This is a genomic window from Bianquea renquensis, assembly GCF_014384895.1.
Classification (GTDB): Bacteria; Bacillota; Clostridia; order Lachnospirales; family Bianqueaceae; genus Bianquea; species Bianquea renquensis.
The window spans coordinates 230,686-288,356 of record NZ_JACRSQ010000002.1; the positions used below are offsets into that span (position 1 = coordinate 230,686).

Annotated in this window: 54 protein-coding genes (2 of these 54 only partly in view); 48 read left to right on the forward strand and 6 right to left on the reverse strand. The window is 50.6% G+C overall.

All coding sequences use genetic code 11. The annotated features are described in order from the left end of the window. Nucleotides 1–1,156 carry the 5' portion of a hypothetical protein gene (locus H8730_RS02555; protein ID WP_249289309.1) on the reverse strand. It extends 113 nt beyond the left edge of the window, so only the first 1,156 of its 1,269 coding nucleotides appear in the window; it begins with the start codon at nucleotides 1,154–1,156; the stop codon falls past the left edge of the window. Beyond that, on the reverse strand, nucleotides 1,153–1,770 hold the full coding sequence (locus tag H8730_RS02560) for a hypothetical protein (protein WP_249289310.1): 618 nt from the start codon (nucleotides 1,768–1,770) through the stop codon (nucleotides 1,153–1,155). The genes H8730_RS02555 and H8730_RS02560 overlap by 4 nt, the downstream gene beginning before the upstream one ends. Nucleotides 1,771–1,938: 168 nt before the next feature. Here H8730_RS02560 and H8730_RS02565 point away from each other — a divergent pair, with 168 nt between their 5' ends. From H8730_RS02565 to aroB, 12 genes are all read left to right on the forward strand, one after another. Next, nucleotides 1,939–2,676 carry a glycerophosphodiester phosphodiesterase gene (locus H8730_RS02565; protein WP_177717877.1) on the forward strand — a complete coding sequence of 246 codons (738 nt, stop codon included), beginning with the start codon at nucleotides 1,939–1,941 and terminating at the stop codon, nucleotides 2,674–2,676. 195 nt (nucleotides 2,677–2,871) lie between these two features. After that, nucleotides 2,872–3,735, forward strand: a complete 864-nt coding sequence (locus tag H8730_RS02570; RefSeq protein WP_177717875.1) for an epoxyqueuosine reductase — start codon at nucleotides 2,872–2,874, stop codon at nucleotides 3,733–3,735. A gap of 91 nt (nucleotides 3,736–3,826) precedes the next feature. After that, nucleotides 3,827–5,347: an NERD domain-containing protein gene (locus tag H8730_RS02575; RefSeq protein WP_177717873.1), complete on the forward strand. Its 1,521-nt coding sequence runs from the start codon at nucleotides 3,827–3,829 to the stop codon at nucleotides 5,345–5,347. A gap of 81 nt (nucleotides 5,348–5,428) precedes the next feature. Beyond that, entirely contained in the window at nucleotides 5,429–5,896 is a 468-nt protein-coding gene (locus H8730_RS02580) for a CYTH domain-containing protein (RefSeq protein WP_346726543.1), read from the forward strand. Between the two features lie 427 nt (nucleotides 5,897–6,323). Then, nucleotides 6,324–6,860: a ribosome hibernation-promoting factor, HPF/YfiA family gene (gene hpf, locus H8730_RS02585; RefSeq protein WP_177717869.1), complete on the forward strand. Its 537-nt coding sequence runs from the start codon at nucleotides 6,324–6,326 to the stop codon at nucleotides 6,858–6,860. 355 nt (nucleotides 6,861–7,215) lie between these two features. Beyond that, the gene (secA, locus tag H8730_RS02590) at nucleotides 7,216–9,798 is read left to right on the forward strand and encodes a preprotein translocase subunit SecA (RefSeq protein WP_177717867.1); all 2,583 of its coding nucleotides are present in this window, start codon (nucleotides 7,216–7,218) and stop codon (nucleotides 9,796–9,798) included. Nucleotides 9,799–9,856: 58 nt separating this feature from the next. Then, nucleotides 9,857–10,961 (forward strand): peptide chain release factor 2 gene (prfB, locus tag H8730_RS02595; protein ID WP_177717866.1). Its coding sequence is split into 2 segments (ribosomal slippage): nucleotides 9,857–9,931 and nucleotides 9,933–10,961, totalling 1,104 coding nucleotides; the frame shifts between segments, so codons are not numbered across the junction. 109 nt (nucleotides 10,962–11,070) lie between these two features. After that, the gene (locus H8730_RS02600; RefSeq protein ID WP_177717865.1) at nucleotides 11,071–12,492 is read left to right on the forward strand and encodes an alpha/beta hydrolase family protein; all 1,422 of its coding nucleotides are present in this window, start codon (nucleotides 11,071–11,073) and stop codon (nucleotides 12,490–12,492) included. 29 nt (nucleotides 12,493–12,521) lie between these two features. Then, nucleotides 12,522–16,109 carry a DNA polymerase III subunit alpha gene (locus tag H8730_RS02605; protein ID WP_177717864.1) on the forward strand — a complete coding sequence of 1,196 codons (3,588 nt, stop codon included), beginning with the start codon at nucleotides 12,522–12,524 and terminating at the stop codon, nucleotides 16,107–16,109. A gap of 83 nt (nucleotides 16,110–16,192) precedes the next feature. After that, the gene (pfkA, locus tag H8730_RS02610) at nucleotides 16,193–17,161 is read left to right on the forward strand and encodes a 6-phosphofructokinase (protein ID WP_430385368.1); all 969 of its coding nucleotides are present in this window, start codon (nucleotides 16,193–16,195) and stop codon (nucleotides 17,159–17,161) included. Nucleotides 17,162–17,214: 53 nt separating this feature from the next. Next, complete coding sequence (gene rd / locus H8730_RS02615) at nucleotides 17,215–17,373, forward strand: rubredoxin (protein ID WP_177717862.1); 159 nt, start codon at nucleotides 17,215–17,217, stop codon at nucleotides 17,371–17,373. 167 nt (nucleotides 17,374–17,540) lie between these two features. Further along, the gene (gene aroB / locus H8730_RS02620) at nucleotides 17,541–18,668 is read left to right on the forward strand and encodes a 3-dehydroquinate synthase (RefSeq protein ID WP_249289312.1); all 1,128 of its coding nucleotides are present in this window, start codon (nucleotides 17,541–17,543) and stop codon (nucleotides 18,666–18,668) included. Nucleotides 18,669–18,800: 132 nt separating this feature from the next. Here aroB and H8730_RS02625 read toward each other — a convergent pair whose 3' ends face one another. Continuing rightward, the gene (locus H8730_RS02625; protein WP_249289314.1) at nucleotides 18,801–19,997 is read right to left on the reverse strand and encodes an FprA family A-type flavoprotein; all 1,197 of its coding nucleotides are present in this window, start codon (nucleotides 19,995–19,997) and stop codon (nucleotides 18,801–18,803) included. A 314-nt stretch (nucleotides 19,998–20,311) separates the two neighbouring features. Between H8730_RS02625 and rpsF the strand changes: the two genes are divergently transcribed. The 6 genes from rpsF to H8730_RS02655 all read left to right on the forward strand — a co-directional run bounded on the left by rpsF (nucleotide 20,312) and on the right by H8730_RS02655 (nucleotide 24,690). Next, complete coding sequence (gene rpsF, locus H8730_RS02630; protein ID WP_249289316.1) at nucleotides 20,312–20,602, forward strand: 30S ribosomal protein S6; 291 nt, start codon at nucleotides 20,312–20,314, stop codon at nucleotides 20,600–20,602. 26 nt (nucleotides 20,603–20,628) lie between these two features. After that, nucleotides 20,629–21,168, forward strand: coding sequence for a single-stranded DNA-binding protein (locus H8730_RS02635; protein WP_249289318.1), 540 nt, complete (start codon nucleotides 20,629–20,631; stop codon nucleotides 21,166–21,168). A gap of 29 nt (nucleotides 21,169–21,197) precedes the next feature. Further along, a complete protein-coding gene (gene rpsR / locus H8730_RS02640) occupies nucleotides 21,198–21,443 on the forward strand; it encodes a 30S ribosomal protein S18 (protein ID WP_249289320.1) in 246 nt (81 codons plus the stop codon). A 306-nt stretch (nucleotides 21,444–21,749) separates the two neighbouring features. Continuing rightward, a complete protein-coding gene (locus H8730_RS02645; RefSeq protein WP_249289322.1) occupies nucleotides 21,750–23,147 on the forward strand; it encodes a TrkH family potassium uptake protein in 1,398 nt (465 codons plus the stop codon). 50 nt (nucleotides 23,148–23,197) lie between these two features. Next, nucleotides 23,198–23,869, forward strand: a complete 672-nt coding sequence (locus H8730_RS02650) for a potassium channel family protein (protein WP_249289324.1) — start codon at nucleotides 23,198–23,200, stop codon at nucleotides 23,867–23,869. Beyond that, on the forward strand, nucleotides 23,869–24,690 hold the full coding sequence (locus tag H8730_RS02655) for a TrmH family RNA methyltransferase (protein ID WP_249289327.1): 822 nt from the start codon (nucleotides 23,869–23,871) through the stop codon (nucleotides 24,688–24,690). Before H8730_RS02650 ends, H8730_RS02655 begins: the two co-directional genes overlap by 1 nt. A gap of 226 nt (nucleotides 24,691–24,916) precedes the next feature. On the opposite strand, the gene H8730_RS02660 is transcribed toward H8730_RS02655, so the two are convergent. Next, entirely contained in the window at nucleotides 24,917–25,744 is an 828-nt protein-coding gene (locus H8730_RS02660) for a tetratricopeptide repeat protein (protein ID WP_177716667.1), read from the reverse strand. Nucleotides 25,745–25,973: 229 nt separating this feature from the next. Between H8730_RS02660 and H8730_RS02665 the strand changes: the two genes are divergently transcribed. From H8730_RS02665 to H8730_RS02730, 14 genes are all read left to right on the forward strand, one after another. Then, the gene (locus H8730_RS02665) at nucleotides 25,974–26,336 is read left to right on the forward strand and encodes a hypothetical protein (RefSeq protein WP_177716666.1); all 363 of its coding nucleotides are present in this window, start codon (nucleotides 25,974–25,976) and stop codon (nucleotides 26,334–26,336) included. After that, on the forward strand, nucleotides 26,320–26,730 hold the full coding sequence (locus H8730_RS02670) for an ATP-binding protein (protein ID WP_177716665.1): 411 nt from the start codon (nucleotides 26,320–26,322) through the stop codon (nucleotides 26,728–26,730). The genes H8730_RS02665 and H8730_RS02670 overlap by 17 nt, the downstream gene beginning before the upstream one ends. 12 nt (nucleotides 26,731–26,742) lie before the next feature. Then, entirely contained in the window at nucleotides 26,743–28,071 is a 1,329-nt protein-coding gene (locus H8730_RS02675; protein ID WP_177716664.1) for a [Fe-Fe] hydrogenase large subunit C-terminal domain-containing protein, read from the forward strand. A 12-nt stretch (nucleotides 28,072–28,083) separates the two neighbouring features. Then, complete coding sequence (locus tag H8730_RS02680) at nucleotides 28,084–28,419, forward strand: DRTGG domain-containing protein (protein ID WP_177716663.1); 336 nt, start codon at nucleotides 28,084–28,086, stop codon at nucleotides 28,417–28,419. A gap of 5 nt (nucleotides 28,420–28,424) precedes the next feature. Beyond that, entirely contained in the window at nucleotides 28,425–29,003 is a 579-nt protein-coding gene (locus tag H8730_RS02685) for an ATP-binding protein (protein WP_177716662.1), read from the forward strand. 84 nt (nucleotides 29,004–29,087) lie between these two features. Further along, nucleotides 29,088–29,801, forward strand: a complete 714-nt coding sequence (locus tag H8730_RS02690) for a PHP domain-containing protein (protein WP_177716661.1) — start codon at nucleotides 29,088–29,090, stop codon at nucleotides 29,799–29,801. A 73-nt stretch (nucleotides 29,802–29,874) separates the two neighbouring features. Beyond that, entirely contained in the window at nucleotides 29,875–30,360 is a 486-nt protein-coding gene (locus H8730_RS02695) for an NADH-quinone oxidoreductase subunit NuoE family protein (RefSeq protein WP_177716660.1), read from the forward strand. 13 nt (nucleotides 30,361–30,373) lie between these two features. After that, nucleotides 30,374–30,772 (forward strand): (2Fe-2S) ferredoxin domain-containing protein, encoded by a 399-nt coding sequence (locus H8730_RS02700; protein ID WP_177716658.1) that lies wholly within the window; start codon nucleotides 30,374–30,376, stop codon nucleotides 30,770–30,772. A gap of 15 nt (nucleotides 30,773–30,787) precedes the next feature. After that, entirely contained in the window at nucleotides 30,788–32,581 is a 1,794-nt protein-coding gene (locus H8730_RS02705; protein ID WP_177716656.1) for an NADH-quinone oxidoreductase subunit NuoF, read from the forward strand. A gap of 19 nt (nucleotides 32,582–32,600) precedes the next feature. Then, nucleotides 32,601–34,361: an NADH-dependent [FeFe] hydrogenase, group A6 gene (locus H8730_RS02710; RefSeq protein WP_249289331.1), complete on the forward strand. Its 1,761-nt coding sequence runs from the start codon at nucleotides 32,601–32,603 to the stop codon at nucleotides 34,359–34,361. Between the two features lie 187 nt (nucleotides 34,362–34,548). Beyond that, the gene (locus H8730_RS02715) at nucleotides 34,549–35,496 is read left to right on the forward strand and encodes an ABC transporter ATP-binding protein (protein ID WP_177716654.1); all 948 of its coding nucleotides are present in this window, start codon (nucleotides 34,549–34,551) and stop codon (nucleotides 35,494–35,496) included. Next, nucleotides 35,496–36,362, forward strand: coding sequence for an ABC transporter permease (locus H8730_RS02720; RefSeq protein WP_177716652.1), 867 nt, complete (start codon nucleotides 35,496–35,498; stop codon nucleotides 36,360–36,362). Before H8730_RS02715 ends, H8730_RS02720 begins: the two co-directional genes overlap by 1 nt. Before the next feature lie 15 nt (nucleotides 36,363–36,377). Then, complete coding sequence (locus tag H8730_RS02725) at nucleotides 36,378–37,862, forward strand: Gldg family protein (RefSeq protein ID WP_177716650.1); 1,485 nt, start codon at nucleotides 36,378–36,380, stop codon at nucleotides 37,860–37,862. Next, nucleotides 37,859–39,418 carry a DUF4340 domain-containing protein gene (locus H8730_RS02730; RefSeq protein ID WP_177716648.1) on the forward strand — a complete coding sequence of 520 codons (1,560 nt, stop codon included), beginning with the start codon at nucleotides 37,859–37,861 and terminating at the stop codon, nucleotides 39,416–39,418. The genes H8730_RS02725 and H8730_RS02730 overlap by 4 nt, the downstream gene beginning before the upstream one ends. Before the next feature lie 164 nt (nucleotides 39,419–39,582). Here H8730_RS02730 and H8730_RS02735 read toward each other — a convergent pair whose 3' ends face one another. Together H8730_RS02735 and H8730_RS02740 are read right to left on the reverse strand one after the other, a co-directional pair. Beyond that, a complete protein-coding gene (locus tag H8730_RS02735) occupies nucleotides 39,583–40,125 on the reverse strand; it encodes an IbrB-like domain-containing protein (protein WP_177716646.1) in 543 nt (180 codons plus the stop codon). A gap of 1 nt (nucleotide 40,126) precedes the next feature. Continuing rightward, nucleotides 40,127–41,443, reverse strand: a complete 1,317-nt coding sequence (locus tag H8730_RS02740) for a phosphoadenosine phosphosulfate reductase (RefSeq protein ID WP_177716644.1) — start codon at nucleotides 41,441–41,443, stop codon at nucleotides 40,127–40,129. A 383-nt stretch (nucleotides 41,444–41,826) separates the two neighbouring features. Between H8730_RS02740 and H8730_RS02745 the strand changes: the two genes are divergently transcribed. From H8730_RS02745 to H8730_RS02820, 16 genes are all read left to right on the forward strand, one after another. Next, nucleotides 41,827–42,270 (forward strand): ACT domain-containing protein, encoded by a 444-nt coding sequence (locus tag H8730_RS02745; protein ID WP_177716643.1) that lies wholly within the window; start codon nucleotides 41,827–41,829, stop codon nucleotides 42,268–42,270. 6 nt (nucleotides 42,271–42,276) lie between these two features. Next, on the forward strand, nucleotides 42,277–43,479 hold the full coding sequence (locus H8730_RS02750) for a homoserine dehydrogenase (protein ID WP_177716642.1): 1,203 nt from the start codon (nucleotides 42,277–42,279) through the stop codon (nucleotides 43,477–43,479). 32 nt (nucleotides 43,480–43,511) lie between these two features. Next, nucleotides 43,512–44,720 (forward strand): cofactor-independent phosphoglycerate mutase, encoded by a 1,209-nt coding sequence (locus H8730_RS02755; protein ID WP_177716641.1) that lies wholly within the window; start codon nucleotides 43,512–43,514, stop codon nucleotides 44,718–44,720. Between the two features lie 12 nt (nucleotides 44,721–44,732). Then, nucleotides 44,733–45,953, forward strand: a complete 1,221-nt coding sequence (locus H8730_RS02760) for an aspartate kinase (RefSeq protein WP_177716640.1) — start codon at nucleotides 44,733–44,735, stop codon at nucleotides 45,951–45,953. Nucleotides 45,954–45,969: 16 nt separating this feature from the next. After that, nucleotides 45,970–46,671, forward strand: a complete 702-nt coding sequence (locus H8730_RS02765) for an L-ribulose-5-phosphate 4-epimerase (RefSeq protein ID WP_177716639.1) — start codon at nucleotides 45,970–45,972, stop codon at nucleotides 46,669–46,671. A gap of 24 nt (nucleotides 46,672–46,695) precedes the next feature. Continuing rightward, nucleotides 46,696–47,121: a hypothetical protein gene (locus H8730_RS02770; protein WP_249289333.1), complete on the forward strand. Its 426-nt coding sequence runs from the start codon at nucleotides 46,696–46,698 to the stop codon at nucleotides 47,119–47,121. Nucleotides 47,122–47,351: 230 nt separating this feature from the next. Further along, a complete protein-coding gene (locus H8730_RS02775) occupies nucleotides 47,352–48,251 on the forward strand; it encodes a helix-turn-helix domain-containing protein (protein ID WP_177716636.1) in 900 nt (299 codons plus the stop codon). Between the two features lie 110 nt (nucleotides 48,252–48,361). Then, entirely contained in the window at nucleotides 48,362–48,781 is a 420-nt protein-coding gene (locus H8730_RS02780) for a GlcG/HbpS family heme-binding protein (protein ID WP_177716634.1), read from the forward strand. Between the two features lie 573 nt (nucleotides 48,782–49,354). After that, a complete protein-coding gene (locus H8730_RS02785) occupies nucleotides 49,355–50,542 on the forward strand; it encodes a P-loop NTPase family protein (RefSeq protein ID WP_177716632.1) in 1,188 nt (395 codons plus the stop codon). Continuing rightward, nucleotides 50,529–51,716, forward strand: a complete 1,188-nt coding sequence (locus H8730_RS02790; protein ID WP_283243827.1) for a TadA family conjugal transfer-associated ATPase — start codon at nucleotides 50,529–50,531, stop codon at nucleotides 51,714–51,716. The genes H8730_RS02785 and H8730_RS02790 overlap by 14 nt, the downstream gene beginning before the upstream one ends. Further along, nucleotides 51,653–52,444, forward strand: a complete 792-nt coding sequence (locus H8730_RS02795; RefSeq protein ID WP_177716628.1) for a type II secretion system F family protein — start codon at nucleotides 51,653–51,655, stop codon at nucleotides 52,442–52,444. The genes H8730_RS02790 and H8730_RS02795 overlap by 64 nt, the downstream gene beginning before the upstream one ends. A 29-nt stretch (nucleotides 52,445–52,473) precedes the next feature. After that, entirely contained in the window at nucleotides 52,474–53,958 is a 1,485-nt protein-coding gene (locus H8730_RS02800) for a type II secretion system F family protein (RefSeq protein ID WP_177716626.1), read from the forward strand. An 11-nt stretch (nucleotides 53,959–53,969) separates the two neighbouring features. After that, nucleotides 53,970–54,167: a Flp1 family type IVb pilin gene (locus H8730_RS02805; RefSeq protein ID WP_177716624.1), complete on the forward strand. Its 198-nt coding sequence runs from the start codon at nucleotides 53,970–53,972 to the stop codon at nucleotides 54,165–54,167. After that, nucleotides 54,164–54,670, forward strand: a complete 507-nt coding sequence (locus H8730_RS02810; RefSeq protein WP_177716622.1) for a TadE family protein — start codon at nucleotides 54,164–54,166, stop codon at nucleotides 54,668–54,670. Before H8730_RS02805 ends, H8730_RS02810 begins: the two co-directional genes overlap by 4 nt. After that, on the forward strand, nucleotides 54,663–56,735 hold the full coding sequence (locus H8730_RS17825) for a DUF5702 domain-containing protein (protein WP_177716620.1): 2,073 nt from the start codon (nucleotides 54,663–54,665) through the stop codon (nucleotides 56,733–56,735). Before H8730_RS02810 ends, H8730_RS17825 begins: the two co-directional genes overlap by 8 nt. Further along, a protein-coding gene (locus H8730_RS02820) for a hypothetical protein (RefSeq protein WP_249289335.1) crosses the window boundary here: on the forward strand, nucleotides 56,728–57,671 show its 5' portion. The gene runs 46 nt beyond the window's last position; only the first 944 of its 990 coding nucleotides appear in the window; it begins with the start codon at nucleotides 56,728–56,730; its stop codon lies beyond the right edge, outside the window. Before H8730_RS17825 ends, H8730_RS02820 begins: the two co-directional genes overlap by 8 nt.

The following is a 57,671-nucleotide window of genomic DNA, read 5'->3' on the forward strand; positions in this document are numbered from 1 at the left end:
CGGAGAGGAAGCAGCCCCTCCAGCCGGCGTGCAAAACCTGCGAGGGCAGGGCAGCCCCACGAGGAGAGGGGCTGAGAATGTCCGCCGGAGAGGAAGCAGAGCGCTCCAGCCGGCGTGCAAAATCCAAGAGGGCAGGGCAGCCCCACGAGGAGAGGGGCTGAGAATGTCCGCCGGAGAGGAAGTAGAGCGCCCTAGCCGGCGTGCAAAATCCGAAGGAAGGGCCGAGCCCCACGAGGAAAAGGGTTGAGAATGTCCGCCGGCGAGGAAGCAGAGCGCTCCAGCCGGCGTGCAAAATCCGAAGGAAGGGCCGAGCCCCACGAGGAGAGGGGCTGAGAATGTCCGCCGGAGAGGAAGCAGAGCGCCCTAGCCGGCGTGCAAAATCCAAGAGGGCAGGGCAGCCCCACGAGGAAAGGGGCTGAAAATGTCCGCCGGAGAGGAAGCAGAGCGCCCTAGCCGGCGTGCAAAATCCAAGAGGGCAGGGCAGCCCCACGAGGAAAGGGGCTGAAAATGTCCGCCGGTGAGGAAGTAGAGCGCTCCAGCCGGCGTGCAAAATCCGAAGGAAGGGCCGAGCCCCACGAGGAGAAGGGCTGAGAAAGCCCGCCGGAGAGGAAGCAGCCCCCCCCAACCGGCGTGCAAAATCCGAAGGAAGGGCCGAGCCCCACGAGGAAAAGGGCTGAGAAAGCCCGCCGGAGAGGAAGCAGCCCCCCAGCCGGCGTGCAAAATTCAAGAAGGCAGGGCCGAGCCCCACGAGGAAAAGGGCTGAGAATGTCCGCCGGCAAGGAAGTAGCCCCCCGCCGGCGTGCAAAATCCGAAGAAAGGGCCGAGCCCCACGAGGAGAAGGGCTGAGAATGTCCGCCGGTGAGGAAGCAGAGCGCCCTAGCCGGCGTGCAAAACCTGCGAGGGCAGGGCAGCCCCACGAGGAGAGGGGCTGAAAATGTCCGCCGGTGAGGAAGCAGAGCGCTCCAGCCGGCGTGCAAAACCTGTGAGGGCAGGGTTGAACCACGGGGAGAGAGGCTGAGAATGTCCGCCGGTGAGGAAGTAGCGCGCCCCAGCCGGCGTGCAAAACCTGCGAGGGCAGGGTAGCCCCACGAGGAGAGGGGCTGAGAATGCCCGCCGGAGAGGAAGCAGAGCGCCCCAGCCGGCGTGCAAAATTCAAGAAGGCAGGGCAACCCCACGGGGAGAGGGGCTGAGAATGCCCGCCGGAGAGGAAGCAGAGCGCCCCAGCCGGCGTGCAAAACCTGCGAGGGCAGGGCTGAACCACGGAGAGAGGAGCTGAGAATGCCCGCCGGTGAGGAAGTAGACACCTCCAGCCGGCGTGCAAAATCCAAGAGGGGAGGGCTGAACCACGAGGAGAGGGGTTGAAAATGTCCGCCGGTGAGGAAGTAGCCCCCCCGCCGGCGTGCAAAATCCAAGAGGGCAGGGCTGAACCACGAGGAGAGGGGTTGAGAATGCCCGCCGGTGAGGAAGCACCCCCCAGCCGGCGTGCAAAATCCGAAGGAGGGGCCGAGCCCCACGGGGAAAGGGGTTGAGAATGCCCGCCGGTGAGGAAGTAGCCCCCTCCAGCCGGCGTGCAAAATTCGAAGGAGGGGCCGAGCCCCACGGGGAAAGGGGCTGAAAATGTCCGCCGGTGAGGAAGTAGCCCCCCAGCCGGCGTGCAAAATTCAAGAAGGCAGGGCTGACCCACGGAGAGAAGGGCTGAGAAAGCCCGCCGGTGAGGAAGTAGCCCCCCCCAGCCGGCGTGCAAAATCCAAGAGGGCAGGGCTGAACCACGGGGAGAGGCATTGTCACACGATATTAATATAAAAAACTGCCCAAAACCGTTCAAATATGATATAATATCAACGTAAACAGGGAGCAGTATGCAACCAGAGGCAGACGATTCTTTGCCATCATCGACAGGAAAGAAAAACAAGCGTTAAAAGCCAGGAGGGTATGACAATGGAAAACAAAACAAAAGTCTGGGCACACAGAGGGGCCAGCGGAGAAGCTCCGGAGAATACGTTGGAAGCATTTGAGCTTGCACTGAAACAAGGTGCGGATGGCCTGGAGCTAGACGTGCATATTAGCAAAGACGGACATCTGATTGTGATGCACGATGAACAGGTAGACAGGACAACGAACGGAACCGGACAGATCCGAAGGATGACCCTAAAGGAACTGAAAGCGCTGAACGCTGGGACAAAAGAGCAGCCCATGGAGATTCCCACACTAGATGAGATCTATGCCTGGGCCCAGCACAATACCATGGAAATCAATGTCGAGATCAAATCCGATGCTGTCGCCTACGAAAATATTGAAAGCAAATGCCTTGAGCTAGCTGCGCGGTACGGGGTGGAGAACCGAATCTGGTATTCCTCCTTCAACCACTACACGTTAGATGTCGTTAAGCATCTGAATCCAAAGGCGCGGACGGGCATTTTGTACGGCCAGCAGCTTTATAAACCGTGGGAGTATGCCAAAACAGTGGGAGCGAAGGCTATCCATCCCTATTATGCATCCATTACAGGTGAAGACTACATGAAAGCCTGCCAAAAAGCTGGTATAAACGTACACCCCTGGACAGTCAACAGAGAGGAAGACCTTGAGAAAATGATTGCGCTGGGTGTCGAGGCGGTTATCACCAATTATCCCATGAGGGCAATCCAAATCCGGGACGCACAAATGCGAACGTTGTAAAATGGCTGCGCAATAGCGGGATACTTCTCGTCAGTATTCTGTTTGTGACCGTATTTTCCCTGCTTCTTAGCTGGTTTTTCCGAAAAGAAAGTCTGGGAACGTTTTTTGCAGGCGGTGAGAACTCCGAAGAAAGGGAATGATATGCAGGACGGGCAGACAGCGTGGAGGGCACGTACCGAGAAGGTACGAAATTTCATGAACAGCATAGGGATTGAGGCTGTCGCCTTTCTCCCACCAGGACCGTACGAGAAGTTGGAACAGTTCTTGCGGGACCGGCAATGGGAACCGGAACGGGCGAAGCAATATGCCACTCCCAGCTACCTTTTAGAAGATGTGCGGAGCGTGATAACAGCCTTGTTTCCTTATTATGCAGGAGAGGAAGCGGGGAATCTATCGCTCTATTGTAGGGGGAGAGACTATCATCGAGTGATCAAGGAATATTTTGAACGCCTGCTGCACTTTTTGAATCAAGAGATCTCGGAAGTGGAGATCCATGCGAGAGTCTGTGTTGACACGGGGCCTGTTATCGACCGTTATTTTGCAATGCGAGGTGGTTTGGCGGAGGCCGGGCGAAACAATCTGCTGTACCGAAAAGGAATGGGAAGTTACTTTTTTATTGGCTCGATGCTAGTGAACCTTCCCTTTTTGACAGAAGAGGTAGAGCCCCAGATGGCGGCTGCTTGCAGAGAGTGTGAGCGGTGTATCCGTTCATGCCCAGGAGGGGCATTGAAGAGAGATGGAACTTTTGATCCCCAACGCTGCCGGAGTGCCATCACCCAGAAAAAAGGGGAGCTGGAAGACTGGGAATGGACGATTCTGGAGAAAGATTCCCTTATATTCGGCTGCGACGTATGCCAAAGAGTGTGCCCTATGAATCAGCACCTGCTCCCCACAGCGCTGCCAGAATTTCGGGAAGATCGAATTATTACAGTGTCAAAAGCGGAATTGGAAGGGCTGTCTGAGCGGCGATTTCAGGAGATCTATGGAGACCGGGCTTTTGCGTGGAGAGGGAAAAAGGTTCTACTGCGAAATCTCAACATCAACGGTGGAGAGGAATAGCCGCTGACAAATCTTAATCGATTTGCAAGTTTTTGCCCCTTGATTCTTTCGCTGAAACTCAGTACAATAGAGGAGAAAGGCGGGTGATCGCGTGGATCAAGGCAGAGAACAGCTGGACTGGGAACCAGCGCTGGAAGAGGAAGACACGGAGGAGCGGTTAAACGAGATATTGGCTTCAGCAGAAGGTGGCGACAGTGCATCGCAGTATCAGATTGCCGTCTATTACTATCAGGGAACACAGGACCTGGAGCCAGACCATGAACAGGGGTGGCGGTGGTTAGAGAGGGCGGCGGAGAATGGATTTGTGAAGGCGCAGAAAGTCGCGGGCCTATTATATATGAATGGACAATACACGCCATGGCCAGAGCAATCGCCGGAAAAGGCGGTAGGATGGTATTATAAAGCGGCGGAGCAAGAAGATGGAGAGGCGGCATATTGGCTTGGAAAATGTCTGCTTCAGGGAATCGGAGTAGCGCAGGACACGGAGAAAGGAAACCTATGGATCGAGGCTGCGGAGGTTCTTGGCTATGGCGAGGAGGACGAAAGCGCCACCGAAGAGGAAAACGGTCAGCCCCGGCCCCTTCCATCGGGTGAAAGGCAGGAGATGAACGGCGATACATCCGATGCTGAGGAACGAACATCAACTAAAGTTCCAACAGAGATCAGGCGTTCGACCAGTCAAATAGGGACAAGCCGGATTTACACCCCACGCCATGATCCATCATATTGTAAGAATGGGTTTCTCTTTGGCCTGTTGGCTCTGGCCGGAGCGATAATCATTTGCTGCATGATCGCCCTGATTCTTGTCCTCGCCAATTCCACTTTTTTTTCGACCCCGACGTATTCTAAAACATTTCTCTGGTGCAGCGCTGTCGTATGTCTTGCAGTGGCGGCGTTGGCATTCGGGATAGGATATAAAAAAGCGTATCAAATGCAGAGGAAGAATGCGTGGTTTCGTAAAACACCTTTCTATAAGCAGTACCTGACAGAGCTTCATTCCATGGATTCCAACCGCAAACTCCAATATGATGTGTATTCCGCCTTAGAACGTACATATCGCCCCTGCTCCTGGCAGGATACCATATCCAGGTTAACCTTTCGTGAATACAAAGGATACATGTATCCGGGTGTTATTTTCAGCGATGGAAAAAATAAAGTGCGGCCGGATTTGGTTATCATGACAGAAAAGGCGGTTTATGTCCTAGATTGTTGCTATGCGCCTGGAAAGATCCAGGGAGAGCGGCATTCAAAGGAATGGCAGATTGTCAAGGAGTCCGGAAAGACAAGGACGATCCCAAATCTTGTGGCAAAGAATGAGATGCGAATTCACATTATGCAGGAGAATCTTAATAAGATCTGTCCGTGGGTTGTGCTGTCTAAGATCCCATTTCATTCCCTAATTCTTTTTGGACCGGAGACGGATATTGGAGGAATTTCGGTGCCAAAGAATAAATATATCCATGTCTGTGCCGGTGGCAGAGACAAGATTCGCGGATATCTTGAGGTGTTGGAGAGCCGGGGTTCGCTGCATGCGCAAGATATGGGAGAGCTAGTCAAAGCGGTGGAGAAGATCGCGCACGAGCTGCCCGCTAGGCGTAAACAAAGTGAGTAAACGATAGGAAAGGGCTGTCGCAATGAATTTTACGACAGCCTCTTCTAATCCACAGTAATCAAGTCAGAAAGGATGATCAGGGTGGAAATCGAGCGGAAATATCGAATGCGGATGAGACCAGAGCATTTGGAGATGTATTCAGTCTGCCATATGACACAGGGATATATCTGTACAGAGCCAGTAATTCGAGTTCGCAGCATTCGTCATGATAAGCAGGAACTGTATGTGCTCACAGTCAAAGGAACAGGGCTGGTGGAACGTGAAGAATTTGAGCTCTCGCTGTCAAAGGAGCAGTATGAGAGGCTAAGTCAGAAGGTAGATGGCTATGTGATCGAAAAAAACCGATATCGAATCCCACTCGAAGGAGGCTTGGTAGCGGAATTGGACGAATTTTTGGGCCGATTGCAGGGGCTCTGGCTGGTGGAGGTGGAATTCACGTCCAGGGAGGCCATGGCCAACTTTACGCCGCCCCAATGGTTTGGCGAGGACGTTTCCCATGACGGGACATTTCAGAACAGCCGGCTTTCCCAGATGGAAAGCTATCGTTGAGTTGTATTGACTTGAGTTGTCGAAAAATTTATAAAAATTAATCATTTGGTTGACAGATTGCTGCAAATGGCGGAGACTGTCAGTCGACAGAGAAATTTAAATTTTTTGAAAATTTGAATATTAACAGAATAAGTCGAGTTATAAACAATCCTGTAACATCAAAAGTAGTTGTTTTAGGTTACTCACAGACTTATCCACATTATCCACAAAAAACTTGATGTGGATAGGAGAGTCAAAAAAATGCAGGATATGTTATGCACAAGTTGCAGCACAGTTATCCACACAGATTTTGTGGATAACTGTGTCCAAAAAATTTTCCAAAAAAAAGGGATTTACCGAAAAATGGAGAATACTATAAATAGATTATATAAAAAACGCTTTCTATTTTGGGGAGGGTTTTGCATTATAAGATAAAGGAGTGGTCCAAATGAAATACAAGTATATGGGACGGAACATGGATGTGACCCAAGGAATGAAAAATGTCGCGGAGAAGAAGCTGGAACGGCTGGAGAAATTTTTTACTCCAGATACAACGGTGATGGTGACATTCCGCACGGAAGGACGCAACTATATCGTGGAAGTGACCATTCCAGTGAAAGGGGCGGCGATTCGGGCTGAGGTTTCCACGGATGACGCTTACAAGGGATTGGACGAGGTGATGGACAAGCTGGAGCGCCAGATCGTCCGATATCGCAAGAAGCTTATCGACAAGGCTAAGCAGGATAAGACGCTGAGCTCTGATTATTTTGCCGCTGTAGCCGGCGAAGAGCCGGATGAGAAGCTGGCGATTCAGAGGGTGAAGAAGATTGCGATGAAGCCCATGGACCCGGAGGAAGCCTGCCTCCAGATGGAACTGTTGGGGCACAATTTCTTCATGTTCAAGAATGCGGAGACAGGGGCCGTCAATGTTGTCTACAAGCGCAATGAAGCGGGAACCTACGGCCTCATCGAGGCGGATGAATGACATGTCGGGAAAGCGTCCGCTCACCGATTCACGTGAACGGCTTCTCGCGGGGATGACAGCGCGTCATCCCCTTTTTTAACCTATAGGAAAGTCCGCCGCAAGGCGGACATAATAAAGTTCGCGAAGCGAACCTTTTTACCCTATAAGAAAGCCGCAAGGCGGATATAATTTCGAAGAACCGAAGGTTCTTCCAAAGTTCGCGAAGCGAACTTTTTTAACACGGGAGTGAAAGAACACCGATTGGCGTCCACGGACAAAATTTTGGAACATTGCAAGGAGAAAAAGGTTGCGCCTGTATTTGATTAATGATAAAATAGACAAGAGCACGGGAACATACAATTGGAGGTTGACGTAGTTGGCATTTTTAGAAAAGATTTTTGGTTCGCAGAGCGCCAAAGAGTTAAAGCGAATACAACCCCAGGTCGATGGAATTTTAGCTTTGGAGCCCGATATGGAGAAGCTATCCGATGAGGAGCTTCGGGGCAAAACCATAGAATTCAAGGAGCGTCTTGACAAGGGAGAGACCTTGGATGATCTGCTGGTGGAGGCTTACGCGGTCGTCCGGGAAGCGGCGCAGAGGACGCTGGGACAGAAGCATTTTCCGGTTCAGCTTTTAGGTGGAATCATTTTGCATCAGGGGCGCATTGCGGAGATGAAGACCGGAGAGGGTAAGACGCTGACGGCAACCCTGCCATCCTATTTGAACGCGTTGACCGGGGAGGGCGTACACGTGGTGACAGTCAACGACTACCTGGCAAGCCGTGACGCGGAATGGATGGGGCAGATCCATCGCTTCTTAGGACTGTCGGTTGGATGCATCCTCAATCCCATGAATAATGACGAGCGGAGAGAGGCTTATGCCTGTGACATTACCTACGGTACGAACAATGAGTTTGGATTTGACTATCTTCGCGACAACATGGTGGTCTATCAGAATAAAATGGTGCAGCGAGGACTAAAGTACGCCATCATTGATGAGGTGGACTCCATTTTGATCGATGAAGCCAGAACCCCCTTGATTATATCCGGGCGCAGCGGAAAATCCACCTCCCTGTATAAGCAGGCGGATATGCTGGCAGCGCGGATGAAGAAGGGCCGTATCATCGGGGAACAGACCAAGCTGGCGCAGCTGATGCAGGAGGAAATCCAGGAGGAAGGCGACTTCATCGTGGACGAGAAGGAGAAAGCTTGCAGCCTGACGGCGGATGGGGTGAAAAAGGTTGAGCAGTATTTCGGCCTGTCCAATTTCAGTGACCCGGAAAATGCGGAGATCGCCCACCATGTGAACATCGCGCTGAAGGCGAGATATCTCATGTTCCGGGACCAGAACTATGTGGTCAAGGATGGGCAGATTGTGATTGTCGATGAGTTCACGGGGCGTCTTATGCCAGGGCGCCGCTACTCCGACGGACTTCATCAGGCCATAGAAGCAAAAGAGAATGTGGAGGTCAAGCGGGAGAGCAAGACGCTGGCGACAATTACCTTCCAGAATTACTTCAATAAATATGAGAAGAAAGCCGGTATGACAGGTACAGCGAAGACAGAGGAGAACGAGTTCCAACAGATCTACGGGATGGATGTGGTGGAGATCCCGCCCAATCGCCCTGTCGTCCGCATCGATCACCCGGATATGGTCTTTAAAACGAAAAAAGAAAAATACAGAGCCGCTGTGGAGGATATCCAGGACAGCCATGAGAAAGGACAGCCGGTTTTGGTCGGCACGATCACCATCGAGGACTCTGAGCTGTTGAGCAAGATGCTGAAGACGAAAGGGATTCCCCATAATGTCCTAAACGCCAAGTTCCACGAGCGGGAGGCGCAGGTGGTCGCGGAAGCGGGGCAGAAGGGCGCTGTGACCATCGCCACCAACATGGCCGGACGTGGTACAGATATCAAGCTGGGAGACGGTGTGGCGGAGCTGGGCGGACTGAAAATCATCGGCACGGAACGCCATGAGGCGCGCCGGATCGACAATCAGCTGCGCGGCCGTTCGGGACGGCAGGGAGATCCCGGCGAGTCGCGATTTTACGTGTCGATGGAAGATGACCTGATGCGGATCTTCGGCGGCGAGCGGATGACAAAAGTTCTGGAGACGTTCAAGATACCAGAGGACACACCCATCGAGGACAAAACCTTCTCCAAGGCGATCGAAAAGGCACAGATGCGAGTTGAGGAAAATAACTTTGGCATACGCAAGCGCTTGCTGGAGTATGACCAGGTTATGAATGAGCAGCGGGAGATCATCTATGGAGAGCGCCGGAAGGTTTTGGAAGGCGATGATCTGCGAGATGAGATCATGCGAATGATCGAGGATGTTGTGGAGCGCAGCGTAGCGGAGGCGGTTGGCGAGGCGAAATATGCGGAGGAATGGAACTTCCGGCATCTTCGAGATGAATTGTGCTCCGTCATCCCCTTGACAGATCTGGATGTCGATCAGAAAGAGCTGGATAGCTTGACGCAGCAGGCGTATACAGAGCGCCTGACGGAAAAGGCGAAGGAACTGTATGAGGCCAAGGAGCAGGAGGTCCAGCCAGATCGCATGCGGGAAGTCGAGCGGATGATCCTGCTGCGTGTCGTGGACAATCGATGGATGGACCACATCGACATCATGGATCAGATGCGACAGGGAATTGGACTGCAAGCCTATGCGCAAAAGAATCCGCTGGATGAGTATAAGTTCGTGGCGTATGATATGTTTGAGGAATTGAGCCAACATATTCAGGAGGACACGCTGCGGTTCTTATATCGGATTCGGATTCAGGAAAATCAAGAAGTCGAGCGCAAAGAGGTAGCGCAAAATGTGAGCACCAACAGGGGTGAGGACACATCCAAGGCGAAGAAGCCGGTCAAGCGCGCAGAGCCAAAGGTTGGACGCAACGATCCCTGCCCGTGCGGTAGTGGGAAAAAATACAAGAATTGTTGCGGGCGGGACGCATAGACAAAACGTATGCGTTTGCGCTGTGGAACAAAACTTTACATCGGAAAGGGTGAGACATGTGCTAGAGTTTGATGAGTACAAATTAGAGCTAGAAAAATATAAAGGCGCGGTAGAAGAACTGGGTGAGTCACTTTAACCTGGCTGCGCTGCGGTTAAAAGTAGAAGAATTGGACTTAAAGGCATCGGAACCGGATTTCTGGAGCGATCCGGCGAAGAGCCAAAAGATTTTGCAGGAAGCCAGCGTTTATAAGAATAAGCTTCAAGGATACGAGGAAATGATGAGGGCTTATGAGGACGCGCAGGTCATGCTGGAGATGGCGGTGGAGGAAGATGATGCCTCAATGGAACCGGAGATCCGGCAGCAGATCGACGAGTTTATCCGCTGCTATGAGCAGCTTCGGATTCGCACTCTGCTTTCAGGGGAGTTTGACGCGGGCAATGCAATCATAACCCTTCACGCTGGCGCTGGTGGCACAGAGGCCTGCGATTGGAATGAGATGCTTTTTCGGATGTATACCCGCTGGGCGGAGAAAAAGGGGTATAAGGTTGAGATCTTGGACTATCTGGACGGAGAGGAAGCGGGCTGTAAATCAGTGACCATGCAGATTTCAGGGGAGAATGCTTTTGGCTATCTCAAGTCTGAGAAGGGAGTTCACCGGCTTGTCCGTATTTCACCCTTTGATTCGTCGGGACGCCGTCACACGTCCTTTGCATCCTGCGACGTAATGCCGGAACTCAGCGATGATATCGAAGTGGAGATCAATATGGATGATCTGCGCATTGACACGTATCGCTCAAGTGGGGCTGGCGGCCAGCACGTCAATAAGACGGATTCGGCCATCCGAATCACCCATCTGCCCACGGGAATCGTGGTCCAGTGTCAGAACGAACGGTCCCAATTCCAGAACAAAGATAAGGCTATGATGATGCTCAAGGCCAAGCTATATGAGGTTGAGCGGGAAAAACAGATGGAGAAACTTTCCGATATCCGAGGCGAGGTCAAGGAGATCGGCTGGGGCAGTCAGATTCGATCCTATGTATTCCATCCGTACAGCATGGTGAAGGATCACCGGACCAACGAGGAAACGGGAAACATTCAGGCGGTTATGGACGGGGATCTGGACGCGTTCATGAACGCGTATCTCGTGTGGCTGAGCAAATAATCAAAGAGGGCGAGGGGAGAAATCTCCACGCCTTTTTTAGACCTTGCTATTTATTCCCCAAGCAGGTATAATAAACGGTAGACTGGAGTGGACAGAAAGGATGTTCGATATGAGAAAATTGGCGAAACGAAGTGTTGCGTCAGCAGTAGTTTTGCTGCTTGCCGTTCTTGCAACCGCTTGCGGCAGAGTTGCTGTAGGCGGCGTTGCCGTCAGCCAGATGACGGAGGATCAGAAGGCGCAGGCGAAGCAGAATTTCGAGCAGGCGACGGGGGTTATGATGGACGGGACGTACAATGACCTACAGACTATGACGCCGGTTACGCTGAAGAAGGAAGATATGATCGATTTAAGCCCTCAGTGGGAGGAATATGAAAGCTATGTTGCGGAGTATGGTCCCCTGACGAAGGCTAAGTTTGAAGAGGCCTACGTATATGGCACCGACTGGGTCACCACAGGCCGGCTGACCTTCGAAAATGGAGTCAGAGAGTTGAGCATCAAATTCAACAAAAAAGGGCAATTGCTGGATTTGTTCTTCTATACGCCGGCGGATATAGATGAAGAAACGTACACACTTCCGGAGTCTGTCGAAGAGTTCGATATCGTTTTGGGGGAGGATTCCCAATACCCAATCGACGGAAAGCTGACGGTTCCCAAAAATGCCGGGGACATGGAAAGCCTAGCGGGCGTCGTCCTGGTTGGCGGCGTTGGCGCCAACGACATGGATATGTCAGGGGGCAACACGAAAGCCTATCGGGATATCGCCTGGGGACTGGCGGAGAGAGGAATCGCGGTACTTCGATTTAACAAGCGAGTTAACCAGTATCCGGAAGCGTGGGACCTGGAAAACCCCATTGCGGAAAATTTGACGGTGGATTTCGAGATCGTGGAGGATGCTGTCAAAGCGTCGGAGTATCTGAAGGGACTCCCATATGTCGATGCGGATCAGGTGTATCTGTTGGGGCATACTACGGGAGGAATCTTGGCACCCAGGATTGACCAGGCTGGCGGAGATTTTGCGGGATATATTATGTTGGCAACCACGTCAAGACCGTGGTATCAGGCTGCCTACGATCAGATCTTGAACTATGGCCTGGCGGGCCTGACGGACGACCAGCTTCAGATTATGATCAGCATGAAGAGCGATGAGAAGAAGCGGATTGAGAAGAAATTGGATACCATGGATGAGGAAGAGTTGCTGGAGGACAATCTTCTCGGAATGCCGGCCATCTACTGGAAAGATATGAATTCCATGGACTATACGCAGATGCTGATTGATGAGCAAAAACCTGTCTTATTCCTTCAGGGGGAGGAAGACTATCAGATCATTGCGGAGGTGGACTTTGAGCAATGGAAAGAAGTCATGAAGGACTGTGATTTCGCGCAGTTCAAGAGCTATCCGGAGTTAAATCATTTGTTTGTCAAGTCGGAGGGATGCTATAAAGGCAGTGCGAAGGAATATGATATTCCCAATCATGTCCCAGAGGAGGTCATGTCGGACATCGCCGCGTTTATTGAGGAAAATGGAAAATAAACCGAAAGATCGGAGGAGGAGAGGCGGCTGTGGATACGCCATCATTTGCCCATTTACATGTGCACACGGAATACAGCCTGCTGGATGGGTCGTCTAAGATTAAAGAGCTGGTGCATTACGCGAAGGAATTAGGGATGGACAGTTTGGCCATCACGGATCACGGCGTTATGTACGGTGTCATTGATTTCTATAAGGCTTGCCGCGACGAAGGAATTCACCCAGTTATTGGCTGCGAGGTCTATGTGGCAGAGAAGAGCCGCTTTCAGAAGGAGGGGCGTTCCGATGCGGAGTACTACCATCTCGTACTGCTGGCGGAGACGCAGGCAGGCTATCAGAATCTGATCAAGCTTGTCTCTCTGGGATTTACAGAGGGGTTTTACTACAAGCCGAGGGTGGATCTGGAACTTTTACGGGAATACCATGAAGGGCTGATCGCTCTCAGCGCTTGTCTGGCAGGCGTCGTGGCTCGACCTCTGTTGGATGTGTCCTACGAGAAAGCGAAAGAGACAGCCTTGCTCTATCAGGAAATTTTTGGAGAGGGCAATTTCTTCTTGGAGCTGCAGGATCATGGCATAGCGGACCAGACCACGGTAAATCAGGGATTGATCCGTATGAGCCAGGAGACGGGGATTGGCCTGGTTGCCACCAATGACGTCCACTATACCTATGAGGAGGACCGCCCAGCCCACGATATCCTATTATGCATACAGACGAATAAAAAAGTGGATGATGCAGACCGCATGCGGTATGAGGGCGGTTTCTACCTAAAATCGCCGGAGGAAATGGCGCAGCTATTTCCCTATGCGAAGGAGGCATTGCTCAATACCGAGGCGATTGCAAAGCGCTGTCAGGTGGAGTTTACCTTCCACGAATTAAAGCTGCCAGCCTACGACGTGCCATCGGAATTTACCCCGGAGGAATATCTGCGCCATCTGTGTGAGAAGGGGCTGAAGGAACGGTATCCCCAGGAAACACCGGAGATCCGCCAGCGGCTGGAGTATGAGCTGAACACCATTATCAGTATGGGGTATGTGGACTATTTTCTGATCGTCTGGGATTTTATTAATTTTGCAAGGACCCATGGCATTATGGTAGGCCCGGGGCGAGGCTCCGGCGCAGGTAGCATCGTAGCGTATTGCCTGCACATCACCAATATCAATCCGCTGAGCTATCAGCTGATTTTCGAGCGCTTCCTCAACCCGGAGCGGATCAGTATGCCGGACATCGATGTGGATTTCTGCTACCGGCGCCGTCAAGAAGTGATTGACTATGTGGTGGAGAAATACGGGGAAGACCGGGTTGCGCAGATCATCACCTTCGGCACCATGGCGGCCCGGCTAGTCATCCGGGACGTGGGCCGCGCATTGGATATGACCTACGCGGAGGTGGACAAGATTGCGAAGATGATTCCCTTTGCACTTGGAATGACCATCGACAAGGCGCTAACCATGAATCCGGAGTTGGCCTCGGCGTATGAGTCCGATGAGAAGATTCGATATCTCATTGACATGTCGAAACGGCTGGAAGGTCTCCCGCGCCATTCATCAACCCACGCGGCAGGCGTTGTGATCTCAAAAGCGCCTGTGGTGGAGTATGTGCCCGTCAGCGCCAACGATGGCGTCGTCACAACCCAGTTTACCATGAACACGCTGGAAGAGCTGGGCCTGCTCAAGATGGATTTTCTCGGCCTTCGGACCTTGACAGTGATTCAGGATGCCATCGATATGGTCAAAGAGACGGAGCAGATAACCATCGACGTGGATACCATGCCCATGGACGATGAAGCAGTCTATCAGATGATCTCTGCCGGCAAAACCGACGGTGTGTTTCAGCTTGAAAGCGCGGGTATGACGGCGTTCATGCGGGAGTTAAAACCAGAGAATCTGGAGGATATCATCGCGGGGATCTCCCTGTATCGCCCTGGTCCCATGGAATTCATTCCGAAATATGTGAAGGGAAAGCGGGAGTCCTCCTCGATCCAGTATACGGCTCCCCAGCTGGAGCCCATATTGAAGACAACCTATGGCTGTATCGTCTATCAAGAACAGGTGATGCAGATCGTGCGAGATTTGGCGGGGTATACCATGGGGCGAAGCGATCTAGTGCGGCGGGCTATGTCCAAGAAAAAAGCCGATGTGATGGCAAAAGAACGCCAGAATTTTGTCTTCGGAAATGAGGAGGAGGGCATACCCGGCTGTATCGCCAACGGGATTCCCCAGCAGGTGGCGGAGACAATTTTTGATGAGATGACGGACTTTGCCAAATATGCCTTCAACAAATCCCATGCGGCTGCTTACGCCGTCGTGGCGTATCAAACCGCATGGCTGAAATATCACTACCCGGTGGAGTTCATGGCGGCCTTGCTGACCTCCGTCATCGATCATTCTGGCAAGGTATCCGCTTACATCCAGAGCTGTCGGGCTATGGAGATTGCCATTTTGCCACCGGATATCAATGAGGGATACAGTGGATTTTCCGTATCGTGCAAAGATGGCGTGAAGGCGATCCGGTATGGTTTGTCATCGGTCAAGAATGTTGGGCATTCCCTGATTGACAGTATGGTGGAAGAGCGGAAAAAGAATGGACCCTTCCGCAGCCTAATGGACTTTTGCCAACGGATGCAGGATTTTGAGCTGAATAAGCGGGCGCTGGAGAATCTCATCAAGGCGGGGGCATTTGATTCCCTGGGGGGATTCCGTAGCCAATATATTCAGATCTACCAAACAGTCATGGCTGGAGCGGCGCAGTGGAAAAAAGCGCAGATCAGTGGCCAGATCGATCTATTTGGATTGGAGATGCCGGAAGGAAAATCGGAGCAGGAGGAGAGAGATCCGCTGCCGGACATGCAGGAATTTCCAGATTCCCTGAAGCTTTCCTACGAGAAAGAAGTTTTAGGGCTGTACTTGACGGGGCATCCTTTAGCGGAGGTGGAGGACAGCTGGCGCGCAAACGTAACGAATTTTGCATCGGATTTTAAGCTCCAGGAGACTGTGGATGGGGAGGAGCTGACCTTTGATGAAGAAACTTCCACCGCGCTGGTGGACGGCCAGGAGGTTGTGATTGGCGGAATTATCATGGGAAAAACCGTCAAGGCTACGAAGAATAATAAGATGATGGCGTTTATCTCCCTAGAAGATCTGTACGGGACAGTGGAGGTTCTGGTCTTTCCCAACGACTACGAACAGTATAGGACCTTTCTGGAGGAAGACCAGAAGATCTATGTCCGAGGGCGAGTCAGCGTATCGGAAGAGGAGGATTCCAAACTAATCTGCCAGCAGATTGTTCCTTTCGGACAGGAAGAGGGATTGGGGCATAGGCATCCACGGAGAAGGCAGCAGGCGGAGGAAGCTCCCAAGAATCCTCTGCTCTGGCTCCGCTTTGCTACAGAACAGGACTGGCTGCAAAAACAGACTCTGGTGTGCCAGATTTTGGAGGAATTTCCTGGACCGGTACCGGTGCGGATTTATCTGCAAACGGAGAAAAAGAAAATGCAGGCGCGATTTGGCGTCTCACAGAGTTTTCGGCTGCTGCAAAGTCTTCGGGGTGCGCTTGGCGAATCAAATGTAGCATTGACAGAGTCGAAGGGGGAGCGGAAAGATTTTGTGCAGAGCTATTGAAATTTTTGGCCGTTTAGGGTACAATATCACAGGAGTCTATTTTTTACGTGAGTTTAGGAGGAACATCTGAAATGGATAAACAGATACGCACCATAGGAGTCTTGACTAGCGGTGGCGACGCGCAGGGAATGAATGCATGCATTCGCGCCGTGACAAGGAGCGCGCTGAATAAAGGAATTCGTGTCATGGGTATCCGTAAGGGATACAATGGCTTGCTGCGGGGAGACATTGTGGAGATGACAGCTGGAAGCGTCGCTGACATTATTCACAGAGGCGGTACGATCTTATACACGGCGCGATGCCCAGAATTTTTGGAGCCGGATAATCAAAAGCGCGCCTCCGAGATGTGTAAGGTTTTCGGGATTGATGGCCTTGTCGTCATCGGCGGGGACGGATCTTTCCGCGGAGCTAAGGATGTGTCCAAGTTTGGAATCAACGTGGTGGGAATTCCGGGAACGATTGATTTGGATATCGCGTGCACGGATTACACCATCGGATTCGACAGCGCTGTCAATGTTGTCATGGATGCCATCTCACGTTTGCGGGATACGTCTGCATCCCACGAGCGCTGTAGCGTTGTCGAAGTCATGGGCCGCCATTGCGGGGAGATCGCTCTGTGGGCAGGCCTGGCCACAGGCGCAGACGCCATTATGATCCCGGAAGACAAGGAGTCCGCCGATTTTGAGAGGGTGGTGCGGATTATCCTCGAGAATCGCGCGCGAGGGAAAAATCATAATATTATCATTGTATCCGAGGGCGTCGGTGGAAGCCAGGAGCTGGCAAAGAGGATTCACGAGGTGACGGGAATCGATTCGCGGACCACGATTCTGGGGCATATACAGCGGGGAGGACGTCCCACGGCTTTGGATGTCAAGCATGCGTCTATGATGGGTGTATACGCGGTGGAGCTCTTAGCGAAGGGGGAGACGGATCGGGTGGTCGCCTATAAGAATGGACAATACGTAGATTATGATATTGACGAGGCGTTGGCCATGCATCGGGATGTCTCCATGGATATCTGGAAAGCCAATGTCGACATTTCAACGTATTGAGATGCATATGGAAGATGAGACTGGAGAATCTAATGGGAAAGGAGGTTAAGTACATGGCAAAGTATGTATGTAGCGTATGCGGATACGTGTATGATCCGGAGATCGGGGATCCTGACAATGGAGTCGACGCCGGAACCGCGTGGGAGGATGTGCCTGAGGATTGGTGCTGCCCGCTGTGCGGAGTTGGAAAGGATAGCTTTGAGGAGGAATAAGACTCAGGCTTATGGATATTTCCTGAGCAGACCGCCGGCGTAACCGGCGGTTTTGATTTACCTTATTCCGCCGCGAGGCGGACGCACAATGGCTCTCTGTGCCGGAGCGTCACAGAGAGCCACCGCCGCATTCCTTCTCCACAAATCGCTCCGGAATGGAGGACCCTATGAAAGAATTATCCGTGGATGTAGTGGTGAGACCAAAAGAATATCGAATCGTTATCGAGGCGGGACTTTTGAACAATCTGGCCTCGGAGCTAAAACGCAACCCGCTGGGAAAACGCTACGCCATCATAACAGATACCATCGTGAATCCTCTATACGCGGAGCCATTGTGCCGCAGTCTCCGGGAGGCCGGAATTCCGGCGCAGGTTTATGCATTTGCCCATGGAGAAGCCAGCAAAACTCGACAGACAAAGGAGTGGCTGGAGAATTCACTTTTGGATGACGGATTTGGCCGCGACAGTGCGATCTTAGCCGTTGGCGGAGGCGTTGTGGGGGATGTAGCGGGATTTGTGGCGGCCACCTACATGCGGGGGGTGCCCTTTGCCCAGGTGCCGACCACCACGCTGGCACAGGTGGATTCCAGTATTGGAGGAAAGACCGCAGTGGACGTGCCTCAGGGGAAAAATCTCATCGGCGCCTTTCACCACCCCGCGGTGGTCTATATGGACCCGCAGACCCTGATGAGCCTTGATGAGCGAAATTACTTCGGTGGCCTGGTGGAACTAGTGAAACATGGTTTTATCGCGGATGAAGAGTTTCTTGCCTTTTACCGGCAGCATCAGCAGACAATCGTAGCGCGCTCAGGGACGGAGTACGCCGACATGATGGAGGAGCTCATGCTGCGGAATTGCCGTATAAAAAATGAGGTTGTTCGGCTGGACGAGCAGGAGACGAACCTGCGCAAGATCTTGAATTATGGCCATACTCTTGGACATGGAGTTGAGATCTTAAGCGACTTTTTGTTGAGCCATGGAGAATCCGTGGCGGTGGGAATCGGGTTTGCCGCGTATCTAGCTTGGCGACTTGGATTCTGCACAAGGGAGACCATGGAAATCCAGATGGATGTGTTGGAAGGATTGGGTATGCCGTGCCGCATCCCGGACTCCATCACTGCGGAGCAGCTGATACGGGTCATGAGTATGGATAAGAAGGCGAAGGACGGGAAGGCGGAATTTGTGCTGCTGGAATCTGTGGGAAAAGTGAAGCGCGCCGCTGACGGAGATTGCGCGCAGAAAATAGCACCGGATGTGGTGCGAGCCATGATCGACGAATATAAGAACATAGGCTAAGCATCAAAAGAATATGGGCGAACCGCACAAAGAGGGGCTGGGAAAAAATGAGAACTCATTTTTTTCACAGCCCCTCTATCCTATGAAAGTCCAAAGCACGGAGCAATGGGATTTCCTTTAAGCGAAGAGATCCTATTTTAGCACGGCCTCGGCAAAATCGCGGCCAAATTTCCGGCAGTCACTGAGTTGTGCCTCGCTGGGCTTGAAACGGATTTTCAGACCGGGCACGGGCATTTTCAGTTTCAGCTGCTTCAGACGTTCTTCTATGTGAGGAACAGCCTCCCCGCTCCAGCCATAGGATCCAAAAGCGCCTGCCAAGATTCCCTTGTGGATGATGGGATTCATGGACGCCAGCAGATTCAAAATTGGCGGCAGTGCTTCCCCCACAAGAGTGGGAGAGCCGAAGAGAACTCCAGAGGCAGCGTCGATCTTTTTCATGACCTCGGAAGGGGCCGATTGGGTCAAATCGTAAAGCAGGATGTCGAGCTGTCCAGCCTCGGAGGCGCCAGCCGCGATGGCTTCCGCCATAGTTTTTGTGTATCCGTATGCGCTTACATACGCGATGACGATACAGGGGATATCCCGAGGCGTTGTCGTCGCCCACTGCCGGTAGAGCGAGAGAAATTTGTCCAGATCCTCGCGCAAAACGGGGCCATGGCCGGGGCATATGATGGAGATCTCAAGGTCCTTGATCTTATCCAGGGCCGACAGAACGAAAGATTTAAAGGGCCCCATAATGCAGTCAAAATAATATTTGTACGCATCCATCAAGTCAGACGGGTCGTCGATGGCATCGTTAAATACCCTCTCATCGGCGTAGTGGCAGCCAAAGGAATCGCAGGTGATGAGTACCTTCGACTCTGGAATATAGGTGTACATGGAGTCCGGCCAATGAAGAAAAGGCGCCATGATGAATTGAAGCGTTTTGCCTCCCAGATCAAGGCTTACAGAATCTTTTGCCACTATATGGGGAAAGGTGCGATTCGCAATTTCCTCTAGAAATGTAATGGCGGCTTGGGTTGCCACTACAGTGGCATTGGGGCAGTGGTCCAGGATAAAGGCAAGGCTTCCGCCATGGTCAGGCTCTGTGTGATCTAGCACGATATAGTCGATGTCCGATGGATCGACGACCTCTTCAATCTTGGCCAGCCATTCATCGAAAAAGCCTTCTTTCACAGTTTCAAAGAGTGCTATTTTCTCAGTGCCCTTGACGATATACGAATTGTATGTGGTCCCATATTTGGTTTCCATTATAATATCGAAAATCCTAAGATTGGGATCCAGGGCCCCAACCCACGTAATATCTTGTGTAACCTGTAAACTATGCATAGGAATCCTCCTCTGGTGTTGTATAAAGTGGGAGAAACGGCGATAAGCCGCTTCATAGGTAGATTAGCATAGTTTATCCAGAGCGTCAAGGGGCGGCAGAATATTTTTTTGTTAAAATATTTGAAATAGAGGACACAATTGATTGTCATTCTGCGATAGTATATATGGAAGTGCTAAGCGGGCAAGACAGATAAGAAAATTCCAATTTACCACTTGTTTTGCAGAATAATCTGTGCTATAATATCACCTTGGACGATCAATCCTTGCTCTCGATGTTTGTTCGAGGGCCAAAGACCAAAAGGAGGTGTACGACAATGAACCAGTACGAGATCGCTTTAGTAGTGTCTGCGCAGCTGACGGATGAGGACAGAGCCGCCGTGGTTGAGCAGGTCAAGAACTACATTGTAAAGTATGAGGGTACTATCGTTGAAGTGGAAGAGTGGGGAAAGCGCCGTCTTGCCTATGAGATCCGCAAACAGAACGAAGGCTACTACTACTTTATTAAAGCACAATCCAATCCCACGATGCCTGTGGAGTTGGAGAAGAATCTGCGTATTATGATGGAAACCGTGCTTCGTTATTTAATCGTCAGAGAAGGCGAATAATAGCACAAGGCCGAAGGAGGGTTTCGATGAACAAAGTGATTTTGATGGGTAGACTGACGAGGGATCCGGAGGTGCGATATTCGCAGGGGGCTCAGCCGACAGCGGTTTGCCGGTATAGCCTGGCGGTTAACCGGTCCTATCGCCGCGAGGGCGAACCGGAAGCTGACTTTATCAATATCGTGGCTTTTGGCGGCCGCGGTGAGTTCGCTGGCAAATATTTCCGAAAAGGTATGATGGTTGCTGTCGTGGGCGAACTGCGAATCAGCAGCTATGATGATAAGGATGGAAATCGCAGATGGAGCACGGATGTGGTGGTGACTGAGCAGCATTTCGCTGAGAGCCGTGCATCCTTCGAGGGAAGAAACCAAGGCCAGAATCCGGATTTTGCGCCAGCGCCGCCCGCCGGCGATTACGGCAACGGAGGCGGTTACGCTCCACAGCCTCAGGCCCCATCCTACAACAATGCTCCGCCTGCGTACAAACAAGCGCCGCAGCGCCGCAGCGACCAGGATGGCTTTATGCCCATAGAAGATGAGATCGAGGGCGATGAAGATCTGCCCTTCTAACCTATATTTGAGAAAAGGAGGTTTTTTCCATGCCCGCACCAGCACCTCAGAAGAAGAGAGGAATGCGCCGCAAAAAGCGTGTGTGCAGCTTTTGTGTAAGTCCTGCAGAACAGATCAACTATAAAGATGTAGCAAAGTTGCGCCGGTATGTATCAGAACGGGGAAAGATTCTGCCCCGCCGTATCAATGGCAATTGCGCGAAACACCAGCGTGAATTGACAATTGCAATCAAGCGCGCGAGACATCTCGCGTTGATGCCATATACGTTGGATTAAGCCACAGATTGAGCTGCCTTTGATGAATCCCCGCAAGGGTTCGTCGGAGGCAGCTTTTTAAATCGTTGAGACAGCTGAGAGAGGGGCGCACTCTGAAATGCTGTGACGCGAGTGACAGATTTTGGATCAACCGTATATGGCAAGAGCTATGTGCTGAATCCTGATTTTTGACCAATAAAGATAGGAAAATCTAGCAAATTGGCTCTTTCAAAAAGCCATATCTGTGATATAATATCCACATAGGAAATGAGCGGTGCGGGAGCAAACGGGATACCGCTGCAAATCGTATGTCAATTGGAGGATACTATGCTCATGGAAGATACAGGGCTGGAGAGCGCAAAAAGGTTAAAATCAGTCAAGCCAGCGAGAGTTCTAGTGCTTGGCTTTTTGCTCGTGCTGATTCTGGGGACGATTGCGCTAAAGCTGCCGATATCCAGTGTGGACGGAGAGAGCATTTCTTGGGTCGATGCCTTCTTTACTTCAACCTCCGCGGTATGTGTCACAGGTCTCGTCGTCGTCAACACTGCTGCGCAGTGGAGCATTTTCGGGCAGTGTGTGATCTTAGCGCTGATTCAAATCGGCGGCCTTGGGTTTATGGCATTCACGACGCTAATTTTTATGATTATGGGTCGTAGAATCACTTTGAAGGAACGCTTGGTTATTCAGGAAGCTCTCAATCAGTCCACACTGTCGGGAATCGTGAAGCTGACGAGGCGGATCCTGATAGGGACGTTTCTTGTGGAGGGAATCGGAGCGTTCCTGCTGTCTTTCCGTTTTATTCCCCAGTACGGCGCCGGCAAGGGAATCTTTTTTAGCATATTTCACTCCGTTTCGGCCTTCTGTAACGCGGGCTTCGATATTATCGGGAACAACATGGAATCCTACACGGGAGATTTGCTTGTAAATTTTGTCATCATGGCGCTGATCATTCTGGGGGGGCTAGGCTTTGTGGTGTGGATGGATCTGCTGGAGATGTTTCGAAACCGCTGGCGGGAACGGCTTTCATGGAGGCGCTGTTTTTCTAAGCTGCATCTCCATTCCAAGCTAGTGCTGGTTATCTCGGTAAGCCTGATCCTCCTGGGCTTCCTTTTCTTTCTGATTGTGGAGTGGAGCAATCCGGAGACGCTGGGAGGCCTCAGCGGAAAGGACAAGGTGTTGGGTGCTCTGTTCCAATCTGTCAGCACGCGGACCGCAGGGTTTAATTCCATCAGTCAGGGAGGACTCAATGAGTCATCGAAATTCATGACCATCATCCTGATGTTCATCGGAGGCTCCTCTGGCGGCACAGCGGGCGGAATCAAGACTGTCACCATTGCAGTCCTGTTGATCACGGTAATCTCTGTAGTCCGAGGCAAGCGGTATACGGAAGTCTTCGGAAGGCGTATCGGTGAGGAGACGATCCGAAAATCCATGGCGGTTTTCTGGATAAGCTTGACGCTGGTCATGGGCGTTACCATGATCTTAAACCTGTTTGAGTCTGCGGACTTCATTTCCCTTCTGTTTGAGACCACCTCCGCTTTTGGAACGGTGGGACTCAGTGTCGGAATCACAGGTTCTCTGCGGACCGGAACCAAATGTGTTTTGGCCTTCACCATGTTTGTCGGCCGGCTGGGGCCGATGACCATGGCAGTGGCGTTTACGGCCAGCTTAAAAAATAATGACGCGCACATCAAGCCAGCGGAAGAGAATGTCATGGTTGGATGATGCGCAAGGGACGGACTAAACATTGAGGAGACAAATCATGGAGGATTGACATGAAGCGAGGTCGAAAAGAGTTTGTCGTTTTTGGACTTGGAAAATTTGGAGAGAGCATTGCCATCATGCTGGGAAGGCTCGGATGCAACGTTTTAGCTGTCGACAAGAGCGAGGAAAAGGTGGATGAAGTTTCACAATATGTCACGCACGCCGTGCAGGCGGATGCCACGGATATGGACAGTTTAAAGACGCTAGGCGTCAGCAATTTTGACGTGGCAATTATCGCCATCAGCCAGGATATGCAGTCCAGCATCATGACCACGATGCTGGTCAAAGATCTGGGAGTAAGCTATATTATAGCAAAAGCGCAGAATGAACTGCATAAAAAAGTGTTGGAGCGAATCGGAGCGGATCGAATTGTATTTCCCGAGCGGGAGATGGGGGCGAGGCTAGCTCGAAATCTCGTTGCCAACAATATCATGGATTATATTGAATTATCGGATAAATATAGCATTGTGGAGATTGGTGTCCGGGACGAATGGATCGGCAAGACATTGATCGAGCTAAATATGCGGGCACGATTCGGCCTCAATGTCGTGGCAATCCGAGGCGAAGGCGGTCAGATTGATGTGTCGCCGGGCGCTCAGCGGCGCATGAATCAAGCGGATATTCTCGTCGTCATAGGATCGAATCAGGATATTAAGCGCGTCACGAATTTGGAGATATCCTGATGGAACCAAAACGAATTACAAGCCTCTCCAACCCGGCTGTAAAGGCGGCAGCTAAGCTGAAACAACCCAGGGCGTCAAAGGAGGCCGGATGTTTTATCGTGGAGGGAGCGCGAAGTGTTGAGGAACTCACCGGGGACTGGGAGACGGAAAGCCTGTGGGTCTCGGATACATTTTGGGGGCAGAATCATGCCTTGGGCTGGGAGATCGCCCAGAGGCTCCGGCCCTCTGCGTTTTGCCACACGCCGGACAGCATATTGAATGCCATTGCCGGCACCCAGTCACCACAGGGGATTCTCGCGGTGGTGCGCCGGCGCTATTTTACTTTGCAGGACGTCCTGGAGCATCAATCGACCACGCCTTTGCTTGTGATCTTGGAGGATCTGCAAGACCCGGGGAATGCGGGAACGATTCTGCGCACGGCGGACGCGGCGGGGGCGAATGGCATCATCTGTACAGAGAAGACAGTCGATTTCTATAACGCGAAAGTGGTTCGGGCATCCATGGGGTCTGTGTTTCATCTTCCCTTCCACGTGGCGGAAAACCTTTCGGAAACGCTGATCTGGCTCCGAAATCAGGGAATTCAAATTTTGGCCGCTCATCTGGACGGGGACGCTCCATATTTTCAACAGGATTTGACGGGACCCTGCGCTATTTTGATCGGAAATGAGGGTGCTGGACTATCCAAAGGCGCCGCTTCGCTGTCGGACATGCTTGTCAAGATCCCGCAGCCTGGCCGCGCGGAATCTCTCAATGCGGCGGTGGCGGCCGCCATTCTTGTGTATGATGTGATTCGGCAGCGGATGAGCGGCAGTAAAAAATAAGGAGGCTTCGGATAGGAGCCTCCGTAAGGCGGATTCAATATTTCAAAAATTAGGTATATGTGGCTGATACGAAAAGATTTGGCGCAGCTTATTCGTTATGGCGGTTGGATGCAGATTGCCGTGTTAGGCTTGAAAGTGCCGGAGTATGCGGGTATCTTCCGTTAACAAAAATTGCCCACCAATGCAAAGAGAATCAGAAATTCGCTATAACTTTTTTGAAGAGAAATCAGGCATTCTCATACTCCCTATATTTTTCTTCAATCGTTTCGCGCGTGATGGTATTCATCCCGGTCACCTTTGAGTTGTGAGCGGCGATAAAGTAATTGCGGGCCGATTCTGTCTCGCCCCAGGACTCGTAGATCATGCCAAGATAGTATTTGCTGTCGGCCATGGTTTCTTTTAAATCAAGGGCTTTGAGCAAAAGGGATTCCGCCTCCTCATAGTTGCCTAGCCGGTATTGAATCTGTCCGAGATTGTCGTAAGCCGGTCCATGACTCTCATCCTCGTCCAGGGCCTTGTTGGAGAATTCCGTCGCCTTGTCGTAGTTGCCAGCTTCTATATAGAAGTATCCGATGGTGGTATAAAAATCGATGCTGAAATACTCATAGTCCTTGAGCATCTGCTCCATTGTGTCGATTGCCTTTGTCAGATCTCCCATCTTCCAGTAGGCGATGGCCAAATCCTGTCTGGCATACTTTAACATCATAGGATTAATTTTCTCGAATGATACGAGCCGCTCAAAAATGGCCAGGGCCTCGGGATAGTGACACTCCCGCAACAGATGGAGGCCATAGGCCAACAGGCCATAGACACATTTGCTCCCGTGGTTGGCTGCGTACCGATAGAAGGGGATAGCCCATTTTTCCTTGTGCAGAAAAGCGTCAATGAGATAACCGGTCATGCCGACACAGGTAGCGAAGTGAGTAAAATACATAATCAAGCCATACACCGCATAAAAAATAAAGATGGAGTACCAAGGGAGGCGCAGGACAAAAATTAAGACCGTTCCCAACACGAGACTGATGAAATAGGGATGTTTTTTTATAAAATTCAAATGGAATTCCTCCTAAAACAACGTAAGTTGGATGTAATATTTCATATCATAACATGTCGGAAGTTGCGCTTCAAGAGAAAAGACAAAAATTTATAAAAAAAGGTTAAAAAAGAGTGCAATGTGGGATGGAATTTGGTATAATGAAATAAAAATCCGCTTCAGCTGGCGGCCGCGCCGCCACGTGGGTGGATTCAGTCATCCAGGATAGAATAAGGAGATGCCCCGGCCCATGAAGATTACAGAAGTACAGGAGATTTTACATGCCCAATTGGTTACGGATTTAGTGGAGGATTTTGACGTAGAATTTGGATATGGCTGTGACCTGATGAGCGATGTGCTGGCCTTTGTGCAGCACAATGATATCCTTCTGACGGGGCTGGTCAATCCCCAGGTCATCCGGACATGTGAGGTGGTGGATATCCACGCCATTGTATTTGTCAGAGGAAAGGTGCCCGCACAGGAGTTGATCGAAATCGCGACAAGTGCAGGGATTACGCTCCTTTGCACAGAGTATTCGCTGTATACATCCTGTGGATTGCTATATCAGCACGGGCTTTTGGGGGAGGAGATCGGCCATGACTTTTCACTATAATGTGGACGGAGGATACCCGGAAATGGCGGGGAGAGCCTCGACGAAATTCAAGAGCGTGTTGAAGGATCTTGGAGTCGCTCCATCGGTCATTCGCCGTGTATCCATTGCCATGTACGAAGGGGAAATCAATATGGTAATCCACGCCAACGGCGGAGACATTCGCTGCGAGGTGGAGACGGACAAAATCCGCGTTGTGCTTGCAGACCAAGGACCTGGAATCCCGAACTTAGAGCTGGCTATGCAGGCAGGCTGGTCCACCGCATCCCAGGAGGCAAGAGAATTAGGGTTTGGCGCGGGAATGGGTTTCCCGAACATGAAAAAATATAGCGACGCTCTAGACGTACAGACAGAGGTGGGTGTGGGGACGACACTGACATTGGATTTTTTGATATAAGGGGGAAGATCGATGAAGGGAACCTATAGGCCATCAGTGGCGCTGATCGAGAATCGATGCGTAGGCTGTACCACCTGTATTAAGCGGTGCCCTACGGAGGCCATCCGTGTGCGAAGCGGAAGAGCCCGAATTCTTTCCGATCTATGTATAGATTGTGGAATGTGCATTCGTGTATGCCGCCACGGGGCAAAGGTTGCTGTGACGAAGCCGCTGGACGCGATCTTAGCCACCTCCTATAAGGTCAAAGTCGCGCTTCCAGCCCCTTCCCTGTACAGCCAGTTTGCCGGAAATCGCAACTTAAACCGTCTACTGACGGCGCTTAAAAAGATAGGCTTTGACGAGGCGTTTGAAGTGGCGAAAGGGGCGGAGATTGTCACGGCGGAGAGCATACGCTTTATCCAGAGAAAGAAGCAGGAGGGCGAGGAGGGACCTTGGATTTCAACGGCTTGTCCTGCCATCGTCCGCTTGATCCAGGTGAGGTTTCCCTCTCTAATCGATAACCTTATCCCGATCATACCGCCGATGGAAGCCATCGCTAGAATGGCGAGAGAATACTTTTACCGGCAAGGTTACAAGGATGAGGAGATCGGGATCTTTTTTATCACGCCCTGTGCGGCGAAAGTCACGGATGTACATAAGCCGCAGATGGTTGATAAATCCGCTGTCACCAGCGCCGTCGCCTTGAACGAAGTTTATTTTAGGCTTTTGCCGGTTTTAAAGGCGGTGAGAGAAGAGGAAATTGAGGTCCTCCAGATGGCGACCAATCAGGGAGTCAGCTGGGCGAGGATCGGGGGAGAGAGCGAAGGCCTATTGCTTCAGGATGTCATGGCGGTCGATGGGATTGAGAATGTCATCGAGGTGTTGGACAGTCTGGAGGACGGCCGAATCAAGCGAGTTGAGTTTATCGAAGCCAATGCCTGTATCGGAGGATGTCTTGGCGGACCTTTGGCGCCAGAAAACCCGTTTAATGCGAAAGCCAGAATGCAAAAGGTCATGCGCAGCAACACGAGTCCTCAGCTGCGCCACATTTTGGATGGCATAGACATCAATTGCTATGTACAAAAACAGGTGGAGCCGGCGAAAGTTCTGCATCTGGATGAGGACATGGCGAAAGCTCTGGAGAAGATGAAGCAGCGGGATGCGCTATACCAGAGCCTACCTCAGATTGACTGTGGTTCGTGTGGAGCGCCGGGGTGTGAGGCCTTTGCGCAGGACGTTGTGCAGGGCGAGGCCAACGTGGAGGATTGCATCTTTCTCCTGCGCGATAAAGTCAAGGAGATGGCGCAGGAGATGGTGAATTTGGCGGCGAAGCTTCCGCCGAGCATAAAGGAGAAGGAATAAGGAGGAATGAAAATGACAGTAGGAGATCTGGCAGAGCTTTCCTGTCTACAGCTGGCCACGGAAGGAACGGGGTTGGACGCCCCGGTGGACGGAGGCTATGTTGGTGACCTTTTGAGCGTTGTGATGGGCAATGCGCAGGCCAACCAAGTATGGGTGACCATTCAGAGCCATGTCAATATCATTGCGGTGGCGGCACTGGCAGGAATTCCGGCCATTATCATCGCTCACGGGTACGAGCCGGAGAGGGAGACGCTGGAAAAAGCGAAGGAAGAGGGAATTGAGATTTTCACCACAAAGCTGGACTCGTTTTCCATCATTCGCACGCTGATTCTGGAGAAAGGGCTGTAACGGCCATGATGAAGGAACTGGCGCTTCATGTTTTAGACATCGCGGAAAACAGTGTCCGCGGGGAGGCGTCCCACATTGGGATCACCATAACAGAAGATAGGCGGAACAATCGATTTGCTATGGAGATCGACGATGATGGAAAGGGGATCTCGCCCGAGATTTTAAATACCATAAAAGATCCATTTACCACCACCAGAACTATGCGGAAGGTTGGACTGGGGATTCCGTTTCTCGACGATACCTGCCGGCTCTGCAACGGGCACCTGGACTTGAAGAGCACTGTCGGTCTGGGGACCCGGCTGTCGGCAGAGATGGAATATGATCACATTGACCGGCCCCCGCTGGGGGATATGGCGGCCACCTTGATGGTGCTCATGTCCTCACACCCAGACATCGCATTCACATACCGCCATATTGTGGATGACGTGGAGTTTTCTGAGCCCAGTGAATTTGAGATTTCGTCGGGGGATTTGGAGGACATTTTGGATGGTGTTCCCCTTACCACACCAAAAGTATACAAATGGGTCAAGACATACCTTGAGGAGAACATCCGTCAATGTGAGACTGGTGGGACAGGAGCCTAGATATAGCAATTTCTGAAAATAATGTGAAAGAAGTGTAAATCTGTTTACATGAGATAAAAAATTTGATATAATGAGGGGTAGCGCTTGAGAATTTATGGTGATCTGCACATACATACAGCTTTATCCTCCTGTGCCCAGGAGGACATGACGCCAAATAATATCATCAATATGGCACTTCTGGCGGAGCTTGACGTAATTGCGGTAACGGATCACAACTCCTGCGGAAACGCGGAGGCGGTCATGAAAGCCGCCGAGGGGACAGAACTAGTGGTTGTTCCGGGGTTGGAAGTGCAGACGCGGGAAGAAGTCCATGTGGTGGCTCTGTTTGAGCAGATGGATCAGGCGCTTATTTTGCAGGGGGAAGTCTATGCTCATCTGCCAGGACGGCAAGCGCCGCCAAAGATTCTGCAAAGACAGCACTTTCTCAGCGAAGACGATGAGGTGATGGGATATTGCGATAAGCTATTGGGATTTGCCAGCAGTCTGACCATTGAGGAGGTGTTCAGGCTGACAAGACAGCTCGGTGGGGCCATGATTCCGGCGCATATTGACCGGAAGAGCAACAGCATTCTGTCAAATCTGGGATTTATCCCGGAGGATCTGGACCTGGCTACACTAGAGATTTCCATGTATGCGCCGCGGAGCGAGTATGAGGCGCAGTATCCGCGCCACAGGATTCTTCAGAATTCCGATGCCCATGAGCTGGGACACATTGGGATCGTTTCCAATGTCTTGGACCTCAAAGTGAAGACGGCGGCGGAGGTTATCCATTTGTTGAACACGAGGGCTGCGACTTGACGCGCAGTCTGTGTCAATAGCGGCCAAGCCGCAAACCCAGTTATAGACGCACAAATATAAGGAGGTACAAACTATGGCATGCAATTGCTGTAATGGAGAGGACAAAGAAAAATACGCTGAGCTGGAAGCGTTTATTGAGTCCCTGCCAACGACCAAAGGTGAGTTGATTCGTGTCTTACACAGAGCTCAGGGCATCTTTGGATATCTGCCCAGAGAGGTACAGGTCTACGTCGCGAAGAAGCTGAATATTCCCGTATCCAAGGTATACGGTGTCGTCAGCTTCTATTCCTACTTCACCATGAAGCCGAAAGGAAAATATGATATTTCTGTATGTATGGGGACCGCCTGCTATGTCCGCGGAGCGGAAAGGGTGCTGGAAGCCCTGACAAAGAAGCTTGGAATCGGCACCGGGGAGACCACAATGGATGGAAAATTTTCTCTCAGGTCGCTGCGCTGCGTCGGCGCCTGTGGGTTGGCCCCTGTTGTCATGATCGGCGACAAGGTGTACGGACGTGTCACGCCAGAATCGATTGATGATATATTGAACGAGTGCGAATAAAGGAGGCTGTACAATGGCGAAGATCAAATCGTTAGAGGAACTTAAAAAGCTCAGAGAGCAGGCCCAGAACAACGTGTCCCTGCGGGTTAAGGGCGATAACATAGAAAAGATGATTCAAATCCGGGTCGCCATGGCGACGTGCGGTATTGCCGCGGGCGCCAGGGAGGTCATGACGGAATTCATAGAGGAGATGGACCGCCAAAATATTGAGAATGCAGTGGTAACCCAGACGGGCTGCATGGGATACTGTTATGCTGAGCCGACTGTGGAAATTACAATCCCTGGTCAAGAGCCGGTGGTTTATGGAAACGTGGATATGGATAAAGTCCATGAGATCATCGAAAAAACCATCAAAAACGGTGAACTCGTAGATGGCATCATTCCCGTAACCCATAAAACCATTGAGGAATAGGAGGTTTAATCATTCATGGCTGATACAAAAATGCATGTGCTGGTATGCGGAGGAACAGGATGTCTGTCTTCCAATTCCAGTGATATTGTGGACAATCTCATAGCGGAGATCAAGGCGGCCGGTATGGAAGACGAAGTCAAGGTATTGAAGACAGGATGTTTTGGCTTCTGCGAAAAGGGTCCAATTGTGAAAATCCTTCCCGATAACACATTCTATACGCAGGTTAAACCTGAAGATGCGAAGGAGATCGTCGCAGAACATATCGTCAAGGGCCGGAAGGTGGAGAGGCTCCTCTATATGGACCCAGAAAAGGAACAACATATTTCCGATGCGAAGCATATGGATTTCTATAAAAAGCAGATGCGGGTTGCACTGCGCAACTGTGGTTTCATCGACCCCGACAATATTGAGGAGTATATCGGACGGGACGGCTATCAGGCGCTGGCCAAATGTCTGACAGAGTTCACGCCGGAGCAGGTCATCGAGGAAGTGAAAAAATCGGGGCTGCGCGGCCGAGGCGGAGCGGGCTTCCCTACCGGCCTGAAATGGCAGTTGGCGAGAGCCAACGATGCAGACCAGAAATATGTGGTATGTAACGCCGATGAGGGGGATCCCGGCGCTTTCATGGACCGTTCCATTCTGGAAGGAGACCCCCACAGCATCGTGGAGGCAATGGCAATCTGTGGGTATGCCATCGGTGCGTCCCAGGGGCGTGTCTATATCCGTGCAGAATACCCGCTGGCCATCAAACGTCTGGAGAACGCAATCTCCTCTGCGAGAGAATATGGCCTTTTGGGGGACAACATTCTGGGCAGCGATTTCAGCTTTGATATTGAGATCACCTTCGGCGCCGGCGCGTTTGTCTGCGGTGAGGAGACGGCCCTCCTGCGCTCCATGGAAGGAAACCGCGGCGAGCCGACGACAAAACCGCCGTTCCCCGCGGAACACGGATACTGGAACAAACCAACCAACGTCAACAACGTGGAAACCTTCGCTAACGTTCCTGTCATCTTCCTGAAAGGAGCTGACTGGTTCAACAAGATTGGAACCGAGAAGAGCAAGGGGACCAAGGTGTTTGCGCTGGCCGGCAAGATCAACAATGTGGGGCTTATTGAGGTACCCATGGGGACAACCCTGCGGGAAGTCATCTATGATATCGGCGGTGGCATCAAAAACGGTAAGAAGTTCAAAGCGGTGCAGACCGGTGGCCCCTCCGGCGGATGTCTGACAGAGAAAGATCTGGACACTCCCATCGATTTTGACAATTTAGTGGCAAGAGGTTCTATGATGGGCTCCGGGGGTATGATCGTCATGGATGAGGACGACTGTATGCCGTCGGTTGCAAGGTTCTATCTGGAGTTTACGGAGGAGGAATCCTGTGGCAAGTGTACACCTTGCCGTATTGGAACAAAGCGTTTGTCCGAGCTGCTGAAGGATATTACCCAGGGAAAAGGTACGGAAGAGCATGTAAAAGAACTCAAGCGAATCAGCCAGGTTATCAAGGACACAGCGCTGTGCGGATTGGGACAGACGGCCCCGAATCCGGTTCTCTCCACGCTGGCGGCCTTTGAAGACGAGTACATGGCCCATGTGAAGGAAGGGCGCTGTCCAGCTGGAAAATGTACAGCGCTGTTGAAATTCTTCATCGAGGCAGATAAATGTAAGGGCTGTACCCTTTGTGCCCGCAATTGTCCTGTCGGTGCCATTTCCGGTGAGGTCCGCAAGCCCCACGCCATTGATCAGGAGAAGTGTATCAAATGCGGCGCGTGCATGGACCGCTGTAAGTTCGGCGCCATTGTGAAACACTAGGAAGGAGTGACAAATCGCGATGTCCAACATGATAAATATAACAATCGACGGAAAAAAAGTGCAGGTCCCGGCGGGTAGCACGATTTTGCAGGCGGCTCAGACAGTGGGGATTCACATTCCGACCCTGTGTCACTTGGATCTGCATGATATTAAGATGGTGAATCAGACGGCGTCCTGCCGTATCTGCGTCGTCGAGGTTGAGGGGCGCAGGAATCTGGCGCCCGCCTGCGCCACACCTGTAGCGGAGGGAATGGTAGTTCATTCCAACACCCTAAAGGTTATGGAAGCGCGGCGGACGGTTTTGGAATTGATGCTCTCGGACCATCCCAAGGATTGCCTCACCTGTGCCAAGTCTGGCGAATGTGAGCTGCAAGATTTGGCGGAGCTCTTCAATATTCGAAATATCCGCGTGAGCGGGACTTCCATGTCCACCTACAAAAAAGATATATCCCCCTCCATCATTCGGGATATGGACAAATGCATTATGTGCCGCCGCTGTGAGACCATGTGTAATCAAGTGCAGACGGTGGGGGCACTGTCAGCGGTGAATCGCGGATTTGACGCGGTTGTCGCCACGTCCTTCGAGGCACCTTTGAATGAGACGGTTTGTACGTACTGTGGTCAGTGTGTTCAGGTATGTCCTGTTGGCGCTCTGACGGAGCACGATTCTACCTGGGAGGTGGTCGAGGCGTTGAACGATCCGGACAAGATTGTTGTCGTCCAGACCGCCCCCGCTGTCCGCGCTGCTCTCGGTGAAGAGTTCGGATTGGAGCCAGGAAGCCTTGTCACGGGACAGATGGCGGCGGCTCTTCGCCGGCTGGGATTTGACTATGTGTTTGACACAGATTTTGCGGCGGATCTGACCATCATGGAGGAAGCCACTGAGCTGGTGGATCGCCTGACGCGCCACCTTAACGGTGAGGACGTGCCGCTGCCACTGTTGACATCCTGTTGTCCTGCGTGGGTCAACTTTATCGAGTCACAGTATCCGGAGCTGCTGGACATACCATCTTCCGCAAGATCGCCCCAACAGATGTTTGGCGCCATTGCGAAATCCTACTTCGCAGAGAAGTTGGGAGTCCGCCGCGATCAGATGGTGGTCGTCTCGGTAATGCCCTGTTTGGCCAAAAAGTATGAGGCGACAAAATTTGAGGATGACAACAATCAGGATGTGGACTATTCCATCTCCACCAGGGAGCTGGCCAACCTGATCAAGCGCATGAATATGGACCTTAAGGAACTGCCGGAGGAAGACTTCGACGATCCTCTAGGAGAATCCTCTGGAGCCGCTGTCATTTTCGGCAAAACAGGCGGCGTTATTGAGGCGGCACTGCGCACGGCCTATGAATGGGTTACCGGGGAGACGTTGGAGAATGTGGAGTTTGAGGATATCCGTTCCACCTCCTATGGATTAAAGGTTGCCCATATAAAAGTTGGGGATCTGACCCTGAACATCGGAATTTCCAGCGGCCTTGGAAATGCGCGTGCTCTGTTGGAGGAGATCAAGGCGGGCAATCCCAACAATCTCCACGCAATCGAGATCATGGCCTGCCCAGGCGGCTGCGTAAACGGTGGTGGACAGCCCTATGCCCACGGTGACATGAAGAAGATTCAGGCGCGTCAGGCCGCGCTGTACCGGGAAGACTGCGGAAAGCCCATCAGAAAATCCCATGAAAATCCGTCTATCAAAAAGCTGTATGAAGAGTATCTGGTCAAGCCGAATTCAGAAAAGGCGCATCACCTGCTGCACACCCAATATACCGCCAAAGAAAGGGTATAAGCAGTATGCAGAGGCGATTGACGCCATAGACAAGACGCCGGGGATTATCTCCCGGCGTTTTGTAAGTTTTTATGGCAAAACACATAAAATACGGCGCACTTTTATAGGCTTTTACAGTTTGTTCATAGTATATTCATTTTTCTGTATTACACTGGTATAGAAATACAATATTAGGGAGGTTTCTGCCTTGATCGAAGTTAAGAACTTGACGAAACGCTACGGGCAACATGTAGCCCTGGATAACGTTTCCTTCGCAGTGCAAAAGGGCGAGATCGTAGGATTTTTGGGCCCTAACGGCGCTGGCAAAAGTACGACGATGAACATCATTACCGGCTATTTGTCGGCCACGGAGGGTGAGGCGTATATAGATGGCGTCAACGTGCTGGAAAACCCTATGGCAGCTAAGCAAAAAGTGGGATATTTGCCGGAGATGCCGCCTCTGTATTCGGATATGACCGTGGATGAATATTTGCGATTTGTTTGCGATATTAAGAAGATCCCAGCTGCGAAGCAGAAGGAGACCATCGCGCAGGTGGCTAAGTTGGCTCGAATCGCGGACGTCCAGAAGCGATTGATCAAAAATCTGTCAAAGGGATATAAGCAGCGCGTTGGCCTGGCGCAGGCATTGATCGGCAATCCTCCAGTCTTGATTTTGGACGAGCCTACCGTTGGCCTTGACCCGAAGCAGATTATTGAAGTGCGTGACTTAGTTAAGAATCTGGGCAAAAACCATACGGTTATTTTGAGTTCCCATATTTTGCAGGAAGTTCAGGCGGTATGTGACCGCGTGATCATCATCAGCCATGGACATATTGTAGCGACGGATACGCCGGAAGCTCTGTCACAGCATATCCTACAGGTCAATAAATTGGATCTGCGCATCAAGGGGCCCAAGAACGATATTCTCAGCGGAATTAAGGCGATTCCAGGTGTGGAAACCGCTGAGATTCTGCGGATCCGTGAGGAAGATTCCATTGATCTAAATGTGGAATCCGAAGAGAATGTGGACGTGCGGGAAGCCATTTTTGAGTTTTGCCGCGAGCATGATTATCCAATCCTCATGATGAAGACCATGGAGATGAATCTCGAGGATGTCTTCCTCCAGATTACCGGAGAAAAGGGGGGTAAGCGGTAATGCGAGCCATATTTTTGAAAGAATTTAAGTCCTATTTCAAGAGTCCATTAGGATATGCCTATATTGCGTTTATGTTGGTGATCTTTGGATTCTACTTCTTTGTCTACTGTTTATATCAGCAGACGCCGAATTACGCGTATGTATTATCGGGCGTCACCAGCCTGATCGTATTTGCGATGCCAATTCTGACCATGCGGCTTATGTCGGAGGAGATGAAGAACAAGACGGATCAGCTCCTGCTGACATCGCCTGTCAAGACCTATCAGATCGTGTTGGGAAAATATCTGGCGGCAGTGGCGCTGTTTGCCATCTCTTTGCTCCTGACGGTGCCGCAGCCTCTGACCATCGTTGGACTCGGAGGGACTCTGCCGGTGGAGCAGGTTGTGGGAGCGTACATTGGATTCTTTCTGATGGGATGTGTCCTCATCGGTATGGGAATCTTCATATCATCCTTGACGGACAACCAGCTGGTTGCCTGTATTTCCACCATTGCAGTGTTTTTGCTGATCTTTTTAACCGATGGAATCGGATCGATCCTGCCCACGGACCGCGCTTTCGCCATGGGTTGCTGCATCGTGGTTCTGGCTGTTGTGATTTTCCTGATTTACAGAGCGATCCGTGATATCTATCTTTCGGGAATCATTGGAATCCTGGGCTTGGCTGCAATCATCGTTCTATATTTTGTCAAGCCGACTGTGTATGACGGTCTGGTGGCCAATGTCCTGGACTGGCTGTCGATCCTCACCCGGTACTATGATTTCTACACTGGCATTTTTGACTTTAGTCATATCGTTTACTATTTAACACTGACTGCCTTCTTTGTCTTCCTGACAGTACAGATGGTAGAAAAAAGAAGATGGAGCTAAGGGGGGAGATAACCGATGTCAAAATTAGACTTTAAAAACGCGGTCAAGCGCAATAAAAACCTCCGTTTTGGCGGTTACGCCACCATTGTGACCATAGTTGTGCTGGTTGTTCTTGTGGTTGTGAACGTACTGTTCCAACAATTGAAAATCACAATTGACTTGACGCCCAACAAACTATACTCCGTCGGGGAGAAAACCACAGAGATTCTGGATGGCCTGACGCAGGATGTCAATATCTATGGCATCTACAGCCCTGGAACTGACGAACAGGGGGATTATAACCCCCAGGTCAAGCGTTTTGTCACAAGCTATGTGGAAAATTCTAGTCGGCTGCACTACACGCAGATTGATCCCCTGGCCAACCCGACTTTTACGAAGCAGTTCACATCGGACACGACCGACAGCATCAGCAATGGCAGCATCATTGTGCAGGCGGCGGACTCGGAGTCATTTAAGATCTTAACGCTCAGCGATTTTTACACCGTATCGACGAATTCTTCCACTGGATCATCGGAGGTGACGGCATTCTCCGCGGAGGAAGCGCTGACGTCAGCGGTCCAGTATGTAACCTCGGAGAACAATCCCATCATCTATCAGCTGACTGGCCATTCGGAAGCTGAGCTTGACAGCACCATGACCAGCTATCTGAAAAAATCCAACTTTGATGTGTCATCTTTGGATCTGATTCGCCCCGCGGAGGGAGAGGATGCCGTGACGCTGGAAGCGAATAACTACACCATTGTGATGATCAACAATCCTCAGAGTGATCTGACAGATAATGAATATGAGATCCTGCTGGATTATATGGAAAAAGGCGGACGCATGTTGGTGCTGGTGGAGAGCGACTTGCCATCCCTGCCCAACTTTGAAAAACTGTTGACCCGCTTTGGAATAAGCGTTGAGCGGGGGAGCGTGTGGGAGACATCCGCGAGAAACTACTACATGTATCCGAACCTTGTCATACCCAACTATGGCGATCATGACATTACCTCCGACATGACAGGCGCTAACTCGTATCTGCTCATGCTGAATCCGGCGGCGCTGACCGTCTCAGAGGACCGGAACCGTGCCACGACCATCACGCCGATCATGACGACGTCGGATGACGCGCTGATCAAAGGAGATCCGGAATCCACCGTCTTGGCTTACGAGGAGGGCGATACAAAAGGTCCCTTTACCCTCGGTCTGGTGGCGGAGGAACAGAAATCCCTGGATAATTCCGTGGTCACGGCGAAGATGGTTGTATTGGGAAGCTCCTCCTTTATTGAGCGCAATAGCGGCACGATGCTTCAGGGAAATTACACAATGTTTATCAATGTCTGTGATTATCTACAGGATGAGGTGAGCTCCCTTTATATCAGCTCCAAGAGTCTTGTTGAAGACACGGTGCCTGTCACGACGCGGACGATTATCACAGGGGGCGCGGTCTTTGTGATTCTGATTCCGCTGGCTGTTTTAGCCTGTGGTCTCGTGGTCTATTTAAGGAGGAAACATCTATGAGCAAGGGAAAACGGCTGCTGGTTTTATGTTTGGTGCTGGTTCTGCTAGTGGGCACATTATCAGCCGTGGTGATCTTGAAGAAAAACGAAACGGACGAAGAGTCCTCCTCCACGTCTCTGTCCTCGACCTACGGCGTGATCCTGGAAAATGAGGAAAATACGCTGAAGTCCATTGCGGTCAAGAATAAAACGGATGAATACACACTGCTGTTGAAGAAGGAGACCAAGGAGAGCAGTGACGAGAGTGGAGAGCCGGAAGAGACGCTGACATGGTATATCGAAGGACATGAAGACTGGACGCTGAATTCCACTTCCATCAGCAATCTTGTGGGGATCGGCACGCAGCTCAATGCCAGCGCTCTAGTCAACGAGGATGCGAGCAATGTGGATCTGGCGGAATTTGGGCTGGAGACCCCGGTAGCGATTGTGACCGTTACGCTGGAAGATGGCACGCAGAAGAAAGTCATGTTCGGCGACAATACACCAGATGGAATCTATTACTACGGCATGGTGGAGGGCGATTCTGCGCTGTATACTTTGGGCAGCACGCCGGGAAAAGCGGCGACGGCGCCTCTGTCCAGCCTGCGCAATGTAAGCTCCAGCAGCGTCAGCACAGAGGATGAGCTCTATTATTTCTTCGCACAGCAGAAGGGGGAACGTCCAATTGAGATTCAATATGTGGGCGATATTCCCGAAACGGAAGACTGGAATTATCACATGAGCTATTACACTCTGAAGCAGCCCTATGACAATCCGACGGTGGAAGTGACGGGCAATCTTTCCGAACTGTTTACGAGCATTGGATCCATCACCATCAAGGATCAGATTGAGGAGAACTGCACAGACCTGGACAAATACGGAGTCGGGGAGGAGCCGGAATACAGATTGAAGATGACTACCCGCACGGAGCTGGCCAGCGACGATTCCGACGCGGACGCGGAGCCGGAGTATGAGTATGCAACGGTTGATTACTATTTTGGCTTCACCTATGGGGATGACGATTCGATGATCTACTTCCGCGAGGGGGATTCAGACGAGGTCTTTGGCATCGAAAAGTCCTTCCTGGATAATGTGGATTTCAAGCCCTTTACGTATATTCAGAAGCTGGTCTATCTGAACAATATCGAGAAGGTGGACGTCTTGAAGGTGACCGGCAATGAGGGAACCTATACTCTGTCCATTAAGCGTGAACAGGTTGAGGAGACGTTGGACGATTCGGACGATTCCGATGATTCTGAGGATCCGCTGGTCGCCTACCGGGTCAACGATACATTGACCAAGGAAGATCTGTTTAAGAAAGCTTATCAGGGTGTCATCGGGATTATGCCGGACTACGAGATCTATAAGGAGAAACCGGAGTACGATGAGAAGGATGCCGTTACCTTTGAGTTTTCCTTCCTCGACGGTACCAGCTATACGGTGAAATACTATAAGCTCTCGGAGTTCTACTATGTCACGCAGATCGATGAGGACACATGGTTTGCCTGTAATTATGATCAATTTAACACGATGTGGAGCGCATTGGAAGCGTGTCTGTCTCAGGATTCCGAGTCGTAAGATAAGGAAAGCAAAGAGTTCACAAAAAGAATCGCCTGAAAACTGTAAAGACAGTGAATCAGGCGATTCTTTTGCCCTGGAAAGTCCGACGTGAGGCGGACCTAGATCTGAGTTCGCGAAGGCGAACTCTTTTATTGGAACCTAACAAGGGGCCGCGGTATGGGTTACGCCTCATCTTCAGGAGTCTTCCAATCCTCTGCTGGCTGCCACGCAGTTCCGAATTTTACGTCCTTAAAAAGCGAGGTCAGTCCGGTAATCTGCTTGAGCCGCAGGATTTCATCCCGGTCCATACCCAGGTGTTTGGAGATCCAGGCATCGGATCTGCCGATTTCGTGTAGCTCTTTAATGATGTTGCTCATAAGGTCTACATTGTGGGAACCTCTTGCCCGGTTATGCCGGATGGTACTCGCCAGACGATGATCCAAAGGTTTATTGATCACCGAAACTGGCAATAATCCGCCTTCACGCTCATAGATATCCGGATACTCTAACATAATACGATAGCGGTGAAAGCCATCCACAATCACATAGATGTCTTTATTCTTCTCATAGTAGCACACAATTGGCATCGTATAGCCATCTTCTTTGATGCTGTCATAGAGCAGCTTCAGTTCCGGTGGGGCAACGGAGTTAGGATTATATGTATTTGGAACAATTTTTTGGATTGGAACTGCGATCACATTATATACAGGACTTTTGTATGCCATTTTAATTACCAACTTTGCTGTATTTTCGCCGTAAGAGATCAATTTGCTTTTGCTGCTGCCTTGTGGGCCCGAAACCCATAAACCGGCAGGTGTGGTCATTTTTTAGGATACAATAACACATTCGCTTCCAGCTAGGGAGATCCTTTGAGGATTTGATATCATCGGTATGATCGGGGATTTTGCCAATGAATACCACGCGGGAATTTTTCTTTAAGGTATAGTTGGAGACCCCATTTCGGCGGATATTGTAGCCGTGATCCAAGAGTTCCTGTATTGTCGCCTCCTCCAGGCCGCCGCCTGTCTTGTGCCAGAACTCTATGGATGTATTGAACTTTTTGACATAGTTATTTTTGAGCCGGGCCGGCAGCGTGTCCAACAGAAACTTTGTATAGGCCTCCCAGGTGTACCCCTCGGGAAGCGTAAGGTTTCGGTATCCCATTGCTTTTGTCTTTCCATAGATGGCTCCAAAGTTGACACCCCGAACTCTTCCCACTAGCCTCGTCCATATTTCCGGGTCGATCACGCGGTACAAATTCAAACTGTCCTTGGCATAGTCGTTAAACGGTGAGGCCACCCGCATCTGGTCCGGCTTAAGCCCTGCCATATAGTATAGATCATATAAGTGATTATACTCATAACCAAAGAGAGCGTTTGCATGCCATACATCACTGGTCGACCAATCATACATAGGAGAAGCGCACCAGACATCTTTAAACTGTTTGCTAATCCAGCACTTGCCTTCATATCCATGTTTCTTATTGATGATGCCGCTGTATCTCTGCAAAGACTCATCTGTGCGAATGCCGAGAAGACACATCGTTTTCCCATCTCCATGGGATTGGCGGTACCAACGGCCAAACTGTTTAGCCAGGTCCTCCTGACGCATACGGTAACGGTAGGTGGTCATGGGATTATGATCTAGATTGATCACGTATGGATGGTCAGGCATTGGACGTACCCAGGAAGATTCTTTCGTATCGTCCCACGGATACCAGAACATTTCATAGCTGCTAAGAGCGGTCCGGGTGGCCATGGGCAGGCACACCCAGTATGGCTCAACATCCTGTTCAATCCGTGCAAAGGTGCGCTCTATATACTGGGTTGTGACGGTATACTGCGCTTCAAAATCTTGGTGAAATACACCGATTCGCTTATTCGCGTAGTATTTTTTTTGAAAATCCAGCGTTAGGTTCAGCAATAAACCGCTATCCTTTCCTCCGGAGAAGGACACATAGATATTATCAAACTCCCGAAATACATAGTCCAGCCTGTCCAACAGCGCTTCCATTACATTTTGTCCGGTATATTGTTTCATCATGACATTTACTGCACCTTGTCCCCCCTTTATGGATTAGGCAACGTGGCTGCTTTTGAAATGGGAAATATCGGGTTTTCAAGCCAGCGCATTCAAAAAACGCTCTGTTGAATCACTATCTCTATCTTACCGTATTTAGAAAAATTTGGCAAGGCAATATTTGGAAATATTGCATAATTTTGTGAAATTTTACGTATTGAATCCGCAAGAGTCCATTTGACGGTTTTTTTATGACAAGATGAATTGATTGCTGCACATTCCCGGTGGCAAGAAAAACAGGAATCAATGATATTTGCACTCGGTCGCTCTTGACGGCCAACAAAATCTGTGTTATATTCTTTATTACGAAAACACATGTATTTGTACAAAAAACATGAGGTGAGGAAATGGCATTCAGAACAGAATATTATATTGTCGACCGGGAGGCACTGCCGGATGTTTTCGTCAAAGTTGTGGAGGCAAAGCGGCTGCTTTTAACGGGACAGGTTCAGACTGTCCAGGAGGCAACAGAGCTTTTGAAAATCAGCAGAAGCTCATTTTACAAATATAAAGATATGATTGAGCCTTTTACCGATACGGCCCACAAAAAGACCGTAACCATCGCCTGTACGCTGGACGATGAACCGGGTGTTCTATCCCAACTTCTGGCGGTCATCGGAGAGGCGAAGGCCAATATCTTGACAATCCATCAGTCCATTCCCATCAACGGGGTTGCGGATATTACCATGAGTATTGAGGTATTGGAGGAGGCATGGTCCATCACAGAGATTATCGACGCACTGCGGAAGTTGCCCGGCGTCCATGCCATTAAAATTTTAGCGAGGGAGTGAGCGGCAATGGATGTTGCGGTATTGGGATATGGGACCATCGGTTCCGGCGTTGTGGAAGTATTAAAGGTCAATCAGGATGTGATTGAAAAAAAAGCAGGGTGTCCGCTGCGGGTGAAATATGTCCTCGATCTCCGGGATTTTCCGGGAGATCCGGTGCAGAGGAAGCTGGTTAAGGATTTTCAGGTGATCTTGCAAGATCCGGATGTTAAGATTGTGGCGGAGGCCATGGGAGGCCTACACCCCGCCTATGAGTTTGTCCGCGCCTCCTTGGAGGCGGGAAAGAGCGTTGCCACTTCCAACAAGGAACTGGTAGCGACCTATGGAGCGCAGCTTTTGCGGATTGCGGAAGAGCATCATGTCAACTTTTTCTTTGAGGCCAGCGTTGGGGGAGGCATTCCCGTCATTCGAACCATGAACATGTCGTTGACTCCGGAATACTTTATTGAGGTCATGGGAATTCTCAATGGAACTACGAATTATATCCTGACCCAAATGGAGGAGGCGGGTGCGACGTTTGAGGAGGCATTGAAACAGGCGCAGGAGAAGGGGTATGCGGAGCGAAATCCAAAGGCGGATGTGGAGGGATATGACGCATGCCGGAAGATTGCCATTCTGTCCTCCTTAGCCTTTGGAAAAACCGTAGATTACGAACAGATCCCAACGGAGGGGATCACCAAGATTACACTGGATGATCTAAAAGTGGCAAAGGCATTGGGGCGCAAGGTCAAGCTCGTCGCGAGAAGCTATCAGGCCGATGGCAAGGTATTCGCCAAGGTCTCTCCCCTTCTGTTGAAGCTGTCCCATCCATTGGCGTCCATATGTGGCGTTTACAATGGTGTTCTGATTCGGGGAAATATGGTGGATGACATTGTGTTGCAGGGGAAGGGCGCAGGAAAGAAAGCGACCGCCAGTGCAGTCGTGGCCGACATCATGACGGCGGCCCGCTATTTTCCTTACCGGATATCAGCGCGCTGCCATTGGGAAGAGGAAATTTTGGATCTGACGGACTCTAGGCTGATGGCGGCGGCGTACATGATTCGGACAGATTGCCCGGTCGCGGCGTCTACGCCGTATTTTGCACAGACGGTGCCAGTTTCCGGGGTCCATGCATTTACCACCGGCCTGGTGAACGAGCAACAGCTGTCGGAAATCAGGGAAGCGCTCACAGAGGCAGGCTGTGGCATTTTAGGCATGATTCAGATGAATTAGAATGCCGTTGGCGCGGCAGGATGGAGGGAACAATGAAATATATTATTGTACTTGCCGATGGGATGGCAGACGAAAAGCAGGAGGCGCTCCAAGGCAAGACGCCGGTGATGGCGGCTAAGACCCCGAATATAGATCGCCTGGCGGCAAGCAGTGAGATTCTCGAGCTATTTACGATACCGGAGGGTTTGCCGGCGGGCAGTGATGTGGGCAATCTGTCGATCTTAGGATATAACCCGAAACAGTACTATGCGGGGCGGTCTCCCCTGGAGGCGCTCAGTATTGGAGTCCCGATGGAACAGGGGGATATGACCTATCGAATTAATCTTGTCACGCTGTCGGAGGAAGAGGACTATGAGGATAAGCGGATGGTGGATTATTCCGCTGGCGAGATTTCGACGGAGGAATCCCGAGAATTGATCGCTGCGCTGAAAGAAGCGCTGTCTACAGACCGATATCACTTTTATGCTGGCGTAAGTTACCGCCATATTCTGTTGCAGAAAGGCGGCGAGGGGCGCCATGATTTTACACCGCCCCATGATATCAGCGACCGCCTGATCCGTGAGTATCTGCCGAAAGACCCAGCGATTTTAGAACTGATGAAGCGAAGCCATCAAATTCTGAAGGATCATCCCATCAATCTGAGGCGAATGGCCCAGGGCAAGAACCCGGCTAATTCCATATGGGCGTGGGGCGAGGGAAGTCCGATTTCCTATCCATCGTTCCGCGAGAAATATGGCGTACGGGGTTCGGTGATTACGGCGGTGGATCTGCTTCGGGGCATTGCCATTGGCACCGGCATGGGTGTCATATCGGTGGAAGGGGCCACAGGAAACAAAAATACGAATTTTGCGGGAAAGGGCGAGGCGGCCATACGGGCTCTGCGGGAAGGTGTGGATTTTGTTTACATACATGTTGAAGCGCCGGATGAGTGTGGTCATGGCGGAGACTTAGAGGGGAAAATTTATTCCATCGAGCAGATCGATGCCAAGATTATTGGTCCGATTCTGGAGGCCATGGAGGAGGATGGAGAGCCCTTTGTCATGGTGGTGACGCCAGATCACCCCACGCCAGTGCGGCTTAAGACTCATACACGCGGCGGAGTTCCCTGTATGATTTATCGCAGCGGCCAGCCCATATCTCATGACAAGACGCCCTGTTATTGCGAGGAGTACGCGGATGCATTCGGCGTTCATATGGAAGGCTACAAAATGATGGATCACATGATGAAACAGACGAACTAGGAGGACGGGACGTTGCGTATTGTAAAAAAATTTGGCGGCAGCTCGGTGGCCAACGCGGAAAGAGTGCTCAACGTGGCGCGTCAGATCGGGGAGGATGTGGACGCAGGACATCAAGTCATCGTGGTGTTGTCCGCCCAGGGAAAGACCACGGATCAGCTGATCGCAAAAGCGAGAGAGATATCTCCGAATCCATCGAAGAGGGAATTGGATATGCTCATTTCCACAGGAGAGCAGCAGTCGGTGGCCCTCATGGCGATGGCGCTGGAGTCTATGAACTATAAGGCGATTTCGTTGAATGCGTTCCAGGTGGGGATGCACACCAACAGAGTATACGGCAATGCGCGATTAAAGCTCATCGACACGGAGCGGATGCAGATGGAACTGGAACGCGGGTATGTTGTGTTGGTTACAGGTTTTCAGGGCATTAATCGGTACGATGATGTGACAACGCTGGGGCGAGGCGGTTCCGATACCACGGCGGTTGCCATCGCCGCCGCTATGAATGCAGACCGGTGTCAAATCTATACGGATGTGGAGGGCGTTTACACGGCAGATCCCCGCATTGTGAAGAACGCAGTTAAATTAAAAGAAATTAGTTACGATGAAATGCTGGAACTTGCGTCCATGGGGGCGAAGGTTCTGCACAACCGATCAGTAGAAATGGCGAAAAAATATAATGTGGTGCTGGAAGTTCTCTCCAGCATGACAAGGGCGGAGGGAACCCTTGTGAAGGAGGATGCAAAGGTGGAAAGAATGCTGATCAGCGGTGTAGCTGCCGATACCAATGTTGCCAGAATATCGGTAGTTGGAATCCAGGATGTCCCGGGGATGGCCTTCACGCTGTTTAATTTGCTGTCTCAGAAAAATATCAATGTGGATATTATCTTGCAATCTGTTGGCCGCGAAGGCACCAAGGATATTACGTTTACCGTCTCAAGAGATTCTCTGGAGGATGCGCTGGCGATCCTCCGGGAAAACGCGGGACAGTTAAAATATCAGGATTTGCAGTACGCGGATAACGTCGCTAAGGTGTCCATCGTTGGGGCCGGCATGATTTCCAACCCCGGCGTTGCCACCAAAATGTTTGAAGCGCTGTACAATGCCCATATCAATATCCGGATGATTTCCACCTCGGAGATAAAAATCTCCGTGTTGATTGATGAGAGGGACGTTCAGGTGGCCATGGAGTCAATTCATGATCAGTTTAAACTCTATCAGATAAGCCAGCAATAGAAGTGGGGTAAAGGATATGCTAGAAGCAGTACGGCAACAAGTGCTTGAGGCAAATTTAGAGCTGGTCCGGAGAGGGCTCGTTATCTATACATGGGGAAATGTTAGTGCCTATGACAAGGATTCTGGATATGTGGTGATCAAGCCCTCGGGAATCGAGTATGAACAGTTGCGGGCGGAGGATATGGTCGTCTTGGATTTGGAGGGGCATGTTATAGAGGGACACTATAAGCCATCGTCCGACACGCCGACCCATTTGGTTTTATATCAGCACTTTCCTGAGATCGGGGCAGTGGTGCATACCCATTCCACGTGGGCAGCGATTTTTGCACAGGCCGGACGGGATATCCCGGCGCTTGGCACGACCCATGCGGATTATTTCTATGGATCTGTCCCGTGTACGCGAGAGCTTACAGCCGATGAGATTCGGGGCGAGTATGAAAAAAACACAGGTGCTGTGATTGCGGAGACCTTTGCCTCAAGAGGAATATCCAGCTGTGATGTGCCAGCGGCGCTGGTGCGGGAGCATGGGCCGTTTACCTGGGGACGCGACCCGCAGGAGGCGGTATACCACGCGGTTGTGCTTGAACAGGTGGCGAAGATGGCGTATCATACCATGACCTTACAGCAAATAGGGGCGGAAGAGAAACCTATGCAACTAGAGTTGCTGGATAAGCACTATCTTCGCAAGCATGGGGCGAACGCATATTATGGACAATAAACTAGGATGAGAAAGGGGGCAGCTGTGATGCGAAGAGGGGTTGGGTTTTTCGTATTCATCATTCTAGTATTCTTGGCCGGATGCAATAGTGCACAAAGTCCCACAAGCGCTCTGGACCTGGTCGACCGGGAAGTCGACTGGAAGAAGCTCGATGCGGTGCAGGTACAGTTTGAGCAAACATACGTGGACATTGAAGATATAGAGGGCCTGCGTGGTATTTTGGATGACGTTATCCTGGATGATGAGCCGCAGCCGGCCTCCAAGGGTTGGACGTTTGCGCTGAGATTTGGCAAGAGCTGCCCATCTGCCCTCACGCTGACGAAGGTTTCAGAGAAACGGTATCAAATCGAGTACAAAGATCTGGAATATAAAGTCAACGAGCACGGACCAGAAGTATTCGAGTATCTGCTGGATATTTTCCAACAGCAGGGAATCCAAATCCATCCCTAGCTGGCAGTCCGGCCAGATTGCGAGCGGATCAGCCCCACCCCCGGTGTTGGGAAAATCCCAAACCCTTTACTTCCTCTCGCTCAATATCCCGTATGAAAGACGCATACTTATTGTTGTGTGGTGCAGTTTTTGAGACAACTCGATGATTGGTTTTGCCAAATGGAGTGTTTGTAAATGACCGTAGCCTATGCTATAATTGCAACGACATGAGGTAAAAGAGGTGATCTCTTATGGACACGAGTCTCTCGAGGCTGCGGTTTGAGATTCGAAATATTTTCCGTACAGAATGTGGCAATCAGGCAAAGGTTTCTTCTATGACAGCCTATCGTTTTGTCGAAGCAAAAATCAATATGCCACAGACGGAAAATCCGTATTTGTATCTTGTCCTTGAGGGGACACTCCGGCTTTATACTCCGTCAGGAATCATGGACTACATGGCGGGCCAATACTCAATATCGGAAATAGACACGCCATTGTACGGTACAATCCTGTCCTTTTCAGAACAGAACGATTTTTTGGCAATCGCTTTGGAGTTGACGAGTCATGAGGTTATTGCTGCCGTATTGGACTTAGACAACACATTGACAGAGAGGATAATGAAAGAGGCAATCCCAGAGAAGGAAATGTCTTTGGCCGATCATGCCGCCGTAGAATCTGTTTATCGGCTTCTCATTACTATGCAAAAGCCGCTCGCCTCTGATTACATACGCAGGAATATCATGCGTGAAGTAATCTATTATGTCCTTTGCGGCGCATGCGGAAAACAGTTTCTGCAAGCCATCACAAATATACAGAACATCGACGAAATCTACAAAGCAAATAATTGGATTAAAGAAAATTTCCGCAGTTCTTTCACCGTAGAAAGTTTAGCGGAACAGCAGAATATGAGTGTTTCATTGTTTCATCAAAAGTTCAAGAGCGCGGTTGGAATGGGGCCTCTGCAATGCCAGAAGCGTTTGCGATTGACCGAAGCCCGAAGGCTGATGTTGGATGAAAGCCGAAATGTAACGGAGGCTTCCTTAGAAGTCGGATATGAGAGCGTGTCGCAATTCATTCGGGATTACAGGAAAATGTTTGGAGCCGCGCCGAAAGAAGACATTTCGCGCTTCAAGGACCAGTTAAAGAAATAGGCAATTTTTTCGGAGGAACAGGCAAGAAAAAGCCTGTTCCTTTTGTTATGATAAAACACAGCAAACACATCACTTTTTTCTAACAGTTATCTGAAAGCGAGGTATTTACAATGATTTTAACAGATGAATTGTGCGACAAACTATGCGCTGCCGCAAAAGAGAAAAGCCGGGAGATCGGCATTGACATCAGTTTTGCCATCAGCGATGAAAACGGGCTGCCGCGAGTGTATCGCAGATACGGTGAAGCATTGGTATTGAGCATTACACTTGTTCCCGGCAAGGCTTATACAGCAGCCGTTACCCAATGCAAAACAAAAGATGTTGCCGCAGCCGCAGCAGAGGGCGCGTCCCTTATGGCAATTCAGACAAACGACCCCCGCATTACGCTTGTAGCTGGCGGGTATCCGCTGTTTGCTGAGGGAAAAATTGCAGGCGGTATTGGCGTCGGCGGCGGGAGTGAGGCGCAGGATTGCGAGATTGCGGAGTATGTTGTTTCTGTATTCGACGAAGCACATCAACTGTTTAATTAACGTAAAGCAACTGAATATATCCATTATCACAGAGCCGATAACACGCAAGATAAAATGTGTTGATCGGCTCTGTGATTTTGTTAGGAGGGGGCCAATATGTTGATTGTTATTTCTCATAATCTGCGATCAAAAAAGCCCTAGCGCTTACCTTATGCCGCTCTTCCAAAGTTCGCGAAGCGAACTTTTTATGCCATTATAGGGAGGAACGGAGCTTTAAAAAGAGATCCCTATATGGGAGATCCTGGAGATAGGTGCAGATAATCGGAGTACATCGAAAGTGGGAGCTAAGCCTTCTGTACAGCGGACAGACGCTCTATAACAGTGCATGTGATTAAAATGGCACTTAAAATTCATTACGACGCAAACCGTATACAATATGATAGAAGTACCAAATACAAGACCGATTGCGGTATGATAAGAATGTAGCTAACAACCTTACTGTGTTGATTTCGCTACTGGATGGACAGGCTTTGGGCTCTCCATACCGAACCTAAGCCAATTTTATGATGAGGCAGGGGTCTATATCCTTGCAGGGGCTCCTGCTTCTGGCTCTTTTTAGAAAGGAGAACGTGGATGCAGCGATATACAGTGTGGGTACAGCTGGAGGATCGAGGGTATGCTCAAAAGCTGATTCGTTTTTTGAACCATCACTATGGGGGCAGCCTGGATGTACACTACGCGAAGGAGGCAATCGATTGTCCGCCGCAGGAGATGAGACGCCACATTTTGATTACGGATCAGACGGAGGAAAAAGCCGAGTTCGACGCATTCCCCATTGTCATGCTGCAGGAATACGCCTATCGAAAGAGTGGGTGGAAAGGGGAGTGGATCAATCCGTATCAATCAGGGCACAGGATTGCGCAGCAGCTTTTTGAAATCATGGCAAGGACAGAGGGGGCCACATATGGGAAAAAGCAGGAGACACCTCAGAGCGAAACAGAGCGAGGGTATTGCTTTGTGGCGGAGACGCCAGGGGAAGAGTATGCACCGTGCACTCCTATTTCCTTTCAGAATTGGAGTGTGGGCCGGCTGATTTGCGTGTATTCCCCCATCGGAGGCTGTGGAAAGACGACCTTTTCCATGGCGCTGGCAGAATGCTTGGCGGCAGCCCATCCGGAGGAAAAGGTTCTATACCTGAATCTTGAGGGAGCGGCTGACTGGAAGATGTTTTTTCACAACCAGAGTCCCTACAATTTATCTGATTTTTTATACTGTATGCTATTGGAGGATAAGGGTTCGAACAAACTGGAGGGATATTTGATGGAATTGGCTGAGAGGCAGGCTAACGGGGTTTTGTTTATTAAACCCTGTACATCCTTTGAGGACTTGAACGTACTGGAGACCGAGGAGGCCGAAGCACTCATCCAACTCCTGCGAACCTACTTTCAATGGATCATTTGCGATATGAACACAGCATTCCACAGTGTGAATCAGACATTTATGAAAAACAGCGATGGCAAATTTCTACTCTTGCACGCGTCGGCCCAAGGCCGGCTAAAATTTCAAGACTTTTTAGACAGTTTACGTGTGCAGGGATTGGAGCGGGATATTTTAGGTAAATCTTGTACCATTCTGCCTGTTGGCAGGGGAGCCGGATTGCCGGAGTTGGGGGAATATGAAAGACATGTGGGGAATCCTCTTCCCATGATAGAGGACTTGTTTCAAGAGCACGATGGAATCCTGGAGTTCAAGCGCCATACAGAATTCTATCAGAGGATCGGTGTGCTGGCGGAGGAGGCTGTTTGTTTTGGCAGCCGATGACCTTGGAATACAATTATATCAGGAGATCAAGGAGAAGGTGCGTGCCAGCATTCGCCTACAGACCACGTATTCGGACGATGAGATTCGGACGATTATTTACGAGGTATTGGCCCAAGAATCGAAAAGGCGCTATATCGACGTTAAAACGCGCAAGAGTTTAGGGCAGAAAGTTTTTTATGCCCTTCGGCGGCTGGACATTTTACAACCCCTGCTGGAGGATGAGAGCATTACAGAGATTATGGTGAACGGGCCCAATCATGTTTTTGTCGAGCGAATGGGTAAACTTGAGAGAAGCCGAGAACAATTTGAATCCAAGCAGCGGTTGGAAGATATTATTCAACAGATTGTTGGCGTCGTCAATCGAACGATCAATGAGGCGCATCCCATTGTCGATGCCCGTCTGCCAGATGGATCCCGAGTAAATGCAGTTTTAGGGCCTGTGGCTTTGAATGGGCCAATTTTAACGATCCGAAAATTTCGAGAGGAGCCAATCTCCCAGGAGGAAATGATTCAATGGGGGACGCTGACCCAGGAGAGCGCAGATTTTTTGTCAAGACTGGTTAGACAGCGATATAATATTTTTATCTGCGGCGGAACCGCCTCGGGGAAGACGACGCTTTTAAACGTATTGTCCAGTTTCATCCCGAAGGAGGAGCGGATCATCACAATCGAGGATGCGGCGGAACTTCGGCTAAATACGCTGGAAAATGTGGTGACCATGGAAACTCGGAATGCGAATGTGGAGGGAAAGGGAGCGATTACGATTCGAGATTTGATCCGGACCAGTTTGCGAATGAGGCCGGACCGGATTATTGTAGGGGAGATTCGAGGAGCGGAGGCGCTGGACATGCTGCAAGCTTTAAATAGCGGACATGAGGGATCGCTGTCCACAGGACACGCGAACTCTTGTCGAGATATGCTGTCGCGTATCGAGACCATGGTGCTCATGGGTGCAGAGTTTCCGCTGGAGGCTATACGGCAGCAGATTGCATCCGCAATCGACATCCTAGTGTTTATCAGCCGGCAGAAAGGGGGAGGCCGTCATGTCACAGAGATTGTGCAAATTTTGGATATTGATGGAGGAAACATTCGGACGGAGGCCTTATTTCAATGGGAAAAAGGCGAACTGAGGAGAACGGAGGCCTTGCTGGCGAGACACAAGGGAAGCGAGTGAACCGGAACTATGTTCTCAGTATAAAGCAATGGATCCGGTATGGAGGAATGGCAGGATGTATCGCCTTTGGCACCGCGCTTATCTTTTACCAAAACCTAGTGGTCGGCTGTATAGCAGCGGGGTGTGCGGCAGCCGTATACCCCCTGTATAAAAGGCGAGATCTGGAGGCAAAGCAGCAGCAAAAGATCGCGCTGGAGTTCAAGGAATGTCTGTATGGACTGGTGGCGGCGCTGCGGTCAGGACGGTCACTGGAGGGCGCGTTCGAGGCCTCTCTGGAGGATATGGATCCGGAACTGACTCCGGTTTTATTTCATGAATGGCAGATTATCATCGGAAAACTGCGTGTGAACCAGCGCATTGAAGATGCGCTGGAGGATTTTGCACGGCGTAGCGGGGTGGAGGAAATTTCCAGCTTTGCCCAGATTATACAAATCTGTAAACGGACTGAAGGCAACATTGCAAAGGTCATCGAAAATACAGCGGGACTCCTACAGGAAAAAATTGAGATTCAGGGGGAGGTACAAGTCGCGCTTGCAAAGAAAAAGATGGAACAGAAAATACTCAATGTCATGCCGGTAGCGGTACTCTCTCTGCTGCTGCTACTGTCGCCCGATTACCTAGCTCCGCTGTATTCAAGCTTTCAGGGAAGAATGATCATGACTGTCTGCGCGGGTCTTGCCATTGCGAGCTACTGCATATCGAAACGAATGGCGGATATTGCGATTTAAGGCGGAACAACAGAATGAGGAGGGCTTTCATGGTTTGGGTCGTACTGGCCCTGGAGGGAATATTGCTGATTCTTTTTGTCGTAAGCCATTGGCGGTATCACAAGAGCAAGATCCAGTTCAGCATACGGTTCGATGGAAAAAAAGCGGGGATCGAGCGAATCCTGACGCCGCTAGGCATGCTCATAGTGGTCAATATTCTGCATGTGAAATTCGCGAAGGACTATAAAAAGGCGGCTTTTGAGGATATTCGTCAGATGGTGCCAGCTGGGGACACGAAGCAGCTGTATCAAATATTTATCGCGCAGAAGGTAGGAATGGCGCTCGGCATCCTCTTTCTGTGTAATGCGTGTTTAGTATTTTCCATGTCCGCCTCTTCGAATTCAAAAGGAGAAGCCTTCAATGGGGTGTCCATTGACAGGCCGGAATACCAACAGGGGGATGCCGGGGAAAGGCTGTTGCTCTCGGCCCGGTTTGAGGACACTGTGATTCAGCGGGAGGTGGTGGTGACTGTGCCGGAACAGCAACCGGACGCCATACAGAGGAGACAGGAGTTGGAAGAGGCGAAGGCGTATCTACAGGACTACTTCCATGAACTGGGGACCATCCGAGAGGATATAAAATTGCCGGATCACCGAAAAAGCGTGAACTTCTTCTATAGCAGCGGTTTGCCGGAGTATATCCGGGACGATGGCCGGTTGCGCAGAGAGAACCTTCCCAGGGAGGAGACGGAGGTTCCTATGCAAGTCATTCTCCGCAGCGGCGAAGAGGAAGCGGCAATCACCTTCTCTCTAGTATTGGCAGGCAAGACGGAAGATCTGGAGGCACAAGTCGAGGAGATGGTAGAGAATCTCAACGCAGGGGTGTATTCAACGGCAACAGAGGTCCTACTACCTGCCAACGGCGCAGGGGCGGTCCGATATGAGTGGCAAAAGGTTGAGAAAAGACCGGCGTTTCTCCTTTGGGTCCTGCTCATATGGCTTATTCCATTTCTTCTGTTCATTGGGCGGGACCGGGAGCTAAAAAAGGCTGTTGAGCAAAGGCGGGAAGCGATGCGCATCGCCTACCCGGAGGTCATCAATAGGTTTGTTATCCTGCTCGGCGCGGGCCTTAGCACGCAGAGAGCGTGGACGAAGATTACAGATGACTATTTAGAGAAACGAAAAGGGTTGGAAGGGACAATTCAACCGATCTATGAGGAGATGCAGATTGCATCGCTACAGATGCAAAACGGAACATCCCCTAAGGAGGCGTTGGAACAGTTTGCCGCTCGCGTTAAGGTTAAAGAAATCCGGCAGTTTGTCTCGGTGCTATCCCAAAATTTAAAGCGAGGGGATGAGTTCATCATCACACATTTGCGTGAACTGAACTCCCAGGCGTGGGAACTGCGGAAAAAGTATGTTCAAGAAAAGTCGGAGGAGGTGGATACAAAGCTTCTCATCCCTATGATGCTGATGCTGGTTGTGATTTTAATTGTGGTGTTGGCTCCGGCCATTATGACGATGCAAATCGGGTAAGGAGGAATGTTATGAAAATCTGGGTGAAATTGCAGGAATTCTGGAATCGCGAGGAAGGTATGGGAACCATCGAGATCGTGCTTATTATTGTGATTTTGATCGCGCTCGTTCTGATGTTTAGAAACACCGTCGTTGATTTTGTCTCTGACATCTTAGAAAAAATCTCTTCCCAGGGAGCTGCATTTGATCCGGGGGCCATTGCAAAATGAAACGCAAGGCAAAGGCCAGCCTAACTGTGGAGACCGCGATGCTCTTTCCCATTGTATTCTTGTTGCTCCTTGCCGTTATGCAATGCGCACTGTTCCTTGTCTATGAAACATATGTGAAAGCGCTCTGCGATCAAGGTGTGATTCTTTGTCAATCCTGGTATGCTCGAGGGGAGACGTTGGATACCTGCGTTGAGGAGGCAAAATCATATCTCTCAAAACAACTGCACAGCTGTCCATGGGGAGAACCTTCGATCTACGTACACGGCGAAGAGACCATATTCACCAGGACGATATCCCTGGCAGTGGAGGGTGACTATGCGCTGCTGTTTCCCATGCGCGTTGAGGCGATTACATCTGGCTTTTTAGAGCGGCCAGCGGCATATAAGGAGACCATGGATCTCATATGGGAGGCGGCGTCGCTGCTGCCTCCCATTCAAGATGGACTCGATGCCTATGAAAACAAATTGAATGAATGGAAAGGACGAATCACCTCAGGTGGATAGAAAGCTACAGGGCAGTTTTACCGTGTTTTTCAGTCTAATCTTAGTCGTGATACTTTTGTTCTATATGGTCCTATTCTCCATGAGTCGGCATTATCTAGCCATTGTGCATGGCCGGAGAGCCCTGGATAGCGCCGCCGTCGCTGTGCTGGCAGGATATAATGAGGAGCTGGCAGAACAATATGGATTGATGGGAGTCGAAAATGAGGAACAGATTCAGAGCAGCCTCTCGTATTTTTTGCATCAGAATTACAAGTTGGACGCAGCGCGATTGGCGCGCGGAGGAGGCAGCGATGGCGGGATCCAGTATCAGCTGCTGCAATTGGAGGTCCGGGATGTCCAGACCGTAAGCGAGGTTGAAGAGTTCCTGAGACAACTTGAGCAGTTTATGAAAATACGTGCTCCCCTTGCCATAATCCAGGAACTCACCTCCAATTGGGAAGATGCTGGAATGGCGGTGACAGGCGGAGGATTATTGGATGAGGTACAGAAAATCCAAGAGAAGGCTCTCGTGTATAACGGACACTTTGCAGAATTTGTCTCCTGGGCTGATGGAATTCGCGACGATGGATCGCGGAGACGGCACTATATCAAGAATTTCCCTGGGGAGGGATGGGATGTCAACGAGATTACGGATTCTCTGGGGCAATTGATCTCACAGTGGGAGACCTATGGGATTATCCCATTGAATACAGACATTAAGCTTGTGAAGTGGATCGGCAGAGTGGAGAGTTATGTTGAGGTTCACAAAAATGCGAAGGAAGCTTGGTCAGAAACCATCAGACTTGGCAAGGAGCTAGCTGCCGAAATCCAAGACTTGCGAAGCCGGATTCAGGCTATGAAACCGGAAGAACAATCACAGGATCTCGTTAAGCAGGTGCAAGCGCAGATGGATGAATTGGAATCCTCCCTGCATCAGGGAAAGGGCAGCGATGAACAGGTTACGCAGGCAATTGAGCATAATATGAAGCTTTTGCAGAATTGTGAAGACAGCTTCAAAAGGCTGCGGGATACGATCTGGAGGCTGTCGGAAGAATTGGAGGTTTGTGCGCAGACGGCGGGACAGCGCGCACGTGAACTCTCTCAATATCAGTCGGAGATACCCCTTGAATATGAGATCCGCTCTGGCAATGCAGGGTGGTCCTGGGAGGATATTTTGGAGGCGCTAAACTTACATGTCATTGATTTAAGCCAGTATGCTCCTAATTCTATCCTCTTAGACAAGGAAGACATACGATATCAACAGCTGCCCTCTGTCATGGATGGCGGGAATACGGTAGGGCAGCAGGAGGGGGATTCAATTCTTATGGAGCCTGACAATCTTGCCCAGACTGCGGAGCTCATAGGAGGGAGTCTGCTTCGAAGAGTCTATTTGACGGAATATACCATAGGCCAGCTAGCCAATCTTGAAGAAACGATCAGCAGGGAGAATGGTGAATCGCCAACAAACCTTAGAGGAATGGTCAAACAGAACGGTTTTTTTGCGAATGAGGTCGAGTATATTCTCAACGGTTCCATGAATGAATACAACAATGCATGGGCTGTGAAGGGGAGATTGCTGTTTATTCGAACAACATTGAATATGTTGTATCTGTCAACCGATGCGGAGAAGCAACAGATCATCCATTCGGTAGCGGATACGGTGGGCGGAATCCTCGCGCCGGGGATTGGGAATGCGGTGCTGTACGGTGCCATCATCCTACTTTGGAGCATTGGAGAGGCCTGTGCCGATTACAATTGTCTGCTGGAAGGAGGGAAAGTCCCGATATTTAAAACCGCAGAGGACTGGAAGACCGATCTTGCGTCCATATTGGATAAGCAGCTTGACACCGATACAGACAAGGGGGCAAGAGGACTGGGGTATGGGCAATACCTTCGGCTGCTCCTGCTCTGGTTAGACGAGAGACAGTGGGTATTGCGGTTGCAGGATGTTATCCAACTCAATCTAGAAAAATCTACGGGAAAACCGTTTCGATTATCCTCGGTGGTGACAGGATTTGGCGCTGCGGGAAAAATGGGGGCAGATGGTCGAGAGTATGAGTTTGCAGGAAACTACGGATATGGGTGAGACAAGGATACGGTTCACCAGGGCATCTTTGACGGTGGAGGCGGCCGTGGTGGTTCCCATGATGATCTTGCTTATGCTTCCTTTTCTATACTTCCTTAAGACAACTCTTGTCTATGAAACAGTGCGATTTGCACTAGCAGAGACGGCAGATGTTATAAGCCAGATGGCGTATCTTTATGACCGGCTGGGGCTAAACGATATCCATCGCCTTTATAATCAAGAACAGGCGGAGCAAAAGCAGGAACTGGGAGAGGCAGCGACTATGGTAGAAGAAGAGTGGCTTGAGGCCGTCCGGGATCGAATGCAGGATATTATGGATATCATCGCAAAGGCGGAAGAGATTATAACAAGAGGACCTATGTCCGCGGAGGGCTACACCGCAATTATCAATATGCTGGGGCGAGAATGGGCCGCGAACCGCATGAAAGAAGCGTTATCCCATGTTAACCTTGAAGCGTTGGGCGTGAAAGATGGGATACAAGGGTTGGACTTTTCCGCGTCGGAATTCTTTTATCAGGATGGCGTCTATCAAGACCTGATTGCTCTTGTTGTAACCTATGAGTGGAATATTCCACAAATCTTAGGTTTTCAATTTCCTGCAGTCTCCATCCAAATACAGACAAGAGCTTTTACAGGGCAGCCGACTATAGGATCAGAGGATAGTGGCCAGGACAAAACTTCGTATTACTATCGAATCGGCGAAGGAAATCACTATCACAGCTTGAGTTGCTATCTGATTAAGAATAGCCTTGTTGCCATGAACGAGGAGGAGGCACAACAGGCTGGCTTCTCACCTTGCCTGCGATGCCGGCCGGAACAGATCCAGGCCTTTGTGTATGTAACTTCAGGGGGTGAACACTATCATAAGCAAGGATGCTCCTATATCCAACCAGACTTAAAAGCGGTCACGGAGGAAGAGATTCAGACATTAGGTTT

Excerpts from the sequence above, each read along its gene's own strand:
- H8730_RS02565 (WP_177717877.1), top strand. The coding sequence starts at position 1,939 with ATGGAAAACAAAACAAAAGTCTGGGCACACAGAGGGGCCAGCGGAGAA.
- H8730_RS02570 (WP_177717875.1), top strand. The coding sequence starts at position 2,872 with ATGAACAGCATAGGGATTGAGGCTGTCGCCTTTCTCCCACCAGGACCG.
- hpf (WP_177717869.1), top strand. The coding sequence starts at position 6,324 with ATGAAATACAAGTATATGGGACGGAACATGGATGTGACCCAAGGAATG.
- H8730_RS02600 (WP_177717865.1), top strand. The coding sequence starts at position 11,071 with ATGAGAAAATTGGCGAAACGAAGTGTTGCGTCAGCAGTAGTTTTGCTG.
- rd (WP_177717862.1), top strand. The coding sequence starts at position 17,215 with ATGGCAAAGTATGTATGTAGCGTATGCGGATACGTGTATGATCCGGAG.
- aroB (WP_249289312.1), top strand. The coding sequence starts at position 17,541 with ATGAAAGAATTATCCGTGGATGTAGTGGTGAGACCAAAAGAATATCGA.
- H8730_RS02625 (WP_249289314.1), bottom strand. The coding sequence starts at position 19,997 with ATGCATAGTTTACAGGTTACACAAGATATTACGTGGGTTGGGGCCCTG.
- rpsF (WP_249289316.1), top strand. The coding sequence starts at position 20,312 with ATGAACCAGTACGAGATCGCTTTAGTAGTGTCTGCGCAGCTGACGGAT.
- H8730_RS02635 (WP_249289318.1), top strand. The coding sequence starts at position 20,629 with ATGAACAAAGTGATTTTGATGGGTAGACTGACGAGGGATCCGGAGGTG.
- rpsR (WP_249289320.1), top strand. The coding sequence starts at position 21,198 with ATGCCCGCACCAGCACCTCAGAAGAAGAGAGGAATGCGCCGCAAAAAG.
- H8730_RS02645 (WP_249289322.1), top strand. The coding sequence starts at position 21,750 with ATGCTCATGGAAGATACAGGGCTGGAGAGCGCAAAAAGGTTAAAATCA.
- H8730_RS02650 (WP_249289324.1), top strand. The coding sequence starts at position 23,198 with ATGAAGCGAGGTCGAAAAGAGTTTGTCGTTTTTGGACTTGGAAAATTT.
- H8730_RS02655 (WP_249289327.1), top strand. The coding sequence starts at position 23,869 with ATGGAACCAAAACGAATTACAAGCCTCTCCAACCCGGCTGTAAAGGCG.
- H8730_RS02665 (WP_177716666.1), top strand. The coding sequence starts at position 25,974 with ATGAAGATTACAGAAGTACAGGAGATTTTACATGCCCAATTGGTTACG.
- H8730_RS02670 (WP_177716665.1), top strand. The coding sequence starts at position 26,320 with ATGACTTTTCACTATAATGTGGACGGAGGATACCCGGAAATGGCGGGG.
- H8730_RS02675 (WP_177716664.1), top strand. The coding sequence starts at position 26,743 with ATGAAGGGAACCTATAGGCCATCAGTGGCGCTGATCGAGAATCGATGC.
- H8730_RS02680 (WP_177716663.1), top strand. The coding sequence starts at position 28,084 with ATGACAGTAGGAGATCTGGCAGAGCTTTCCTGTCTACAGCTGGCCACG.
- H8730_RS02685 (WP_177716662.1), top strand. The coding sequence starts at position 28,425 with ATGATGAAGGAACTGGCGCTTCATGTTTTAGACATCGCGGAAAACAGT.
- H8730_RS02695 (WP_177716660.1), top strand. The coding sequence starts at position 29,875 with ATGGCATGCAATTGCTGTAATGGAGAGGACAAAGAAAAATACGCTGAG.
- H8730_RS02700 (WP_177716658.1), top strand. The coding sequence starts at position 30,374 with ATGGCGAAGATCAAATCGTTAGAGGAACTTAAAAAGCTCAGAGAGCAG.
- H8730_RS02705 (WP_177716656.1), top strand. The coding sequence starts at position 30,788 with ATGGCTGATACAAAAATGCATGTGCTGGTATGCGGAGGAACAGGATGT.
- H8730_RS02710 (WP_249289331.1), top strand. The coding sequence starts at position 32,601 with ATGTCCAACATGATAAATATAACAATCGACGGAAAAAAAGTGCAGGTC.
- H8730_RS02720 (WP_177716652.1), top strand. The coding sequence starts at position 35,496 with ATGCGAGCCATATTTTTGAAAGAATTTAAGTCCTATTTCAAGAGTCCA.
- H8730_RS02725 (WP_177716650.1), top strand. The coding sequence starts at position 36,378 with ATGTCAAAATTAGACTTTAAAAACGCGGTCAAGCGCAATAAAAACCTC.
- H8730_RS02730 (WP_177716648.1), top strand. The coding sequence starts at position 37,859 with ATGAGCAAGGGAAAACGGCTGCTGGTTTTATGTTTGGTGCTGGTTCTG.
- H8730_RS02735 (WP_177716646.1), bottom strand. The coding sequence starts at position 40,125 with ATGGCATACAAAAGTCCTGTATATAATGTGATCGCAGTTCCAATCCAA.
- H8730_RS02740 (WP_177716644.1), bottom strand. The coding sequence starts at position 41,443 with ATGATGAAACAATATACCGGACAAAATGTAATGGAAGCGCTGTTGGAC.
- H8730_RS02745 (WP_177716643.1), top strand. The coding sequence starts at position 41,827 with ATGGCATTCAGAACAGAATATTATATTGTCGACCGGGAGGCACTGCCG.
- H8730_RS02750 (WP_177716642.1), top strand. The coding sequence starts at position 42,277 with ATGGATGTTGCGGTATTGGGATATGGGACCATCGGTTCCGGCGTTGTG.
- H8730_RS02755 (WP_177716641.1), top strand. The coding sequence starts at position 43,512 with ATGAAATATATTATTGTACTTGCCGATGGGATGGCAGACGAAAAGCAG.
- H8730_RS02765 (WP_177716639.1), top strand. The coding sequence starts at position 45,970 with ATGCTAGAAGCAGTACGGCAACAAGTGCTTGAGGCAAATTTAGAGCTG.
- H8730_RS02775 (WP_177716636.1), top strand. The coding sequence starts at position 47,352 with ATGGACACGAGTCTCTCGAGGCTGCGGTTTGAGATTCGAAATATTTTC.
- H8730_RS02780 (WP_177716634.1), top strand. The coding sequence starts at position 48,362 with ATGATTTTAACAGATGAATTGTGCGACAAACTATGCGCTGCCGCAAAA.
- H8730_RS02785 (WP_177716632.1), top strand. The coding sequence starts at position 49,355 with ATGCAGCGATATACAGTGTGGGTACAGCTGGAGGATCGAGGGTATGCT.
- H8730_RS02795 (WP_177716628.1), top strand. The coding sequence starts at position 51,653 with ATGGGAAAAAGGCGAACTGAGGAGAACGGAGGCCTTGCTGGCGAGACA.
- H8730_RS02800 (WP_177716626.1), top strand. The coding sequence starts at position 52,474 with ATGGTTTGGGTCGTACTGGCCCTGGAGGGAATATTGCTGATTCTTTTT.
- H8730_RS02805 (WP_177716624.1), top strand. The coding sequence starts at position 53,970 with ATGAAAATCTGGGTGAAATTGCAGGAATTCTGGAATCGCGAGGAAGGT.
- H8730_RS02810 (WP_177716622.1), top strand. The coding sequence starts at position 54,164 with ATGAAACGCAAGGCAAAGGCCAGCCTAACTGTGGAGACCGCGATGCTC.